The sequence below is a fragment of the Ferruginibacter sp. genome, assembly GCF_028288465.1.
Taxonomy (GTDB): Bacteria; Bacteroidota; Bacteroidia; order Chitinophagales; family Chitinophagaceae; genus Ferruginibacter.
The window spans coordinates 57,672-115,342 of record NZ_JAQBNR010000002.1; the positions used below are offsets into that span (position 1 = coordinate 57,672).

Below are 57,671 nucleotides of genomic sequence, written 5' to 3' on the forward strand. Positions count from 1 at the left end.
TAAGAATCGTAATCAGGAGTCAAAGCAGCATCAAGTCCGTCCGGATGCTCTTGCCAGCGTTGTCCGTCCAATAGATCAGACTTTACGAAAGTATGCCGGTCTTCCAGAGCCAGATTAACCCTGTTGCTTAATTTGAAAGCTACTCCCGCAAGTACAGTACCAGAAGCTCTTAAAGTATTCTTTCCCAATTTAGGGCGACGGTTACCTTCTGATTCACCAGGTGTTTCATAGGTATTATCCATACCATCCTTCAACCGTTTCAAAATATTCCTCCTGTTAGAGTAGCTGATATCACCGCCATTGGCTATGCTATTATACAAGCTTGCATAATTGTTTCCAGATGCATCAAGTGCATTTACCATTACGTTATACCAGGTTGCGCCAACCCCAGCACCTGCATAAATGGTAACCCCGGTTTTTTGTTTATGAAAACGAACGTTATTAAGGGTAAAGATGCCCTGAATGCCCAAGTCCTGAACATGTGTTTTATAATTGTAAAAAACCGCATCTACATTTGGTTTGTAACCTTTGCCCGCCGGAAGATTACCATTTGGGGCACTAACCAATGCATCATTATTAGCATAGTTATATGAAGGCTGCCAGTTCATTCCTTTAGGCGATCCGTTTAAATACTGTGCCCGTAAGGAGAAGATATATCCTAACGCTTTTCTGACATGTGCTTCAAATCCGAGTCTTGGTACTCTGCCAGCAACATCTCCCATTACTACAATGTTGCCTAGCGATACACCTACTTCAACCATATTGCGGGGCTTAGCCGGAAAGTTATATGTGTTGTTCATAAATTCATTCTGCTGCGGCAATTTTTTCGCCGGAATCACTGAAGAATCAAAAACACTATAACCAGAACCCGTTTGGGCAAAAGATGTAGTTGATATCAGGGCCAGAAACCCCAGAATTAATTTGTACTTTTTGTTTGCCATAACTTATTGATTATTAAAATTCTAAAATTTAAGAGTTTTCACATACAAAATTAGATAATGGGAGTTAATAACCAAATTTTTTTAGGATTATTTACCTTAACTACTTAATTCTGTCCTGTTTAATTTGCAAATTAAGATTATAATATGTACTATTCCGCTGCTTCTTATAAAAACTTATTGTTTTTTAATAAAATTTAAAAGGCACAGAAAAAATAAATTACTTTGAACCCGTTTTTTCCTGCACTATATTGCCGTCTTTTTAGAAATGGAATTTATAAAAAATATAATAGGTGAAGAATTAAATACTTTTGAAAAGAAGTTCGCCGAATCGGTAAAAAGTCAAACTCCGCTTCTTGACAGGATTATGAAATATATCATCAAGCGCAAGGGTAAACAACTTCGTCCGATGTTTGTATTTTTAAGTGCAAAACTGCACGGCCCCATTAATGAAAGTACCTACAGGGCTGCGGCATTAGTTGAATTACTACATACAGCAACGCTGGTTCACGACGATGTAGTCGATGAATCTCTTGAAAGACGAGGTTTTTTTTCTGTAAATGCAATCTGGAAAAACAAAATCGCTGTATTGGTAGGTGATTATCTTTTATCAAAAGGCCTGCTTTTATCAACGGATAACAAAGATTTTGAACACCTGCAAATTTTATCCCAGGCTGTAAAACAAATGAGTGAGGGCGAATTACTTCAGATCGAAAAATCCCGGAATCTTAATTTAAAAGAGGACATCTATTTTGAAATCATCCGGAATAAAACTGCCTCCCTGCTGTCATCTGCCTGCGCCGTTGGCGCATGGAGTACCTGTAAAAACGAAGCCATTAGTAACAAAATGAAATTGTTCGGGGAAAAAGTGGGTATCGCATTTCAAATAAAAGATGATCTTTTTGACTATGGCAAAGAAGATGTGGGAAAGCCTACGGGCAATGACATAAAAGAAAAAAAACTAACGCTGCCACTCATTTATACCTTAAATAAAATAAGCGCTCCAAAAAGAAGGGAACTTATTTACATCATTAAAAACGAAAATAAAAACACGCAAAAGGTCAGACAGGTTATTGACACAGTAGTAGCCTCAGGCGGCATTGATTATGCCGCGGAAAAAATGACTGCTTACAGGGATGAAGCGCTCGCCATATTACATGAATTTGAGGATAATGAAGTCAGGAAAGCATTGGAGGAACTGGTACGCTACACAACAGACAGAAAATATTAGATCACATTCTGACATTCCACACGGCAATAATTTTCAATTAGGATGGAAAAAAGATGGAACATACTGGAAGTTGATAAAGGTGTTACCGCTGATTTACAGGCAGCTTTAAAAATAAACAGCAGTTTATGCAGCATCCTTGTAAACAGGGGCATTGACAATTTTGAAAAAGCCAAAGCGTGGTTTCGTCCATCGCTTGCAGCCCTGCATGATCCCTTCCTGATGAAGGACATGAACAAGGCTGTGGAAAGAATTGTTACGGCCATTGAGCGCAATGAGAAAATAATGGTCTTTGGTGATTATGATGTGGATGGCACAACCTCTGTGGCCCTGGTGTACCAGTTTATCTGTAAAATCTACAACGGGGAAATGGTTGAATTCTATATCCCCGATCGTTACAAAGAAGGCTATGGCATCAGTAAGGCCGGGATTGATTATGCCGCTGCAAATAATTTCTCTCTTATCATATCGCTGGATTGCGGAATAAAATCTGTGGCATTGATAGCTTATGCAAAAACGTTGGGCATAGATTTTATTGTATGCGACCATCATTTACCGGATGATATTTTACCCGAGGCCGTTGCCATTTTAAATGCTAAACAAAAAGATTGCGATTACCCCTACAAAGAATTGTGTGGTTGCGGCGTTGGGTTTAAATTAGCGACCGCTCTAGCACAACGGTATGGCATTGACGAAGAACATTATTATTGCTATCTTGACCTGGTAGCCACCGCTATTGCGGCCGATATTGTACCAATGACTGGCGAAAACAGGATACTTGCCTATTTTGGCTTGCAGCAAATTAACTCCTCTCCCTGCGCTGGCATTAAAGCGCTGATCCATTTGGGCGGCATTCAAAAAAAACTATCCATTACCAATGTTGTTTTTGTAATTGCGCCCAGAGTAAACGCCGCGGGGCGTATGGATGATGCAAAAAAGGCCGTTTTATTGTTTATTGAAAAAGATGTTGACCGGGCGATGGAGTTAGCCAAATTACTGCATATTGATAATACCGACCGAAAGGAAGCCGACAGCAGTATAACAGCCGAGGCACTTGCAATGATTGATAACAAAGCGGAGATGATCAACCGCAAATCAACCGTTGTTTACCAGGAACACTGGCATAAAGGAGTGGTGGGGATTGTGGCAAGCAGACTGACAGAAAAGTATTACCGTCCAACCATTGTACTTACACGTAACGGTGATATTGTTGCAGGAAGTGCCAGAAGTGTAGTTGGTTATAATTTGTATGAAGCGGTGCACGCCTGCAGGGAACATCTATTAGGGTATGGCGGCCATTTCGCCGCGGCAGGTCTTTCACTGTTGCCTGAAAATGTAATGGCCTTCACTGAAAAATTCGAGGCTGTTGTAGCCGGTACTATTGCACCACATTTACTGATACCTGAAATTATAATTGACAGTGTTATTTCTTTTAACGAAATCAATCAAACGCTATACAATATCATTTGCCAGATGGAACCGTTTGGACCGGAAAATATGCGGCCAACATTTGTAGCAAAAAATGTATCCGATACTGGTTACTCGAAAATTGTTAAAGAACTACACGTGCGTTTTGTTGTAAAACAAAATGGTATAACCTTTACTGGCATTGGCTTTAATCTTGCCGATAAATTTTCCATACTTGCAACGAAAAAGCCCTTTGACCTTGTTTTTACAATTGACGAAAATGAATGGAACGGCGAAACAAATTTGCAGCTTAAGATAATAGATCTGCAGGTATCCCGTTCCTGATACCATATACCCAAAATAAAAAAAATTGAAATTATTCACTTACCTGTACTATTTTTTTTACGTCGGTTTTAACTGGAACTTTGGCATTGCGCTCAATATTATAAAGCAGGAAATAAAGGGTGAAAAAAAATATGGCATTTCCACAACAGGAGCCGACGAATTAAAAGATCTTTCTAAAAAAGGAATTGATACTTCGCATGCAACCATGTACATGCCTATCAGTTACACCTTGCTGGAGCAACTATTTAAACAACTGCCGGCTACACCAAACATGCATTTTGCAGACATCGGTTGCGGCAAAGGCAGGGCGATGTGCGTTGCTGCTTACAACGGATATACAAATATCACCGGTGTTGATTTTTCTGAAAAATTTTGTGAAGATGCACGCCGCAATCTTGAGAAAATGAAAGAAAAATTTCCTGAAATGAATTTTGCAGTTCATACCGCAGATGCAATGAATTATGACATTCCTGCTACCGTTGATTGCCTGTTCTTATTCAATCCTTTTGATGTAGTGGTAATGAGCGCAGTGGTATTTAATATAATGGAAAGCGTCCGCATGCATCCGCGGGAAATTTTTGTGATATACGCTAATCCGCTTTACGAAGAATTGTTTTTAGACGAAGGCTTCAAGGAAATTTTTCATACAAAAGAAATGAAATACCTGGAAGCTGCTATACTAAAACTTCCGGCACTATTACAACGCCGGAAGTCTTAATCAACTATAATAAAATTTGAATCTTTAGTTACTTCCCATCATCTCCACACTTCGGTTGATGAAGTTAGTAAGCGTGTTTCCTTTCAATAGCCCCTGGGAAAGCAATGCAAGATCGGCCAGGTTATGGACCAGCTTTTCCTGTTTGCCTTTATCACTTTCAGCAAGTACATTTTTATACAATGGATGATTACCATTTACAGTCAGGGTTACTTCGTCTGGCATGCTTGCATAAAACGCACCCATACCGCCCTGCATTGCTGCCATATCCTTCATACGGCGCATAAATTCTGGCCTGGTAGCTGTTACGGGTGGCGCATCAATACTTAATCCTTTCAATTCAACCGTTACATTTAACTCGGGAATTTTTACGCCGAATAGTTCTTTCAATGTCGCTTCCTCGTCTTTACTCAGTACACTTTCTCCGCCTTCCTGTTTGTCTATCAGGTTGTCTGTTATGTCGCTGTCCACTCTTACAAACTGAACATTTTCCCACTTCATCTCCATCTGGTTTACAAAACCGTTGTCGATGATAGTTTCCATCTTCACCACCTTATATCCCTTAGCCACCGCCTGTTGGATAAATGCATCCTGTTGCACCGGATCTGTAGTGTATAAAATAACCTGCTTACCTTCTTTATTTTTTTGCAGGGTTTCTGTGGCTATTTTGTATTCGTCAAAAGTGAAAAACTTGCCTTCTGTATCCTGTAGTATCAAAAACCTGTTAGCCTTTTCCAAAAACTTGTCGTCGGTCATCATACCATACTTCACAAACAAGCCCAGGCTCTCCCACTTCTCTTCAAATGCCGGCCGGTCGTTTTTAAAAATCTCTTCTAATTTATCAGCCACCTTCTTTGTTATATGTGCATTTATCTTGCGCACATTGGGGTCGCCCTGCAGGTAACTGCGACTAACGTTTAAAGGAATATCAGGTGAATCAATTACACCTTGTAGCAACATCAAAAATTCCGGAACAATATCTTTCACCTCATCTGTTACAAAAACCTGGTTGCTGTATAACTGTATTTTATCTTTTTGTATTTCATAAGATTGTTTAATCTTAGGAAAATATAAAATACCGGTAAGGTTAAATGGATAATCAACATTTAAATGAATCCAGAATAAAGGCGCTTCATTAAACGGATATAATTCTTTATAGAAATTCTGGTAATCTTCTGTAGTTAACTCGGAAGGCTTCTTTGTCCAGGCTGGGGTTGGATTATTGATTTGTTTGTCTTCAAAGAAAATAGGGACCGGTAAAAAACGGCAAAATTTCTCGAGCACTGTTTTAATCCTGTGTGGCTCCAAAAACTCCTGGCTCTCTTCATTCAGGTACATTACGATGTCCGTTCCCCTGTTTTCCTTTTGCGTGTCTTCCAGGGTAAATTCAGGGCTGCCATCACACTCCCATCTTACAGCAGCCGCGTCGTCCTTAAAAGATTTACTAATTACTTCTACCTTTTCACTTACCATGAAAGAGGAATAAAAACCCAGCCCAAAATGACCTATGATATTGTTCTCATTCTGTCCTTTATACTTATCCAAAAATTCTTCCGCACCGCTAAAAGCAACCTGGTTCAGGTATTTATCAACTTCTTCTCCAGTCATTCCAATTCCTCTATCAGAAATGGTGACTGTCTTTTTTTCGGCATCTATTTTTATCTCAATTTTTAGTTCCCCCAAGTCTCCCTTCGCTTCACCGATTGAAGAAAGGGTTTTTATTTTTTGGGTGGCGTCTACCGCATTGCTTACCAGCTCTCTTATGAAAATATCATGTTCGCTATATAAGAATTTTTTAATAATCGGAAATATATTTTCCGTTTGTACCCGTATGTTTCCTTTTTGCATGATGAAAGATTTTCGAAGTACCTGTCAAAGAAAATACCAAATATCAAAAAGTGACAAGATGACAACGAATGCAGACTGAAATACAATTATTGCTCAGTCCTCTTTTTTTACGTTGGCAGCGCCGCTTGTTTTTTGAGAAACACTGCCAGCACCCTTATAATAAATATTGGCAGCACCGGATGCATCGGCAGTTAACTGTATGCTTGCATACACATGGATGGAAGCTGCGCCGGAAGCGGTTGCAGTGGTAGTCTCACTCATCAAATCCTCCGTCTTAATTGTTCCGCTGCCAGAGGCCTCAGAATGATATTCTTTTGTTCTTCCGCTTACTTTAATAGTGGATGCGCCTGTTGCCTCAGCTGATACTTCAGGAGCATCTATTTCTCCATTAATATTCGCAGCACCGGATGCTTCGAGCTGTAGTTTATCGGTGGTCCTCAACACATTTTTTATTGCTACGTCTGCAGCTCCGGAACTATGAATATTTGTAATTTCAGGAGCAATTATATAAACTTTATAATGACCATTATTAAAATTAATTCCGTCCCTCGTGCGGATATGTAATGTATGTCCGGAAACTGTCGTTTCTATATCCTTTATCAGGTTGTCATCCGCCTCCACTTTCACTTCTGTAGGCGAGCCGTTTTTCAGTTCCACTTCATAAGCACCGCCGGCTTCAATGCTAGTAAAATCGCCTGTATTTCTGGTTTCCGTAACTATATTACCACTGCCATGTATTTGCGTGCAGGCGCTCAATATCAGGATAGTTAATGCCAGTAATCCGAATTGTTTCATTTTCTATTTTTTTACAAAGATTTAAAATAAAATGCTGGTTTGCAAACCACCTGTAGGGCAATAGTTACCCCTTATAATTGATTATATCAGAAATATAAATTAAAAAATTGTAATTGATTCATAAAAAATTGTTATCCCAGTGTATCAATGGGTTGATAGTTTTATATTTGCCCACTTATAATTAACTTCTATATGAATTTTAAACGTGTTAATAACATTTCAGGATGGATAATCTGTATTATTGCCTGCACTGTTTATATTATGACCATGGAAGCGACGGGCAGTTTTTGGGACTGTGGTGAGTTCGCTTCCAGCGCCTATAAATTACAAATTCCCCATCCACCCGGAGCGCCGCTTTTTGTTTTAATCGGCCGGTTGTTTATGGCTCCCTTCGATCCAAAACATGCCGCCACAGGTATTAACCTGATGAGTGCCCTTGCCAGCGGCTTCACCATTTTATTTTTATACTGGACGATTACCCACTATGCCAAAAAACTGGTACAAAAAGGGGAAGAAGAATTGAACAGCGCCCAATTATTAAGTATTGTAGCCGCCGGCACAGTGGGTGCGCTGGCTTACTGTTTTTCTGATTCTTTCTGGTATAGCGCTGTTGAAGGTGAAGTTTACGCATTGTCCTCCTTTTTTACTGCCATTGTTTTTTGGGCGATGGTAAAATGGGAATCTGCTGTAACTGAAGAAAATAAAAGAGGCATCACCGGGCACTTTACCGGTGCAGACAGGTGGTTGATTTTAATTTTTTACCTCATGGGCCTTTCAATAGGTGTGCATTTATTAAACCTGCTTACCATCCCGGCCATGGTAATGATCTATTACTTTAAAAGATATAAAACAACCAACTGGGGTATTTTCTTTGCCTTTATAATTGGTTGTGCCATTACAGGCATCATTCAAAAGGCGGTTATACAATGGACCATTAAAGGTGCCGGCAATTTCGATATTTTATTTGTCAACGACTTCGGCCTTCCTTTTTTCAGTGGGTTTGCCTTTTTCTTTGTATTGCTTGGGGTAGCTATTTATTTCGCCCTGCGCACGGCCAACAAAAAAAACTGGAACTTTTTAAAACTGGGTTTGTGGAGTTTTACCTTTATGTTGCTGGGGTACAGTAGTTACTTTACCACGTTAATACGCAGCAATGCAGATACCGCTATTGACATGTACAATGTTGATAACCCCGTTAACCTGGTTGGTTACCTGGCACGTGAACAGTATGGAGATTTCCCCCTGGTGATAGGCCAGGATTTTACTGCGCAGCCAACCGACCAGCAATACGTAGATACTTATATTAAGGGAAAAGATAAATATGTAAAGAATGGCCGTAAGATAGAAACCACCTGGGCTGATGAAGACTTGCATGTTTTTCCGAGAATGTGGGACCAAAGCAACGACCAGGGCCATGCGGATTACTACGCCAGCTTTGCAGGCATTGGTAAAGATCCGAAGACCGGAGAATGGAGCGGCAAACCCACCATGGCAGACAATATCAGCTTTTTTATGCAATACCAGGTTGGCTGGATGTATATGCGTTATTTTATGTGGAATTTCGCCGGCAAGCAGGATGACGTGCAAGGTGTGGTGATGGGTAATGTGAGAGACGGCAACTGGAAAACAGGCATTTCTTTCTGGGACAATGCCCGCTTAGGGAACCAGTCTGTTATGCCGGATAGTATGAAACACAACAAGGCGAACAATAGTCTTTTTGCTTTGCCATTGATATTGGGCTTGCTGGGTTTATTTTATCATTATCAAAAAAATAAAAGGGACGGGCTTGTAGTTGGCCTGCTTTTTTTCTTTACCGGTTTTGCTATTGTAATTTACTTAAATATGCCAGGCAACCAGCCAAGAGAAAGAGATTATGCCTTCGTAGGATCCTTTTATGCGTTTGCCATTTGGATAGGTATTGGCGTTTTATATGTGAAAGAATTACTGCAAAAAGCGATGAGTGCCAATGTAGCTAACTATGTTGCTGCGGGCATCTGTACATTAGCTGTGCCGGTATTGATGGCCAGCCAGGAATGGGATGATCATGACAGAGGTAAAAAAGTATTGGCAAGAGATCTGGCGATTGATTACCTGGAAAGTTGTGCACCCAATGCTATTTTAGTTTCGTTTGGAGATAATGATACGTACCCCTTGTGGTATGCACAGGAAGTGGAAGGCATTCGCCGTGATGTACGGGTTATCAATAGCAGTTTACTGGGCACCGATTCCTATATCAATCAGCTGAGGTATAAAATAAATCAGAGCGATCCAATTGACCCCATCTGGACTGCAGATCAGATTGAAGGTGCAAAACGAGATTATATTTATTATGCTCCAAAAACAGGCGTTGATCCCAATCAGTATATGGATTTGTATACCATGATGAAAGATTATGCAGGCAGTGATGATCCGTCAAAAGTTGAACAGTCAAGAGATGGCAGTATATTAAATGTTTTCCCAACCCGTAAGGTATTCGTACCGGTTGATATCAATGTGGTAAAAGCCAATGGTACCGTTAATGCAAATGACAGTGTTGTAAGCGAAGTAAAGTTTGATATACCTGCAAGATCTGGCTTACAAAAAGGAGAAACCGCTATCTTGAATATTATTGCTGCAAACAAATGGAAACGTCCTATTTATTTTACAAATGAGTATAATGAGCTTGGTTTCGGCCAATATCTACGCCAGGATGGACTTACGTACAGGCTTGTTCCAGTGCTGAACAAAGAGGTTAACGAAAACTGGGTGTACGATAAGATGATGGGCAAATTTGTATTTGGCAATGCCAATGTTAAAGGCGTGTATTTTGATGAAGAAAACCGCCGGCACCTGAACAGCATTCGTTTGGCCTATGCCAAGGCTGCAGGCAACTTAGCCGAAAACGGTAAAAAGGAAGAAGCTAAAAAAATGCTGGAAAAATGTGATGCAGGAATGCTGGAAGAAAACATGAGCTATGGCATGGTATCCCGCTATCAGCAACACGATTACGTATCATACCAGTTTCTGGATGCCTGTTACAAAGCCGGTGATACCGCCCTTGCGGAAAAAGTTACCCGCAGTTTAAGGAAAGACCTGGAACAGCAAATGACTTATTACAATAGTTTGAATGAAACCAGGTTGTCCCAGTTTGACCAGGAAAGAGGCGATATGCCTATTGCTGCCAACCTGCTGAAAGGCCTGCAGCAAATGGAGCAGTTTTATAAAAATCCAAAACAATTAGAAGTGCCTGCCACTATTAACAATAATACCGCTCCTGTAAAAAAAACAGATAGCATAAAAAAATAGTTTTTTTCTTTTCCAAAATCCTTTCATCAGCAGTGGTGAAAGGATTTTTTATTTAACAAACGAACCAACCACATGAAATGATTGTTTCGTAAATTGTGAAGTAGCGGCTAATCATACTATTGAATCAGCCTCAGCCAAACATATTTAATGTACATGTGAATTTTACCTTACGGCCGGTTTAATTTCCCTGGCTTTGACATCATTTTTTGCCGTACGATCTGTGGAATTAATTAAATTATTATGATCATGAGAGGATACAACTTTTCAAAATACGACCCCAACGAAAATAGTAAAACCAAATTTGAACAATTGCTCGATATTTTTATGCAGTTACTCACTTACACGAATGGTGATGTTGGTGAAGCCATGCAATGGATGAATGAGCTGGATAATGAATATAAGCTTACAGACAATGATTACGGTATGGGTGATTTTTATGAAGACCTGAAAGATAAAGGTTATATTGATGAAAAGAAAGGCAAAGGCGAAATAAAAATAACACCAAAAACAGAACAGGGTATTCGTAAAAAAAGCCTGGAAGAAATTTTTGGTAAGTTGAAGAAAACAAAGCAGGGCAATCACAATACTTTTAAACCTGGTGGCGGCGACGAAATCAATCCAGAATCCAGGCCCTTTCAATTTGGCGATACGCTTGAGCAAATTGATTTTACGGCATCCATCCGCAACGCACAAATAAACCATGGGGCAGAAAGTTTCAGGTTGCATGAAGATGACCTGGAAATAAGGGAAACAGATTTTAAGAGCCAGACTTCTACCGTACTGATGATTGATATTTCTCACTCAATGATTTTATATGGCGAGGATAGAATTACGCCCGCAAAAAAAGTGGCGATGGCATTGAGTGAACTGATTCAAACAAAATATCCCAAAGATACCCTGGACATAGTTGTGTTTGGTAACGATGCCTGGACCATTGAAGTAAAAGATCTGCCCTATTTACAGGTAGGTCCCTATCATACCAATACAGTCGCAGGACTTGAACTGGCGATGGATTTGCTGCGTAAAAGAAGAAATCCTAATAAGCAGATTTTTATGATTACAGATGGTAAACCTACCTGTCTGAAAGTTGGCGCCAAGTATTATAAAAACAGTTTCGGGGTTGACAGGAAAATTTTAAACCGTTGCATGAGTCTTGCAACACAATGCAAAAAATTAAAAATTCCCATTACGACATTTATGATAGCATCTGACCCTTACCTGCAAAAGTTTGTACAGGAATTTACAGAAACTAATAATGGTAAAGCATTCTTCGCCTCATTGGATAAACTAGGCGCTTTTATCTTTAAAGATTTTGAGAGCGGCAAAAGAAAAACGGTTTATTAAATCTTTTGCCGGTAAGACGCAAAGTCTTCTTTTCTTAGTCAGGTATTCCTGATAATTACTTAACTAATTAAAAATAATAACGCTATCAAGGACCAATGACTAAACACCCTGACGGCAAAATAAAATATGAACAATAAAATAAAAACACTCGGCGAACTTAAAAAAAGCGGTTACGTTTCCAGAAGCATTAAAGATGAAATCCGGGAGAACCTGATTAAAAAAATTAAGGCGAAAGAAAACGCCTTTCCCGGCATTTTAGGATACGAAGATTCTGTAATACCGGATACCGAAAGAGCGTTGCTAAGCCGCCACAACATTTTATTTCTAGGTTTACGCGGACAGGCAAAAACACGAATGGCCAGGCAAATGACAGAACTACTGGATGAATACATACCTGTGGTTGCGGGCAGTGAAATCAACGATGATCCTTTACAACCCATCTCCCGTTACGCAGTTGATTTAATCGAAACCTATGGCGATGATACGCCCGTTAACTGGTTGCACCGCAGCCAGCGCTATGGTGAAAAACTGGCTACACCGGATGTTAGTGTTGCCGACCTTATTGGTGATATTGATCCAATTAAAGCGGCTAATTTAAAATTAAGTTTTGCAGATGAAAGGGTATTACATTACGGTATAATACCCCGAAGCAACAGAAGCATCTTTGTTATAAATGAATTACCGGACCTGCAGGCAAGAATACAGGTTTCATTGTTTAATATTTTGGAAGAAGGTGATTTACAGATACGTGGTTTTAAGCTGCGTTTACCGCTTGACGTTATGTTTGTGTTTACTGCTAACCCAGAAGATTATACCAACAGGGGAAGCATTGTAACCCCATTGAAAGACAGAATAGAAAGCCAGATACTTACGCATTATCCCAAATCAATAGAAACATCTCTTGCTATTACAGAACAGGAAGCCAATATTAATGAGGATCAATCAACGAGAGTCAGTGTAAGTGACCTTGTAAAACGGCTGATAGAGCAGGTTGCATTTGAAGCAAGAGGCAGTGAGTTCGTAGACAAAAAAAGCGGCGTAAGTGCAAGGCTTACCATTGCTGCCTATGAAAATGCAGTAAGCGCTGCGGAACGTCGTGCCATCATTAACAATGAAAAACAAACACAGGTTTGGATCAGCGATATGATCGGTATCATCCCCTCTATTACGGGTAAAATTGAACTGGTATACGAAGGCGAGCAGGAAGGCCCGTACCAGGTAGCATTTAATTTATTGGAAAAAGCTATCCGTACACAATTCACTTTGTACTTCCCCAATCCCGATACCTTAAAAAAGAAAAGAGGCAAAGATCTTTCCGTAGAAGAAAATCCTTACCGCTCCATCACCCGCTGGTTTGATGGCGGTAACCATTTGGATGTATTTTTTGATACAAAAGATGAAGACAAAATTCAGTTGCTGTACAAAGTGGATGGCTTACATGCGCTGGTGAAAAAGCATCATAAGGCAGCCAATGAAAAAGAACTCGCCTTACTAATGGAGTTTGTATTACACGGCCTGGCAGCTTTTTCGCTGATCAGCAAAAAAGTGGTAGAAGGAAAAATTGAGTTTAAAGATTTAATGGGCAGCATGCTTAATATGGGCAGCAAATCTTTTAGTGATGAAGATTTTAACGACAACGATTTTAATTAAAATAAAAGCCACTCGTTGAGTGGCTTTTATTTTATAACTGAATCACTCATTAAAAAGAGTAGCCTAAACCCAGATAATAAGATGTTACATATTCACCTGCGATAAAAAGTGGACTCACCCCGGTTCGGGCAAAAAAACCACCAATAGCGGGCTGATACCGATAACCGAGATTTATGTGTCCAAAAACCGTACTTGCTGAGCTACTTCCGTTGTCTACAAAATCATAGGATGAGCCTGTTGCAAAAGTGGCACCTGCCGCCAGTTCTAAAAAATGATTTTGTTTTCCGAATAAATAGTTTACAGAAACGGGAATAGAAAAAAGAGTCGCCCCTGTTACTCCAAAAAAACCAAGTCCGGCTGTAAAACCTGCCCCATTGAGCCGTTTACCAAAACGACGGTCGTAATTCACCGAGAATATGGGGCCAGAGCCGCCAATTCCGAAATAGAGAGCCTGGGGCGGTCTGTCGGTGACCATTTTTCTGTAACCACTTCCACCATTGTTTTTCAAGTGAATGGTATCCACCTGTGCAAAAGCGCCGGAACTAAAAACCGGGGCCAGAAATAAAATAAGGAGTAACTTTTTCATATAGCAGTTTTATTAGTAATTTAAATATAACACAAATTTATTTTGCATCATTCAATAACATTCACTTCTCTTTCCAATTCAACTTCGAATTTTTTGTGAACACTTGCAATAATCTCATCGCTGAGGCGCAGTATTTCATTGCCTTTTGCCTCGCCATAGTTTACCAACACCAATGCCTGCTTTTCGTGGCAACCTGCATCACCTCTGCGGTAGCCCTTCCAGCCACATTGTTCTATCAGCCATCCCGCAGCCAGCTTTACATTGCCATTCTTTAGCGCATAGCCCACCACGTTAGGAAATGCCTTCTTTAGCAGATCAAAATGCTGTTGATTAATTTCAGGATTTTTAAAAAAACTACCGGCATTACCAATCACGGCCGGGTCTGGAAGTTTACTTCGCCGTATATTAATTACAGCCTGTGAAACCGCTTGTATACTCAGCGTTTGAATACCCATCGCATGCAGTTCCTGTTCAATAGCTCCATAACTGGTATTAAAATGCGGTGTTTTATTCAACCGATAGGTAACGCTTGTAATAACAAATTGATTTTTTAGTTTTCTTTTAAACACACTTTCGCGGTAGCCAAATTCGCAATCACTTAAACCGAATTGAACTGCCTTTTTTTCAGTAAGATGAAATGCTTCCAACTCATGAAAAACATCTTTCAACTCCACCCCGTAAGCACCGATGTTTTGCATGGGCGAAGCACCCACATTGCCTGGTATCAGTGAAAGATTTTCTATTCCAGCGAGATTGTTATGGATGCAGTACATTACCAGCTGATGCCAATTCTCTCCCGCCCCTGCCTTTACATAAACAGCATCGCTGTCTTCCGAAATTTTTTCAATCCCCTTTATTTCATTTTTTAAAACAAGCCCTTCTATATTTTTTGTCAACAAAATATTGCTTCCACCGCCGAGTATAAAGGGTGTATCAACAGCATAGCTTGTTACCGGTTTCTTAAACTCAAGTAATTCTTCCAGTCGCTCAATAGAATTAAACGTTGAAAAGTATTGTGCCATTGCATCTATACCAAAAGTATTATACTGCTTAAGTGAAAAATTCTCTGCTATCATAATAAATGATCCTTTAACTATTCTCGAAATGATTCATGCTAACAATTGCCGGCGACAATTTAATTGGCATCCACATCTGCAATCATCACCACGCTCTTAAACTGCTTTTCAGCCAGCAGCAAATTAAATTCATTGCGGATGATTTGTTTGTACAGCTGAATTTGCTTTGTATCCAACGGCAGTTTTATTAATAACTCCATCAGGTACTGGTTGCGTATTCTCGCTACTACAGGCGCTGCAGGACCAACCACAAAATTGCTCATATTTTTTTGCAGCGCAGCCGCTAATTTATTAGCTGCCTCATCCACCACCTCTTTCGCTTTATGCTTCAGGGTAATTTCAATAATCCTGCTAAAAGGCGGATAAAAAAACTGTTGCCTGTTATTGATTTCAAAAGAATACAATTTTTTATAGTCATGTTCTTTTACAAATTGCAATACCGGGTGATTGATCTGTGTAGCTTGTATCAACACATTGCCCTGCGATTCCTTACGCCCGGCACGGCCGCTGACCTGCTCCATCAACTGAAAGGCCCGTTCATTCACCCTGAAGTCGGCAAAGCTCAACAAACCATCGGCATCCAGGATGCCCACCAGGCTCACCTTTTCAAAATCCAGGCCTTTAACAACCATCTGCGTGCCTACCAGTACATCAATTCTTTGCTGTTCAAATAATTTAATCAGGTTATCATGCGCCGATTTACCTCTTACCGAATCCACATCCATCCTGGCAACTTTCAAAGAAGGGAATTCATCTTCAATCATCTCTTCTATCTTCTCCGTTCCAAAATTTTTCTCTATCCAGTTGACAGAACCGCATGCGGGGCAGGCAGTTATTTTAGGGTAGGTAGTGCCGCAATAATGGCAATGCAATTTGTTTGAGTACTTATGCAGTGTTAGTGTTACATCGCAGTCTTTGCATTGCGGCAAATAACCGCAGGTTCCACAAATTAAATAAGGAGAATAGCCCCGCCGGTTTTGAAATAATATTACTTGTCTTCCAGCTGCGACTGTTTTTTCAATTGCTTCTTTCAACTGGGGCGACAGCATTACTTTACCTTTTTGCGCAACCTGCCTGGTATTGATAATTTCTATAGTAGGCAAATGAATACCACCAAAACGTTCACTCAGTTCAACCAAACCATATTTGCCTTTTTGTGCGTTGTAATAAGTTTCAATAGAAGGCGTGGCGCTACCCAATACTATTTTAGCATTGAATAAAGCACCGTAATAAACTGCCGCATCTCTTGCATTGTACCTGGGCGCCGGATCCTGCTGTTTAAATGATGGATCATGCTCTTCATCCACTACAATCAGTCCAAGGTCTTTAAAGGGCAGAAACAGGGCGCTGCGTGCACCCAGCACAATACGCACTTCGCCAGTCTTAATTTTGTTCCACAACTCTACCCTTTCATTGTTATTAAATTTAGAGTGGTAGATGGCGATGTTACCACCAAAATGAAATTGCAGGCGGCGTATCATCTGCGCCGTTAAAGCTATTTCCGGCAAAAGATATAATACCTGTTTTCCCTGTTTATAATATGCTTCAATCAGCTTAATGTAAATCTGTGTTTTACCACTGCTGGTTACACCGTGCAGCAGGCACACATTTTTTGTTGTAAAACATCGCTGTACTTCCAGTAAACAGATTTCTTGCGCAGCGCTTAAATCAAAGGCTACTTCCATTGCTTTGGGCAATGCTTTTATCCTGTCAACCGTCCGCTTTTCAATCAGCAGAATTTTTTTTTCGGCAAGTCCATTCAGCTGGGCCGCAGTGGCGCCGGACTTCTTAAGCAGTTCAACCTGTGTTACCTCACCGGTGGTTTTTATTAAATGCAGGTAACTCAGCAACAGCTCCATTTGTTTGGGCGCTTTCGTCCAGTTGTTCAGCAGTTCACTCATCGCCGCATCGGTATCGTATTGCGGATTAAGCACAACAAAATTTTCTTTCTTGCTTTGATACCGTTCACTCAGCGCTTCCCAAACAACGCATACTTTTTTATCAATCAGTTTTTTTATTACCGGGTACACATGTGTTACATCCAGCACCTGCTGCACTTCCGTAAGGTTCAATTGCTTTTTTATGAGCAGCGCTTCCGCCACCAAATATTCTTCGTTATTTAAACTGCTGAAATCATCGCCATAATCTTCATTAAACAATAAGATTGTTTCACTGCTCAATTTAAAATGTGCAGGTAATGCAGCTGCCATTACTTCGCCTTCGCTGCACATATAATATTGACTCATCCAGTTCCATAACTGCAGTTGCTGGGGATACAGCACCGGCTCATCGTCCAGTACATTTAAGATTTCTTTGGTTGTATATGCCGGCGCCTCTGGCGTAATTAGTTTTATGATGCCTGCGTAACGTTTGTTTTTTCCCAACACAACTTCTACCCTGCAACCCGGTTTTATTTTGTCGGCGAAAATTGCCGGTACTGCATAGGTATATGTCGTTGGCAGCGCCAGCGGCAATATCACTTCTGCATACAAACTTATTTTTTGTACAACAGTTATGCTATCAAAAATTATTTCGTTGCTGTTATCCAATACACTTGTTTAAATTATTCCCAATGATGTCATTTTGAACACCATCATGTATCATCAATTGACCTGTGGTCCCGCTTTCCGTTCCAAGTCCTGCTTAACCGCTGCCGCGGTTGCTCCGGGCTTTCCACTGCAATCGGGTGTAGGTATTCAGCCACATCGCAGGCGGCAACATTTACAATCCAAAACAGGTTACCAATCGCTAAGCCTTTTGCAAAAAAGCAGTTGCTGCATGCCGGAAGCCAATGCTGCCTCAAAAACAATTGTACCAGCGTCCGACGCCAATGAAGCACCACATTGCTTCCCGGCCCGGACAATATTTATTGCTTACCTGCTTCTGCTGATTTTGTACCGGCAGGTCTTGTTATCCAGGCTGCTTTGTAAAAAATCAATTTCTCTTCCATTAACCGGTATACTTTTTCTTTCAGACTGTTTACATCTTTCTGTGTTAACCCCTCCACAGGTACTTCTTCTAAATAAACAGCTCTTGATTTTCCTGGCGTGAGCGAACATACCGATGCATAACTCATGCGATCATAGGTATCCAAAAACAAGATGGGCTTGATGGGTGTTTGTGTTTCTATAGCCACCCTGAATGCGCCATCGTAAAATGATTTTAACGGATGATGCGTCATATTAAATGTTCCCTCAGGAGCAATAACAACTGATATGCCTTTTTTAATTACACTCTTTAACTGCATCACACTTTTCGCTCTTTTCTGTGCATCCGAACGGTCGACCATTACCACTGCGTTCCTGTAAAAAAAACCAAACACAGGTACCTTTGCCATTTCTGCTTTTCCCAAAATCCTGAAATGCTGTCCGCGGATGGCCATCATTAAAACGGGTATATCCATGTAGGATACGTGGTTAAATACAAATACATATTGCTTGCTGCGGTCGTGCGGCACTTCGTAATAATTGGTATGGCGAATGCCCCACAATACAAAAACAATATCTGCCCATAACTGGCACAGCATATATATTATATTACCACCTTTTACTTTACCGAAAAAAGAAGCCAGTACTACAAAGGGAAAAAGCAATAGCATAATGGCGATAAAAACCAACAAACCGTACACCGAAAAAACCGCCTTGAAACAAATTTTTACATATTGCATATCAGAAAGCGAATATAATGCCTTTCTATTTTAAGTAGAAAACAGGCTGTTTTTGAAGCATACATGCTGTAAAACAGCGAAAAAGCTGCCAGACAGGTGTATATTAGCCGTTTTGTTAAAAATCCCTGTCATAATTTCGCCGGATTAATTGTATTTCCCTTACCTTTGCCGTCCTAAATTTTGGTATTATGTTAGCAGTAGTAAAAATAGCTGGTCAGCAATTTAAAGTTAAAGCAGGTGACAGCCTGTATGTGCCGCACATTGAAGGTAAAAGCGGTGATAAAGTAGAATTTTCAGAAGTACTTCTGACAGATAATGCTGGATCACTTGCAATTGGCACCGGCGTAAAAGCCGTAGTTAAAGCAGAAATTTTAAGCGACCTTATACAAGGCGATAAAGTGATTGCTTTTAAAATGAAAAGAAGAAAAGGCTTCCGTAAAAAACACGGACATCGTACGCACTACACGCACATCAAAGTGACGGAAATTGCTTAATAAAAAAGTGATAAGTTGTAAGTAACAAGTTGTAAGTTTTTTTACAAAAACTACTTACCTAAACTTCAGCATTATAACATAGAACTTAAAACAAAAAATTAAAAAAAATGGCACATAAAAAAGGTGAAGGTTCGGTTAAGAACGGCCGCGATTCGCAAAGCAAAAGATTAGGTGTAAAAATTTACGGCGGGCAACCAGCCATTGCAGGAAACATCATCGTTCGTCAACGTGGCACGGTGTACCATCCTGGTAAAAATGTTGGTGTTGGAAAAGACTTTACCATCTTTGCATTAACTGATGGTGTGGTAGAATTTAAAAAAGGAAAGGGCGATAAAAGTTATATTTCAGTGAATGCTGTTGAGGCAGTTGCGTAAAAAAATTAAAGTTTTTTTTGGCAGGTAAAAAAATGTTTTTACTTTTAAGTATTATTTACTAACCAATTAAATTTTAAAAACATGGCCACTGCAAAAAAAGCTGCTCCTAAAAAAGCTGCTCCTGCAAAGAAAGCTGCTAAGAAGTAGAACTACTTTTTTAAAAGCGAAATTAATAAGAAAGTCCTGGCAAGTTGCCGGGACTTTTTGTTTGTATACCCTTCATACATTGTTCTGTTTTTTCTCCTTTCATTTTAATGCGTTTACTTTATTCAATAATCAATTTTACCACTACTTTTGCTGAATGGACAATTACCAGATAGCAGACTCCTTCTCACTCTTAGCTAAATTGAGTGACATTCACGGCGAGAATAGTTTTAAAGCAAAGTCGTATGCAACGGCTGCTTTTACCATTGAAAAACTACCCGTGCAACTAAGCGAAACACCTCATGAAAAAATATTTTCCATCAAAGGAATTGGGGAATCAACAGGCAAAAAAATCATAGAAATATTAACCACCGGGCAGCTGAAATCACTGGATGAAATCATTGAAAAAACACCGCCCGGTGTAATGGAATTATTAAACATAAAAGGCATTGGTCCAAAAAAAATTGCTACCATCTGGAAAGAGATGGAGATAGAAAACGTGGGTGAATTATTGTATGCCTGTAAAGAAAACCGCTTAAAATTATTCAAAGGTTTTGGCGAAAAAACACAACACAATGTTATTGAGACAATCGAATTTTATCTAAAAAGCAAAGGCAGTTTTCTTTTTTCTCAAATAAATTTGATAGCAAATGAGGTAAAAACATTTTTTGAAAAAATATTTTTAACAAATAAAATTGCCTTCACCGGAGCTTATACAAGACAGCTGGAAATTATACATGAACTGCAATTGGTAATTGATGATACAACTGATAACATCAAAAATAAATTAGCATCGGTTAACGACTTTGAGCTGATTGAGGAGAACCAATACGACCTGTTATACCAGGCAGCAGTTGGTATAAAAATAAGGGTGTATAGCTGTGACAAAATCCCTTTTATGCAACAGGTATTTTTAAACAGTTGCAGTGATGAATTTGCCACCGCATTTTCACAACAATTTGAGTCAATAAATTATGCGGAATGTGAAAATGAGGAAGCTGTTTTTACAAGTGCGGGCATCCATTATATACCACCATTTCAAAGAGAGTTCACACACGTTATTGATAAGGCAAAACAAGCTCCGCTACCACCTTTATTACAGGTTAAAGACATCAAAGGAATTATTCACAGTCACAGTAACTGGAGCGACGGCGGTTACACGATTGAAGAGATGGCAAAAGCGGCTATCGCCAAAGATTTTGAGTACCTGGTGATCAGTGACCACAGTAGAAGCGCCTTTTATGCCAACGGGCTACAGGAAGAACGGATAAAAGAGCAGCATTTGTATATAGACCAGATGAATCAGCAGCTGGCGCCGTTTAAAATATTTAAAAGTATTGAAAGCGATATCCTGAATGATGGCAGTCTTGATTACAGCAATGCCATTTTATCCACGTTCGACCTGGTGATTGCTTCTGTACATTCCAATTTAAAAATGAGTGAGGATAAAGCCATGCTGCGTTTGATCACTGCAATTGAAAATCCGTATACCACTATCCTGGGACATATGACCGGAAGGTTGTTATTAAGCCGTAAGGGTTATCCTGTTGACCATAAAAAAATTATTGATGCCTGTGCAGCCAATAACGTAGTAATAGAGCTGAATGCGCATCCCAGCCGCTTAGATATCGATTGGCGGTATATTGAGTATGCGCTTGAAAAGAATGTACTGATTTCTATTGATCCTGATGCACACTCGCTGGATGGTTTTGATGATATTCAATGCGGCGTGCTGGCTGCACAAAAAGCCATGGTGAGTAAAGAAAATAATTTAAGCAGTTTCAGTTTGCAGGAGCTGGAAGCATTTTTATTGAAAAAGAAACTGGCAGACAAAAATTAGCACGCTACCAACAGGATGGTAACAGTAAGCAATTGAACGGGCCTACAAGTTCCTGTTAATCCATTCTATTGCTTACGAGCTTCAGTTTTAAGCTACTCCATCTCCATTTACAACCGGCAGCTTTACATAAAACATAGTGCCCTCGCCTTCTTTGGTTTCAAACCAGATGTCTCCTTTGCTTTGTTCAACAATGCCTTTGCACATAGCCAGGCCCAGGCCGGTACCCGAAGTTTTGGTAGTGAAATTAGGGGTAAATATTTTCGACCGCACCTCTTCCGGAATACCATTGCCATTGTCGCGGATGGTAATCAGTATATGATGATCCTGCAGGGATTCATTAATTTGTATGTGCACATTTCTATCTTCGGGTACTGCCTGCATGGCGTTTTGAATGAGGTTGGTAAACAGCCTGTTGATATGCGTTTTATCTGCATTCACCAGTACGGTCTCTTTTACCGGCTGCCATTCAAGTGCAGTATTTTCTTCCAGAGAATGCAACTGTATGGTCATCTTGAGTGATTCATTCAAATCAAAAATTTCGTTTTTAGGATTACCGATATTGGCGAACTGAGAAAACTGCCCGGCTATCTGGCTCAGGTGATCAATTTGTTCCACCAGTGTTGTTGCCACACTGCGACTCAGCGCATTTACATTGCCGGTGTTATTATCAATCGCTTTTTGCAGGTATTGTAAACTCAGTTTCATTGGTGTAAGCGGATTCTTAATTTCGTGCGCCACCTGCCTGGCCATTTCTCTCCAGGCTCCTTCCCTTTCGCTTTTAGCAAGGGCCGCCGCACTGCTGTTAAGTTTGGCCACCATCTTATTGTATTCTTTTACCAGCTCACCAATTTCATCATTTCGTTTCCACCGGATGGCTGCATTCTCTTTACCTAGGTTTACCTCCTTCATCTTATTACTGATAAAAGAAAATGAACGGGTAATGCGATTGGTGATGAAAAAAGCGACTATCCCGGCAATCAAAAATATAAAGGCATTGAGGTTAATGATGGCCACCAAAAAGTTGGATATTTCCTGGCGCAGTTTGGATTGCGACGTAAAATATGGGATGTTTAAATAAACATATTCTTTACCCGTTTCATCAATTACAGGAACGTAGTTACTGAGATAAGATAAACTGCCAATGGCCTCTTCTTTAAAAAACTGTATTTCCTTTAAGCGGTTTAAATGATAGTAAGCCACCGGATCCATCTTGCTGCCGACAATGCCTTTATTATAAGGCAGTGGCAATGAAGACACTTTCAGGTTGCCTTTGAGATCGTAGATGTTTACATCTACCGCATGCACTTCGGAGATGCGTGCGATGGTTTTTTCAAGGCTCGCCTTAAAAACATCATCGGATATTTTTATAACATCATCAAACATGATCAGGTCACTGATCGAATTGCGTACTTCATTTTGCATCACGTGAATAGTGCGGCTAAGTTTTTCGCGGTTGTTATTATGATAGCGGTTTATAAAAAACAAAATGGTTGATACGCCTACCACTATAAACGAAAGCAGGCTGATAAATATAATGGTGGCATGAACCTGGTTACGGATACTCATTTGCCAATGCGTACGCATTTTACTCCACCTTAAACGGGAACGAACAAGGGCATTAAAGAACCAGAAAATACCTGTAACAAAAAGAAAAGCGCAAAAAAGGTAGCTGAATAAAGTGATGGATTCTATAAAAAAATTATCTTCTTTAGCAATGATCACCACTTTATCGGCGCCGGCCTTATACCACAGTTCATAATAACCCTGCCGCCTGTAAGTGGCAAAATCTGTCCTGGGTACCTGGTCGGGCGTTAGCTGCCAGGGAAAGGCATAATCATTGTGATTGTTTATGAGTTGTAGTTTGTTATAGATAGCATACGAATACACCGCTGAATTTTCTATAGAGTTATTGTATCCCCTTAAAAACAATTCCGGATACAGGGCATCTGTTTTATATTTTTTTGGCGTGGCCAGAATAAATACATAGCCCAGTATTTTCTTTGCGGTATCGGTAACGTCTATTTTACTAATGTAGGTAAACCTATCAAACGATACATCATAATAAAACAAATTAGGAATCGCTGTCGATTTTCCCTGGGTTTTTAAAATGGTGTTTAACGTATTATAGTTCGTAGAGTCCTGGTTGTACAGCGGCCTTTCTTTATCATCAAAGGTAAAAATATGGGTATCATATTTATTAAGGTAACCACTAAAATTACCACTTAGTAAACTATCCTTTATCGTCTTGTTTTTATCTTCAAGTTTAAATAAATCGAATAGGGGTGCTAGTGCTTCATTTCTAAAATCGGTAAGCACGGTATTCATCAAATGCTCACTCGCCGGGTCTGCCTTTGAAGCAAGTGTTTCAGCATAATACTTTCTTTGCTCCAATTCTTTTTTATCATTTTGAATAATAATAATTGCCGAGATAGACAACGAGAAGAAGAACAGCCAGAATATAAAACGGGAAGAAATGATTTGTGAAGCCAGCAGAAACAATTGGTCATTGTTCAGCAACAGCAGGTAAACCAGTAACCAAATCAGCAGATACAATTCAAAAATAATATTGGGATGATTGGTACGAAAACTTAAAACCGCCAGGCCAATAACCGTAACATACACCAGCATCACTAAAATATTTTTTGGCAACAGTGGCTGGATTAAATAAATAATTACCTGCGATAAAAAGAAATAACCGATGCAAACACACCCCAGCACTACAAAACCAACAATGCTGTATACAACGCTGGATATGTTTAAGGTAAAAAAGTTGATGACATCAAACGAAATCTGCGAATCGGCCACCATTGAAAAAATAATGTGACCGCATACCAGCGTACTGCCCAGTAATACAACCACGCCCAAAATAACAGCTACCCATTTTATAACTGGTTGTGTTGTTTTTATAATGATATTTTTTTCCTGAATATAAAATCTAACAAAAAGAATAACCCAAATAAATAACAAGGCATTGATAAGCAGATCGCCCAATGAACGGGATATTGCACTGCTGCCATAAATGGCCGGATCAAACAATTCGAACTGGCGCAGGTTTAAAGGTATTGGCAAAAAGTAACTGGCGCCCCTTACAATTAATATAAACGCTATTAAAAAGATGCTCCCCTGGTAAAAATTCCTTTTAACCAGGTAAGTGGCCATCAGGTGGGCCATCAGCAAAATAACCAATGCAGCCAGCAGCCTGAAAATGGAGGCCAGCAAGGTATTTTGTGGTATGGTGATCTCCGCATTTTGTACAAGGGAAAAAAGAAAGACCCCCTCCTTACTCTTTATTGAATTGCTGTTTGGCTCGTTTGAAATGCTGTATTTATTACCCAGCTGGTTTTCGATGACAAATGAATTGACAAGATATTCGTTCGTGATGGCGTAATTCCATTTTACGGGAATCAGGGCCAGGGTGGTAATATCGCCTGCTACTTTTTTTCGCCACACATAATAGCCGTTGGGAAATTGAATAAACCCGCTTTGCCCCTGCATATTAATTACCTGGGCAGTGGGATCTATAACCTGTGTATTCCAGAACAACAAATTGTAGCTGTCGCTGGTATCTTTTTCCAGGATAAACACAAAGTATTTTTTACCAGCCAGCCGTTGGAGCAAACTTTCGCTGTATGTTTTATCTCCCAGTTTGCGAACGTCGGCAGTATCTTTTGCAAAAGCGTCAAAATCATTTTCCTGCCGCGAAATGTAAGCTCCAATCTTTTTTTTGAATGCTTCAGGCGAAGCACTGCCCGACCAGTAATTATCTATGATAAAAGATATGGTCAGCAGCCAGGCTGCTGTTATCAGCAAATAGGCATTTTTGAATAAACGCGTTTTAAAGGAGTTTTCTTTTTGCAAGTACAATTTAATTTACTGCCATTGCAGCAGATAAAAAATGATGATTATTGTTTCTTTATTTTGTTCCAAAGGGCATCCATTTCTTCCAGTGTCATGTCCTGCAAGGTTCTTCCTTCGTTACCTGCAGCCTCCTCCATTTTGGTAAAGCGATATATAAATTTTTTGTTGGTTCGCTCCAGGGCATTTTCTGCATCTAATTGCAAAAACCTTGCAAAGTTTATCAATGAAAAAAATACATCGCCCAATTCATCTTCCATATCTTCACGGTTGCCGGATGCAATGGCTTCAAACAATTCTTTTTTTTCTTCTTCTACCTTTTCCCAAACCTGTTCTTTGTTTTCCCATTCAAAGCCAACCTGTTTTGCTTTTTCCTGCAAACGCATGGCTTTGGTTGTGGCAGGTAAGGCTTTTGGTACACCGCTAAGTACTGATTTTTTTCCTTCTTTTAATTTCAATTTTTCCCAGTTACGTTTTACATCTTCTTCATCATTTACCAATACATCACCATAAATATGCGGGTGCCTGAAAATGAGTTTTTCACACACACCGTTAATTACTTCATCCAGCGTAAACTGGTTTTGTTCGGCACCAATCTTTGCGTAAAAAACAATGTGCAATAGTATATCTCCCAGCTCTTCCTTTATGCCTTTCCAGTCATTGTCTGTTATGGCATCAGTGAGTTCATAGGTTTCTTCTATAGTAAGCTGGCGAAGGGTTTGGATGGTTTGCTTTTTATCCCAGGGACATTTCTCCCTTAAGTCATTCATGATATTTACCAACCGGTCAAATGCAGCGTTGTGTGGCATATTGTAATTAAAAATAAACTGAAAAAAATTATTAAAGCGGATTAACAACAATCTCTGTGTGAGACAATAAACGCCGCTGCCGTTGATTCAATGATAACTTGTTGTCGTGAATAAATTTTGTTAAAAATACTCAAAAAATGAATGGTGATGGCGATGGACTAAATAAGGGGCCGGTAAAAAAAATTTAATAGCTTACTTTTACGGCTTTAAATTGAATACATGATCAAAAGAACAGGATTTATTTTTGTATTGCTTACGGGCATTGCTTTCCAGGCAATAAGCCAATATTATTACAAAGACCTGGTAAGCAACCAGCAGGCGCAGGGTGAAAAGGCAGTGTTACAGCAACAAAAAATCAGAACAATCATAGTGCATAGCTTTGAGGCGGATAAAACACCCAGTGAAGGATTTTTTTGTGAAAAGCAAATAAGCAAAAATTTTCGCAAGATGGAAACCTACACCCGCAGTTACACCACCGGAAAATCGTTGCTTACCACGAATTACAATGAACTGGGGCAACTGATACAATCCACTGACAGTTCTGAGATTACTGTCGCTACATCTGTGTATACTTACAACCCGGATGGCACTATTTTTACGATTGTTTCCAACTCTCACTCGGCCGATGAAGATTTTAATACTGCCCTGCAGGAAGTTCATCAATATAGATACAATGACAAGAAGCAGCCAGTACAAATGCTGCGAATAAAGAATAATAAAGATTCCGTGCTGGTTGATTTTATACTGGATGCAAATGGCAATGTAACCGATGAGATTGAACCGGGAAAAAACGGGCGTCATTATTATTATTATTACGACACTAAAAACAGGCTGACTGATATTGTAAAATTCAATGTGGTATTAGGCAAGCTGTTACCTGATTTTACTTTTGAATATGATAATGCTAACCGTGTAACCCAAATGGTGTCAGTGGATGAGGGCGTTAACCGCAATTACTACACCTGGAAGTACGTATACAATGACGGACTGAAAATAATTGAAAAATGTTTTTCAAAAGAAGGCGATTTGCTGGGATATTTTGAATACGAGTATAAGTGATGTCAGATTTTTTGATGCCCGGTCTGATTTTTTTCGATTTTGCAGACACTTTTTTTATTGAAGAAGCTGCTAATTTGAATGCCCTAGCACGATGCCACGGCGTGACTTATCACACAATCCAAAACAACATAATAAAAGTTCAGCAATGATAAATTGTACAAGAGTGCGACGCCAATGAAGTTGCTCATAGCTGTAACTGCCTGGCCAAAAAAGTTTCTACAAAACAAAATCCCCTCGCGGGGATTTTGTGGTTATTGTGATTGAGTCGCTTGATTGTTTAGCGGGTGACCGCTTTTATTTTATTCTTTTTGACTCGCTGTCCAGCCCGGTCTTTCTGTCTCTTGAGCTTTTGATCTGGTTGCTTCCGAAACGATAGGTAAAATTTACACGGACTGTCTGGCTTTCCCAGGAACCACTTGCGTTGATCCGAAGACCTCCAAAATCACTGTTAGCTTTCCATGGTGATGTATGAAATATATCTGTTGCAGACACTTTAACGGTGGCCTTTTTCTTCCAGAACAATTTTTGCAATCCTACATCCACACCACCCTGCGGTTTTGTTTTCCAGGTGGCTGCCCATACGCTTGGGCCGCTGAACCATCCACTCATTTCGGCTGTATAATCTTTACCTAAAATAAAACTTTGTTGCAGGTAGGCTCCATAGCCCGGGATGTTTACTTTTAGAGCTTTTGTGCCAATGGCGCCATCAAACATCTGGTAGTTATACCAGATATTGGCGTACCCACTCCACCATTTATTGATGGGTAAAGATGAGCCGATATTAATGTTAATAATATTTTGTGTTGCCAGGTTTTGCTGCTGCACATAAGTTGCATTATTGGTAGTATCAGTTACCTGCGTAGCATAATCTTTTACATGACTGTAGCCCACTGTTGTGTTGATGATGCCCATGAATGTGTGTGTCAGCTCTACATTATCTGTGTATTGAGGGCGTAAAAAAGCATTGCCTTTTTCATAAGTCAGTTCATCCAGTTTATTTTCAAACGGGTTTAAATCCTGGTAAGTTGGCCGGTCAATTCTGCGACTGTAGGTAAGGTTGAGTGTGTGATTTTTATGCAGGTTCCACGTAACGGCAGCACTTGGAAAAAAGTCTATGTAACTTTTTTTAACGGTATTGTCAGCCTGAATAACTCCGTCTTCTCTTGTCAGGTCGCCTTCGCTGTTGGTCTGTTCCATCCTTAACCCGGTTTGTATACTCCACTTTGCGTTCAGCTGGCGTTGGTAATTTCCATAGGCAGCATTTACATTTTCGGTGTATTTAAATTGATTGCTTCTGTCCAGTATTTTTACCGGCGTGCCTTCGCTGTTGTCGACAAAAAAATCGAATGCATTTTTTGTAGTTACAAAAGACGTTTTTGCACCATAGCCGAGTTTGCCTTTACCCAGTTTTTGCTCAACATCCACTTTGGCGGTGTAGATGTTGATGTCTGTAGGCGTGCTATTTCTGTTGATGACACTGTAGATTAAATTATCATTATCGCCGTAATAATAATTGGGCTGATAACTGTGACTGCGTCCCCTGAACAATCCGTAGTCCGCATCAAAATTGATTTCTGTTCCGCTGGTATCAGCATAACGGTAATTCACGTTGAAGTTAGCATTGGTGCGGTTTCCGGGAACGATATTGACCGCCTTCAGATTTTTTACAAACTTGCCGGTAGGATTATAAAAAATAGGTGTGTTGGTATTGCTGGACCATTCGTTGTTGCCAATATTAGTGGTAGCTAAAACGCCGATGGTATTTTTATTATCAATAAAATAATCTGCACCTGCTTTTACATTGAAGTTTTTATTGTTGTTGGTATTGATGCTCTGCTGGTTATAGGCTGTATCCTTCTGGATGCGGAATAATCTAAGCGTATTGCGGTATTCGCCAATGTTGGCGCCTACATTGCTAAACAGGTTTATTTTTTTATCGCGGTAATTCAATGCTACAGAGCCATTGCCTTTAGGAGTAACGCCCTGTGTAAAACCCAGGTTGGTACTGCCATTGGTGCCAAATTTTTTATTCTTTTTTAGGCGGATATTTACAATACCCGCATTGCCGCTGGCATCATATTTTGCACTTGGGTTGCTGATCATTTCTATGGCTTCTACATCATCGCTGTTGATACTTTTTAAATAGGCCGCCAAATCTTTTGTATCCAGCTGCATCATTTTTCCGTCTACATATACCTTCACGCCTGATTTTCCTTTCATGCTGATATTGTCATTGTTATCTACCTGCATGCCCGGACTTTTTTGCAGTAACTCCAATGCATTGCTACCAGTGGCATTGATGCTGGCCTCTACATTAAACACCGTTTTATCTGCCTTGATTTCTATCATCGGTTTTTTAGCAATTACGGTAACGCCTTGTAATTTATTTGTAGCCGCAACCAGCTGTACATTTTTCACTGTGTAGGTATCGCCTTCTTTTACATAAAAAGAATCACTGTATTTAGTTTCGTACCCTACCATGGCATAACTGATAATGTAGCCTGCTGCTTTTTTTGTTGTAAATTCAAATGCACCATCATTGCCGGAAACGGCAGCCTTTACCAGGGAACTGTCCTTCGGTTGCAAGAGAGAAACAGTGACTGACTGTAGTGGTTTATTGTTGTTATCTGCAACCTTGCCCGAAATTTTGCCCGGCGTTTGAGCCATTGCGGGAGATGTAATAAACAACGCCGCGGCTAAAAAACTTGTAGTTAGTTTTTTCATTATAATTATTTTTTGATTGATCTGACTGAGTTGATTGAACGCAAAGCAATCTAAAAAGTTACAGCAATGAAAGACTATTTGGATGAATTGAGGTTTTAGGAAGATGAGTGGTGATAAGGCTTACAGCACATTGTGATGAAAGGAAACATAGCAGGATGGGTGAAGTTTTTGTTAATGAAATCTAAAAATATGTACACCCGGTAAAAATATTTTTAGAAAAAAATAGGATGAGATGGGATAAAAAATGGGTTGTGAAATATTCAGATTGTATAAAAGATTTTAAATTATTCGATTTTTCCCTGGCTTCGTAAGGTGGCGATTAATTTCGGGTTATTACGCTGGTCTTCTACTGTTGCCCCTTGTAACAGACCGGGATAACCGAGTTGCATTTTTATTTTATTATCAGCGGAAAAGTTATCACTCATTATGATTGAGTTGTCGCAGCTGGCACTTGAATACGACGACTTAAAAATCCCGTAATATACAACCTGCCTATCTACTGTTACTGCAAACGAAGTAAAATCCCTGAATGCTTTTACCGTTTGCATTGTGAAAAAATTTAGAGTAAATGTGTGATCGGAAATTGAATATCGCTGGATATCATTATTGCCAATGGCGGCGGTATCCTGCATGATGGCAGTAGATGGGTTAACCCTGCATTGGCCGTTTATTATTTCAAAACTTTTTAGCAGATAAATTTCCACCGTTTTTCCGGGCGCTGCGTTTTCTTTTTTGCAGGAAAAAATAAGGAATGCTGCTACGGTTACAAGTAAAGTACGCATTGACTTTTTTCACTGTGACAACAAAAATATCTTAACAGTTGCACGCTTGTCTAAGTTGCTTATCCCACAGAAAGCGCTGTATAATCAGCTCCAAAACCAATCACATTATTGTATTGTTCAAAATCTTCTTTGGGATGCGTTGTCGTCAGCACGAAAGTCTGCATACCAGCATTCAGAGCGCTTTCCACGCCTTTGGGTGCATCTTCAAATACGATGCAATCTTCAGGATCCACATCCAATGCCGCGGCACATTGTAAAAAAGTTTCCGGGTGGGGTTTGCTGATGGTAACATCATGCGCACTCACTACGACCGGAAAATATTCCCGTAGCTGCAGATTATCCAGCACAAAATCAATGTTAAAAGGAATGGCTGCGGAACCAATCGCCATTTTGATACCGGCAGCTTTTGCCATTGCTAAAAATTCTTTCAGGCCATCCATTAAAGCCAATTTAGGAAGATAGGCTTCCTGGTATCTTTTTTCTTTTTCAATGGATAGTTCGTTCATGCGCTCCATAGTAAAATAACCCTCCCCAAAAAAGCGAGTCAGCACTTCTTCATTTTTACCGTACATCTGCACCTTCACTTCTTCTTTTGTAAAGTTGGCCCCGAGGTCATTGTTTAAAATGTTACGCCAGGCTTCTGCATGGTAAGGCATATCATCAATGATGGTTCCATTCAAATCAAATAAAAACGCTTTTGCTTTAATGTTCATCTTCCACTATTTTTTTGGGAACTGATTCCGATGAATCATTCCACTTTACGAATAAAATTTTGTGCAATATTTTTTGCAACTGAAATATTGTACCTGAGGGCACAAAAATTTTTGCAGGATGCAAAAATAAGTGTAGCGCAGCGATTCCAGCTGTTTTGGCCGGCAATAATTACCAGGTAAATTTTAAAAGGGTTACGCCTTGTCCGGCTAATGACAACTGATAATGAATGTTTCCTTTTTCAATGACAACCTGCTTTCCTGTTTCAACAGTTTGTAATTGGCCGGCTTTTTCCAACTGGCTGAATTGAGCTGCACTCACTTCCTGTGGTGATCCAAGTTCTTTCCAAACCGTGTACGAATTGCTATGCGTTTCATCAATCAAATAACTGCTTGCACTCGCTTTAGTGGCGGGTATATTTTCAAGCGCCAGATTTATCAATGCGGTAGATTTTTTACTATCATCATCATGATAATTCCAAAGCATAATGTACAACTCCCTTGTACCTAAAGTGGCCAGTGCATTAACGTATGGTTGGTCGCCATGAACGCTGCTGTCAACAATTTGCTGTAATGAAAGCGTGTTCGGATTATTTACTTCCAGCATCTTGCCCTTCATCATGCCAAACATCCTGAAAACGTTCAGCACTGGTTTATCAATGCCATTGGTGGCCAGGTCGCGAAAGCCCGCGAACCATGGCTGGTCTTCAAACTCAAATGACCAGCTTACTGCCCCCTGCAGGTTTACGTCATACTTTTTTGCCAGCGCATATAATTGCGCAAATGAAGCGGCCGTATAACTCGAATACATGGTGCCATTGCGGTAGGCATTCTGCGGGTTAAACTTTACAGAGCATGCGGCACAACCTTCCGGATCAAACTCACCAATAATGATGGGCAATTTTTTTAACGAAGGAAAGCTATGAACGATTTCGAAACCTCTTGAAACATCCTGCAACTGTACGGCCATATTCATCCTTACCTGGTTATTTACAACAGTTGGGTTTCCCTTGGCATGAAAAGAAATATAATCCAATGGCGCACCCATTTCGCCGGTGGCATTATTTTTACCATCCACACAATGCTGCAAAAATGCCTTCAAAAACTCAGCTGCTTTATCCCAGCGTGGGCCGGTGGAAGTAGGGCCTCCAATCACCGCATCCGGACAGGCTCTTTTTACTGCATCCGCAGCATAATCATACAATGCAAAATATTTTTCCATGGTACCTTTCCAGTAACCAATATTGGGTTCATTCCACACTTCCCAGCACCAGCTTTTTACTTCTTTTTCACCATACTTTTCTTTACAGTGCTTTACCCACTGGTACACCAGTTCGCCCCACTTTTTATAATCGGTTGGCGGGTAGGCCCAGCCGGTAAAGACTGAATCGTACGGCACGCCCGGCTGCCAGTGGTGCTGGTATGGCTGCGGTTTGGTAGACAAGGCTTCGGGCATAAAACCAATCTCTGCAATGGGCTTCATACCACGTTGTACCATCACATCAAAAATAGCGTCTACGCCCGTCCAGTCATAAACAGGTTTACCTTCTTTATCTTCTGTGTAAGCGTTGGTACTGCTCCATTTTAACGCTACCTTTCCATCACCTGTGTTTAGTAAATTATGCACCCGAACATAGACCGGATTTTTGCTAAGCACCGCTAGTTCAGACAGCAATTTTTTACCATCTTTCATGGTGGTATAATTGGCTTCATCATATCCAAAATAACTCCAGACAGGATTAAACGGGCCCGTTACTTTTTTTGCATCGATTGTAATGTTGCTCGTAAGCTGCTGCGCAAAGACCGGCTGTAAAACTGCAGCACAGGCTATAGCAAAAATGCAACTACCGGCTATTAAACCGGTAGTTGCATTTTTTAAATTTTTTAAAATCATTTTTATAATTGTAGGATTATTTTACTGAAAGTTTGTACACCGTTTCGCTATGAAACTGCTGACCAGGTAATAACAAAGTGGTCGGGAATTTGGGTTCGTTTGGTGAATCAGGGAAGTGTTGTGTTTCTAAACACATGGCTGCATGCTGATTGATTTTTTTACCGGCCGAAGTGAAGATTGTTCCGTCTAAAAAGTTGCCAGTATAAAACTGAACACCAGGCTGTGTCGTGAATACTTCCAGGGTTCTTCCTGAAATGCTGTCTTTTAATTCAACAATTTTTGACAGGGAAGAATCTTTTTTATTCAAGACAAAGTTGTGGTCATATCCTCCGCTCACAGCGCCAATTTCCTGCCCGATCTTTTTCGCTTTTGTAAAATCAAATGGTGTTCCTTTTACAGATTTAATTTCTCCTGTTGGTATCAGTGTGGTATCTACCGGTGTATAATTGTCCGCATCAATCATCAAAGTATGATCAAGGATACTATTGTTTACATCGCCTGTTAAATTGAAATAACTATGGTTGGTGACATTCAGTACTGTGGCTTTATCTGTGCTGGCGCTGTATTCAATTTTCAGTTCGTTATCGTCAGTTAAAGTATATCGTACGGTTACTTTTAAATTGCCGGGATAGCCTTCTTCACCATCTTTACTCAGGTAACTCAGTTCTACACTTGCAGTTGAATCACTTGCTGGCGTTGCATCCCATACTTGTTTATCAAAACCCTTTAAACCTCCGTGCAATGCATTGGGGCCATTGTTGGTAGCAAGGGTGTACTCAGTTTTGTCAATTTTAAATTTACCCTTTGCAATGCGGTTGCCATAACGCCCTACCACAGCGCCAAAATAAGGAGGCTTGGCAAGATAGCCGCTCAAACTATCAAAGCCCAGTACAATACTGGAAGGCTTATTATTTTTATCAGGTGATACCCACGACGTAATCGTTGCACCATAATTAGAAATTTTAACCTGTACGCCTTTTGCGTTGGTAAGGGTAAATAAAAATACTTCCTTGCCATCGGTAGTGCCCCATGCAGCTTTTGTTACGCCTGCTTTTGTTTCCATTTTTTCGGTAGTGCTTGTTTGATTGTTGGTACTGTTGTTACAAGATGTAATAAATATTGCAAAAATGATTGCAACGCTAAAGAGTGGTAATTTTTTCATATGTTTTTTTTGCTTCTGCTCCCTCCCGGGCGAAGTGTTGTTGATAATAAAAATTAAATTTATGACAATAATTCTGAGGCTGACAATTAATATTACAGCTATATTATCAGCGCTTTCTTTGAACAGCAGGCCAGTCATTAAACCAGCCTATTTTTTCTATCCTCAATTTACTTCTCCCATTGTCTGCCGCATCATATCCATGAAAGATTAAGTAGTCTGTACCACTAAAATTAGCTACAGCATTGTGTCCTACGCCGTGCCAGTTTTTGTCTCCTTCCAACACAAGACTGGCACCCCCCAGGTTCATCGGAACGCCATCCCTGTCTGCATAAGGTCCTGTCACCTTTTCACTTCGGCCCACCATCATTTTATAAGTGCTCTTTTCGCCACGGCAACAATAATCAAAGGATACAAAGAGATAAAAATATTTTCCATGACGGTAGATGAAAGGCGCTTCAATGGCGGCGTCGCCTGCAACCGAATCGGGTAAAATATAATCTCTTTTACGGGCTGCCACGGTGTACCATTCCTCCGGCTGCGCAACTGCGGTTAATGCGGTATCTAATTTTACCAGTTTCATTCCATTCCAGAAAGAACCAAATACAAGCCAGGGAACATTATTTTCATCCAGGATGAGATTGGGATCAATCGCATTCCACATATCCCTGCCTGGCACGGACTGTATCACTTTACCATGATCAATCCATTTAAAATTTTTGGAAGAAGGATCCAGTGTTTTGTTGGTTGCCACGCCAATGCAGGAAGTATTTTTTCCAAAGGCAGATACAGCGTAATATAAATAAAACTGCCCGTTGTGATAACTGATATCCGGTGCCCAGATATGTCCCCTGAAAGATGGAATAGCATCCACCGCCCATTGCGGCGCCTTATCAAAAACCGGCTTTAATTGTTTCCAGTGTTTCATATCCGGCGAAGAAAAAGCGGTGATACCCTGGCCTGTGCAAAAGATGTAATACATACTGTCCTGCCGGATGATCACGGGATCATGTACAGAAATGAGTGTATCATTTATTGCAGGCTTTATTTGACCGTCAACGGTAAAAGTTGCCAGCATCAATAAAGCGAAAAGAAAATTTTTCATACAATTTATTTCATACCAATGCGGTACACGCTGAAGGAATAGGCTGGTAATGAAGCCGCCAGTTTATTGCCTTTTACCTGTACTGTTGAGGCAACCGGACTAACCGCTTCAGGCGTTGCAAAACTATTTACATCCAGCACCGAATTCCCTTTTAAAAGAGTCACCGTTGCAGCAGGTGTTAATTTTTTTGCACCATTAATAGTGATGACTTTATTGACGGCATTGGCCGAAGCATTTACTACTTTAATAATCACCTCATTGGTATTTTTATCAGTCACTGCAGATACGTACAGACTATCCTGCCCCGTTACTGCCTGGCCATCCATTAACGCCGGTACTACATTGGTTCCCTTGTTGGTGCTATATAATTTTTGCACGTAATAATTTGGCGTACCATAAGATTGCAGGTTATTCACCCAAATCAAATCAGGCGTCCATTGCCAGCCATCAGCATGTGCAAATAACGGCGCATAAGATGCCATACTTACTACTCCTGCATTGCGTTCAAGGCCCGTCATAAATGCGGCTTCGCTGATAGCCGTGAGCCAGTTATTTTTATTGTCTATACTTACTGTCTTATCACTCTGTGCGGCATATTCACCACCAAATACTTTTGAGCCGTTTCTTGGATAATTATCATACCGTTTCGCATTGGCCAAAAACCACTCCGGTTTTTGATAATAGTGTTCATCAATAATATCCGCCTTCATGGCATGCAGTTCTTTATTTAGATAATCAAACATGTCACCGTTGGGTGCAATGCCTGAACTGTTCACCAGTTTAAAATCCGGATATTTTGATTTAATGGCTTTGGTAAAAATTTTCAACCGCTCAATGTATTGTGGTCCCCAATTTTCGTTGCCTACTCCCATCATCTTTAAATTGAATGGCGCAGGATGTCCCATACCAGCACGCACTTTTCCCCATTTGGTGGTTACATCGCCATTGGCAAATTCAATCAAATCCAATGCATCCTGAACGTAGGGATCAATGTCTCCCACCGGAACAACTTCTGCCGAATTAAACTGGCAAGCCATACCGCAATTCAATATCGGCAACGGTGCGGCACCGATGTCTTCTGCCAACTGAAAATACTCAAAAAAGCCAAGGCCGAATGTTTGAAAATAATCAGGGGCCGGGCGGTGGGCAAATTCAAAATTCCAGCGGTTAATAATAAGTTGCCTGTCTTCAATGGGACCCAGTGTTTTTTTCCATTGATAGCGTTGGGAAAGATCAAAACCTTCCACAATGCAGCCTCCCGGAAAACGGATAAAGCCAGGCTTAAGATCAGCCAGTTTTTGAATCATATCTGCCCGCATGCCTCCGGGGCGGTTCTTCCATGTATCGGATGGAAACAGTGAAATCATGTCCAGGTCAATCACACCATTGCCTTCAAACCAGATATTCATTTTTGCTTTCAGCACTGTTTCATTCGCTGTAAAACTGGCTGCTGTTTTATGCCATTCGCTGCCTGCTTCGTTTGGTGCAACAGTAGTGCCGCCTAAAAATTTTCCGGTACTATCTACCAATTCTATATGCATTTTTACACCCGAAGCTGACTGGTGATACATCACGGAAAAATCATACCGAAGATCTTTTTTAATCCCCATACCACGAAAGCCTTCATTGGTTAAACCAAGATTCCCTTTCGCTACGTGATCAACTGTAACATTTATGTAGCGGGGGTTTGCAGTATTTTCTTCTTTCCGGTTCACCACCAATACGGGGCTCGTTAAAGCAGCTACAGGGTCGTTTTCTCGTAGTGGTTGTTTTACACTCCATCCCATCATGGGTTTAAAAAATTCAAAGGAGCGGTTCTTTACCAGTTCCGCATAGATACCTCCATCGGCGCCAAGGTTAATGTCTTCAAAAAACACTCCCCACATGGTGGGTTGTACATCGGCTATGGGTTTATTTACCTGTACGGCAATAACACTGTTATTTTGCGCCTGCGTCAATGAAGGCAGCAACGAACCTGTTGTGAGCGAAACGGCAACAAGCAACTTTTTAATACGCATGCTTTTATTTTTTTATTATAGGGATTCAATACTGTTAATCGTTTATTTTTCTAAGTGTACAAGAACTAAGATCTAACCACATTGCAAAGGCAGGTATAAACAGTGTTACAGTAATTGCCCTTCTTGTGTATTTTTATTTAAGAGTTACCACAATAACTGATGTTGGCGGTACTGTGATAGATAAAATATTTTTGTTCAGTGCCAAATCTTTAAATACAACCGGCTTTATTTTATCAGGCTCGGTAAATGAATTATAGTCCTGCAATTTTTTTGAAGTAAGCACTTTTGCAGCTACTGTTTTTACTTTTTCATCGCCGATATTTACGTCAATTTTTTGGGCATGAGCCGGATCAATATTCACCAAGGAAATATGAATGGCACCGGTACTGTCTTTAGATGCAGAGGCAGAAACAGCCGGTAATTTTTGTCCGTTAAAAGTATAGTCGTTGCCTGTAACCGTTAATGGCAGCAATGTTGCGTTCTGGTGCACATTGTACATTTCCATTACATGGTAAGTAGGTGTAAGGATCATTTTTTCTTTGTTGGTCAAAATAACAGCCTGCAGCACATTTACGCATTGCGCCAAATTTGCAATACGCACCCTGTCGGCATGGTTGTTAAAAATGTTTAGTGTAACGCCTGCAATCATCGCATCCCGGATGGTATTTTGCTGGTATAAAAAACCGGGATTGGTACCTTTCTCTACATCATACCATCCGCCCCATTCATCTACCACCAATGCAATCTTTTTAGCAGGATCATATTTATCCATAACGGCGGCGTGTTTGGTTACCAGTTCATCCATCAGCAATGCCTGCTTCATAATACCAAAATATTGTTCTTCAGAAAATTCGATGGCAGGCCCTTTTTTATTCCAGTCAAGCACCGAGTAATGATGCATGGCCACGCCCCCCAGCATGTTCAATGGAATATTTTTCATCAGGGTTTCTGTCCAGTTATAGTCAGCATCGCTTGCACCAGATGCAATGCGCAATAAGCCGCCGCTATTTTCCCAGTCGGAAATAAAGGTGGCGTACTTTCGGTATTCATCTGCATAATATTCAGGTTTCATATTTCCACCACAGCCCCAGGCTTCGTTTCCGATACCCCATAATTTTACTTTCCAGGGTTCTGTTCTGCCATTTTGTGTACGCAGGTCACTCATCGGACTTTTACCTTTAAAGTTGGTATATTGTACCCAGTCGGCTAACTCCTGTACAGTGCCACTACCAACATTACCGGAGAGGTAAGGTTCTGCACCCAGCAGTTCGCACATGTTCAAAAAATCGTGCGTGCCAAAGCTGTTATCTTCTGTTACACCACCCCACCATTTGTTTACCATGGCAGGCCGTTTATCTTTCGGACCAATACCGTCTTTCCAGTGATAGGTATCTGCAAAACAACCGCCCGGCCAGCGCAGGTTAGGAATTTTTAATTTTTTCAACGCATCAATAATGTCATTACGTACGCCATTTGTGTTGGGTATTTTAGAAGTATCTCCTACGTAAAAACCATCGTAAATACAGTGACCGAGGTGCTCTGCAAAGTGGCCATAAATATTTTTACTGATGGTAACTTTGGCCGTTGCAGAATTAATGGCAATTGTGTTTTGCTGGGCAAGTCCAAGTTTAGATGCTGCAACCAATACCAGTAACAGCAACGCACATTTTTTTTTCATACTTTTTATTTTTTACATTTTGTCATAACAATCAAACCGAAGTTATATAAATGTGCCTTGTATTTACAGGTTAAATTTTAAAAACAATTTTTATCTTAACTTTTTTGCCCACACAGATACACCTGAAGGGGTGAGTCCGGCATAGGTCAGCGTTACTACCCTTGTTGCAGCTTCCCAATCCCAGGCATCTTTTACTATGTATTTGTTGCCATTGATGTTTAATAAACCCGTGGTGGCATCAAACGACCACCCTCCTGTAACACCACCGCTTACTTTTTTATCAGCGCCCAACGTTACCGTTACAGAATGTTGTATCACCTGGTATTGATATTGCAACGTAATCTGTTCCCAATTACCTACTAATGATTGTTCGGTAATAGAAGTTGCAGGCACCGCAGCATATCTTTCCGGCGACACAACCGGCCAGCCATCCCCGGTCCATTGTATGCTTCTTACCTGCCCCATCATTAATGCATTGGATGCGTTGATTCCGGGTACATCCTTCGGCAATCGTCCCTGGGAAGCATAAAACCACTCTTTTGTATCAGGATTTTGAAATATCGCACAATGAGAAATGCCTACCCAGCCTGTATGATTGTTGAAGGCATAGGGATGTGTTACAATGGGCCAACATTCTGCGCCTGCAGTTACATTGCCACCATCCATACCTATATAAGGCCCGGTTATATTTTTTGACCTTGCAACACGGGTATTATACGCAACAGACAATTCATCATACGCCATAAACAAATAATAATAGCCTGTTGCTTCATTGTAAATAATTTCAGGTGCTTCCAATGCCTGCCAGCGATTATTACTGATGTTACCACGGCCCGCAATGCGAACACCATAATCATCAATTGTTTCTAACTTATCCGGCTTGCCGGTAGTTGCATTTAATTTGAGCGCTGCAATACCTGTATGCCAAGAACCATAAACCAGCCAGTGTTCACCCTCTGGTGTAATGATAAAGCTGGGATCGATGGCATTGAATTTAAAATACGCATTCCAGTCTGATCCGCCATTCCTGGTATAACTTTCCAGTCCATCAGGTTCAGAACATACAACCATGCCTTTATCTGTCCATACATTGGTAGCCAAATCATCCGATTCTGCCAAACCAATAAATGCTCTTTCACTCCAGGATGTATTATAGTCTGTGCCAACAATCGGATCCAATACTACTACACAATAATACAAGCGGTATTTGTTACCTACTTTTCTGATACAGGGCGCCCAGTATCCATAAGTTGGATTATCAATTGCAGGCAACGCCGGTACCATCCTGGCACGTTTATTATTCAAAGAATCTTTTACCCACGCCGGTACGGTTGTAAAGGCAGTACCCATAAAATCCCAATTCACTAAATCTTTGGAACGGCGGTAAGGATAATGCCCATGACCATCCAGCACATTTCCATAGGAAGCATCCGTTTGGTACATGTAATAATAATCGCCGCATTTTGTAACCGTAGGGTCATGCACATTGGCAAGGTTCCATTGCGAACGACTTTCCCAGCCCGATATTGGAATGTAATTATCCGCATAAGTTGGCCCGGGAAACGTGTCTGTTACCGGCGGCACCACAACCGGCGGCGTTACGGGCGGCACAGGTGCAGGCGTACTTGTTTTACTACAACCTGAAACAACTACCAGCAAAGCAACTGCGATTATAAAAGATAAATATTTCATGTTGTTGAGTTTTTTAGAAAAATTATTTTTAACCGTTTATTGTTTAAGGAAATTTAATCCGAATGTTTTTAGTTGGCTATCGTTCGGTGCTGCTATTAAAATTTTGCCCCTGCTTTTGGTGTTGATGAGTTTCATATCTTTTACATCACCATCCAATATTAAACCGCTGTTGAACATATTAACGGGCGTAAAATTTCCTTTACCATTTCCAAGCAACGCAAGGCCATAGGAAGCATCGTAGCGACCGGTACTAAGCGCCATCTGGTATTCATTACCTGCTGTAATTAAATCCAAATTGCCATCGCCGTTTATATCATCTGTAACGATGCTGTTTACCGGTGCAAACTGCGCTTCAACGGGCAGCATATGCGCTTTGAACTTTCCGTTACCGGTATTCTCTATCCACATTGATGCTGATGTTTCGCAGGTTAACCTGGTCCAGCCGTCGTTGCCATAATCCGTTGTAAATTGCTCCATGGTTACGTTTGCATAATCTGCATGCAACAGATATTTTTTCTTTACAGATGGAATTTGTTCAGCCAGCTGGTTCCTGTCCAATGCCGGAAATAACTCGTATTGTCTTTTGTTGTTTTTGATATAATATGCAGGTATCAATTCATCAAAACCATTCTTGTCTACATCTTTTGCATACAACATCATGGGCCGTTCTGCAGCAATATGAAACCTGTTATTAATCCCCATGTTGCCAACGATGTAATCCATATCACCATCCTTATCTATGTCTGCCTGTTGAAGGGATCGCCATAAACCGTGCATGTTGGTAAGGCCTGTTGCTGCTGTTACTTCCACCAGTTTATTATTGATGTTCTTAAAAAAACGTACGGCCGTCCATTCGCCACAAACAATAAGATCTGTTTTTTTATCATTGTCAAAATCAGTAAAAAGGGCACCTGTTATCATCCCGGGAAATTGCAGTGCTCCGCATACTTCGGTCGTTACATCTGTAAATTTTCCATGGTTATTTTGCAAAATATAACTGCGGGGAGATTGCGGGTATTTTTGTGGCAACAGCCTTCCGCCAATGAAGATATCCATATCACCATCGCCATCATAATCGGCAACCGCAACTGCCTTTGTAATGGCTGTTATTACAGGAAGGGCCGATGTATCCAACACAAAATTACCTTTGCCATCATTGATGTATAAACGAGGCTGGTTATATTTTGGAACGCTAAATTCAAAACTGCCGCCTGTGATTAATAAATCTAAATCTTTGTCGCCATCTGCATCAAATAAAACGGCCCCCAAATCTTCTTCCGGTTTATTGCCTTCAACCAGGTTGGTTGATGTAAAGCCACCACCCGGTTTTTGAATAAATATTTTACCGGATTGATTGGCTGCCCCGCCAACAAAAAAATCTTCCAGCCCGTCTCCGTTTACGTCACCTGTTGCAATGCAGGGACCGAGTTGAGAATATTTTTGCGGCAAAGGCTGGTGATATCCAAAATCAAAATTCTGCGCTTCGGTATGTTTAAAATCAATTCCCAACTGATTACTGATATCAGTAAATAGTTTAACCGGCTCAGTTAGTTCTTTTTGTAAAACAGGCTCCTTCGCATCTGCATAATTTATAACCAATACCTGGTCCACTTTTATATTCTTTATCAATTGCTCTTTATCATCCGGCCATTGAATTTTTAGCGAATCGATTATACTTGCATTTCCAATGCCAAAATGAAGTCTTGCGTCCACGCTGGAAGAGAATCCCCTTACAGGTGATTGTTCGGCAAACTGAGTTGATGTTTTATTAAATACAGTGACTTTGGCCCCGAAGCCAGAACGATTATTTGGTGAACCATTTAACTGAATTGTTATAAAATTACTTGTGCTGTCTTTAACGGATTTCCTTATTTCATTCTTCCATATAAATGCAGGTTCATTCATGTTATTCACTACCAGGTCAAGGTCACCATCATTATCCAGGTCAGCATATGCTGCTCCATTTGAAATAGAGGGTATAGCAAATCCCGCCATCTTTGTTATGTCCGTAAACGTTAGGTCACCATTATTATGAAACAGATAGTTGTCCATTTTTACACTTCCATACTGGTCAATATTTTTACGCAGTGTTTGTATGGATGCCTTGTCCAATGCTTTCTCTGCAGCACCACCGCCGAACGTATAATTGTTAGTGTGTGTTTGTCCGTTTCTGAAAGCAGTATAATCATTGTTGGTTACATCTTTTCCCAAGCCATTCGTGATATGAATGTCCTTCCACCCATCATTGTCAAAGTCAGCCATCAACACACTCCAGCTCCAGTCTGTTTCCGCAATACCGGCCAGCTGGCCTATTTCGCTGTAACGTGGTTGCTTTTTATTATCAATTAACATGCTGCCATTATTTAACTGCAACATATTTCTTACGTAAGAAGGCTGGTAGCCGAACCGTTGCTGCATATCAAATTTATCCTGGCTGGTAGCGCTGGCCATCATCTTTTTCCTTTCATTGCTTTCTGGCAGCATATCCAGCACGGCAATGTCGGGCAACCCGTCATTGTTAATGTCTGCAGCATCTACGCCCATGCTGTTGTAGCTCTGGTGTTTTAACGAAGTTGAAATTACATTAGAGAAAGTACCATCATGGTTATTGAGCCATAAAATATCATTGGCAATGTAATCGTTGGCCACATAAATATCCGGCCAGTTATCGTTGTTTACATCTGTTATTACAACTCCGAGTCCATATCCATCTTCCTTAATGCCTGCTTGTTTTGAAATCTCATGAAATACGGGATGAAATTGACCCGGAGGAATACCGTCATTTCGGTATAACCTGTCTTGCGCGGGCGAATTGCCGCTGGTATCTTTTAGTTGCAGGTTGTTGGCTGTATGGCTGTACAGGCGGTGATTGAGTAAATACATGTCCAGGTCACCATCTTTATCAAAATCAAAAAAAGCAGCCTGTGTACTGTAACCTGTATCGGCTAAACCATAAGCCGCAGCCTGTTCTGTAAAATGTACTGTACCCTTTGTATTGCCGGCATTGCCATCATTAATGAACAATAAATTTTGCCTTTGCCTTACATCTCTTGAATGAGAAGCACAAACATAGATATCAGCAAACCCATCGTTGTTAATGTCAACAATACTTACACCGGTACACCATTTGCCTGTTTGTACACCGGCATTTTCTGTTATATCTTCAAACTTAAAATTGCCTTTATTAAGATACAATTTACTGCTCACCATGCTACCGCAAAAGTAAATATCCGGCAAGCCATCGTTATTAAAATCTGCTATGCCTACACCCGATCCATTGAACATGTATTCGTTGGTAAAAATGTTGATGGAATCGCTTTCGGTTATTTTATTATCAAAGCTAATATTGGTTTCACTGCTGTTCAATAAGGTAAAATGAAAGTTATCCGGGGCAGTACTATTTTTACAACCATCAATAAATAATGGCAGCAGCAACAACAACCGGTATATTTTCTTATTGATGAACATGGTTGATAGTAAATCAGTTCAAGTTAAGCGTTGTGAGCAATCGTGATGATAAAGCCTGCAATAAAAAAGATATCTGTTTTTCAACTTTTTATGTGAAAAATTCCTGCCCACATAATTTTATTTATATGAACAGGAATGATCGCTTACCAAATTAGTTGGCGGAGTTAGGTAACAGGTTTTTATTTACATCCAGTTCCTGTTGAGGAATAGGCAAATATTCATGCCCTGGTTTGTAAGTATTAAAATCAGCGTCGTGTGTTTTTAATTCTGCAAGTTTTGCCGGATCGCTGAACCAACCCCAGCGAATGAGGTCATTGATGCGTTGTCCTTCAATTGCAAATTCAAGCGCTCTTTCATGTGACAACTGATCCCGCATTTCTGCCTGGCTCATACCTGGTTTGGTGGTAGCAAGATCAGGTAATTTGGCTCTTGATCTTACCTGTTGAATATAGGGATAAGCTTCAGCAGTTTTGCCTGTTTCGTTTAACACTTCAGCATACATCAATAAAATATCTGCATACCTTAACACCCTGTAATTGATACCAGATTCCGCTGCCCCTTCAAATGCTTTGCCATTGCCTACTCCATCATTGGTATATTTTCTTGGGTAGATGGCAGTAATTGGATTCCACCAATCTCTTCCATAAGCTTTGGTTGAATTATCATCCGGCTCATAAGATGCAATGGTTACCAGTAATCTTGGATCGCTTTTGCCATCTACTGTTTTTTCCTTTTTGTATTCATCATATATCCACCGGGTAGGCAGGTAATCAGAAAAGCCTGCACCTTCCATTCCATAAGTAACTGAAATAGCCTGTACCTGTTTCCATGATCCCGCAGGGTCGCAACACCAGTTGATATCTGTACCGGTTCCTTCAGTAAACTGCACTTCAAACAACGACTCTTTGTTATTTTCATTTATGTCTTTAAAATTATCACGGTAGTCTGGCATCAAACCATATACATCTTTTAATGAACCGGTGAAGAATTTTTCAAATTGTGCTCCAGCCTTTGCATAATCTTTTTTGTACAAATAGGCTTTACCTAACAACCCAGCAGCAGCGCCTTTGGTAGCCCTTCCTGTTTCGCCATTGTCCAGGCCGGTTACATTGCTGTAAGAAATGGGCAAATCTGTTTCAGCGGTTTGCAAATCAGCATAAATCTGGGCCCACAAAACATCTTCGGTAGCCGTGGCCGCAAAGTACTCGCCTGGGTTTGCTACCGGCTCTGTAATTACAGGTACAGCTTTAAAAGTAGTTGCCAGGTTATAATACGCTAACCCGCGAAGAAAATAGGCTTGTCCCAAGATCCTGTTTTTTTCATCCATTGTTAAAACAGCTTCACTGTATTTGCCAACATTTGCAATTACCTGGTTGGCCCTGTTTACTACCAAATAAAAGTCTCTCCATATCCAAAAAACCGGCGCTGATGTAGTTGGTATAATAAACTCACCGGTTAATACAAGATCCAGCCATGGGCTGTCGCCCTTAAAGTCATCACCGCGACTGTCAGTTAAGCCGGGAAAAGAACGCATGTAAGAACCATCCACAGTTAATGCATTGTAAATAGCAGTGCATCCGGCATACGCTTGCTCCCTGGTTTTCCAGTAAGAAGAGGTGGTTAATAAATTTGGGTTTACCAGGTCCAGTTTTTTATCGCAGCCGATATTAATAAAGCAGCAGCCGATAAAGAGGTATATTATTTTTTTCATAAATTTTTGTTTAATGATTTTGCAGTTTAAAATACCAGTTGTACACCTAACATAAAAGTTCTTGGTTTTGGATAAGATCCAAAATCAAATCCCGGGTTAAATACACCTGATGTAAAATCAGGATTGTAGCCGGTATACTTTTGAAAAGTATATAAGTTTTGAACTGTTGCGTAAAACCTTGATTTGGTCAACCCTTTAATGATATTTTCAGGTAAAGTGTAGCCAACAGATACAGTATTAATTCTCAGGTAAGAACCATCCTGCAACCAACCCGGACGATTGGAATCTTTGAAGTTGTTTACATCATCATCATTTAATCTTGGTATTGTTGTATTGGTGTTTGTTGGTGTCCAGCGGTTCAGCATATCAACGCTGTAATTCAAAGCGCCGGCTGAGTGATGCAGGTCGCGGTACATTCTGCTGTTGATTAAAAATTTGGCACTGCCTGAAGCGAATACAGCCAAATCAAATTTCTTATATGCCGCAGAGAAACTAAAACCATAATTCAATTTTGGAATACTGCTTCCCAACCGAACGCGGTCGTAAGCTTCGTCTACTACTCCATCAGGCTTTCCGTTTGGTCCGCTGATATCTTTATACTTCACATCTCCGGGAGCCAATTTTGCACCGCCTGACTGTGTTGCATGTGCATCAATTTCGGCCTGGGTTTGAAAAAGACCTTCAGAAATAAAACCATATTGCTCACCTACTTCACCGCCAACAATAGTTCTTGATCCCACACCATAAATAGGTGCGTTGGTACCACCCAGTGCAAGTACTTTATTTTTAACTGTAGATAAGTTGCCGGAAATATCGTATGTGAAAGCGCCCTTGTTTTTATGATAAGTAGCAACAAACTCAAATCCTTTATTTTCGAGAGAGGCTGCATTTACAACAGGTGTAAGGTTTTCAAAACCTACGCTGGCAGGAATGGTAATACCCACTAAAATATCAGTGCTTACTGCTTTGTAATATTCAGCAGAAAAATCAAGGTGACCACTTAAGAATGATGCGTCAAAACCAAGGTTGGTAACGGATTTCGCTTCCCATTTAATATCAGGTGATGCTACCTGTGTTTGAATACCTCCTGTGTTTCTTACTCCATTAAATGTGTATACCACACCGGAATTAATGGTTCCCTGGAACTGATAGTCTGCAATTTGCTGGTTACCTAATTTACCATAACTGCCTCTTAATTTAAGTGATGAAACAACTGTCCTTGGCACATTCCAGAAACCTTCGTTGCTGATCTTCCAGCCTACTGAAGCTGCAGGAAAATAACCAAACTTGTTGGCTGGTGCAAACCTTGAGGATCCGTCTCTTCTGATGGAAACCGACAATAAATAGCGGTCAGAGTAAGCATAGTTTATTCGGCCGAAATAAGAACTTAAAGCGCTGTAGAACTCGGTTCCTTTAGCTGAAGTGGTTTGCCCGTTACTTAGTACAGGATAATAGGGAACAGTAAATCCTTCTGCATGGCTATATCTTAAAATAGCACTGCTGTACCTGTACGACTGACCTGCCAATGCTTCGATGGAATGCTTGCCAAAGGTCTTGTCGTAGTTCAGCGTATTTTCAATGGAAGCATTGGTATATACTCTTGAATTGTCATCCAGTCTTGCTGTATTGCTGCTGAAAAATTTTCCTAAATAAAACACAGGTTGCCAAACTATATCCCTGGTAACTGTTTTATCATAGCTTAAACTAGTCTTAAATTTTAAATGCTGGTCGCTGTGTTTTAATAACTGTAGTTCTCCAAAAACATTCGCAAAAGTTCTGTCAACATCAATTGAATTTTTAAAGATATTATTAATACCGATGGCATTTAAAGAATTGGCACCGTTGAACTCTGAATTAGAGCCCCCATAGCCATTGATATTAGCAGTGTCATACACCGGCATAGTTGGAATGGCTACCACCAGAGAACCAATCATGGGAGGTATACCACCAAGCAAAATATTGTCGTTAAAGGTCAGTGTATTTTCATGTGAATGCGTATAGCTCAATGATTCACCCACTTTAAATATTCCTTTTTCTGCCGTAGTATTTACCCTGGCTGTATACCTTGTATAATCAGGGCCGTTGCCTACATAGGTTCCTTTATTTTGAAAATAATCCAGCGATACATTATAGGTATTATTGGTGCCACCGCCAGATAAACCAATGTTGTGATTTTGTCTCATGCCTGTTTTAAGGCCCTGCTTTTGCCAGTCTGTATTGATATTGCTTACATAACCAGGGTTAGAAGGATCATTTGCAGCAAACAAAGGTTTACCTGCATTAACCCTCGACTCGTTGTTGAGGGTTTGATATTGGACCCTGTCGGTAACTTTTTCAATCTGCCACACTTTATCCCATCCATAATAGCCATTGTAATTGGCCGTCATGGCGGTATTTTTCTTTCCTTGTTTTGTGGTGATGATGATTACACCATTTGCAGCGGCGGCACCATAAATGGCGGCGGCGGATGCATCTTTCAACACTGTCATGGTTTCGATATCATTGGGACTAAAATCACGTACAGATGCGCCGGGCACGCCATCTACCACATAATATGGTTGTGCATCGCCGAAAGTACTAAAGCCCCTGATACGAACACTGGGAACCGAACCTGGCTGACCATCACTGTTCACTGCTACGCCTGTTGCACGTCCCTGCAGCAATTGAGAAATGTCGCTGGTGCTGAATTTCTTTGTCTCTGCAATGTTGATATTACTTACTGCTCCGGTTAAATCCTTTTTTCTTTGTGTTCCGTAACCAACCACTACCACTTCATCCATAGTGGAGCTTGTCTGCGTAAGCGTAATCAGTAAGGTTGTCTCATTTTGAATGGCAATTTCTTTTGCATCGTAACCAACAGCGGTTACTACCAGCACTTGCCCCGGTGCAGCTTTAATTTCAAACTTACCATCCGCATCGCTGGCTACAGTTGTCTTTGTTTGCTTGATTGAAACAGTAGCAAATTGAACCGGCTTGCCTGCACTGGTAACGGTTCCCGAAAGTTGATTTACCTGGGCTTTAACCTGGCCTGATAGCAGCAGCAGCGCCATTACCAGCATGCATGATGTGTGCAGCAGCACCTTATGCAATTGTTTTTTCATATAGCTTTGTTTTGATGATGATGATTTTTTGCTGCGCAAACTTTTGCTGACAGCGTTATATATTAGAACAATGAATAAACAGGAATGGGGCGATTAATTGCCAGGTAAGTCTGGTTCCATATGCGTTGTTAATTTGGCAAACATGTTTTTTATTTTTAGTTATAATTGTCATATTTACAATTATAATAGACGTCAAAAAAAATAATTTATTTATTCCTCCTGCTTTAAACAGCGTTTAAATTACAGTAGACGAAAAAAATAAAATTGGTTTTAAAAAGGCTGTATTTTTTTGTAACTGGCAAATGAAGAATGGGTGATTGTAATCGTCGTTATTTTTTCCTCAAGCATTTCATCAGACAGTTGGCGAATCGTTACTACATTGTAAAAGTCCAATTATTATTGCCATTCAATACTGCATATCTTCTCAAACTTTCGCTTTAAAATCTCATTGTTTAACTTCTTAAATTTTTAAAAATGTTCCTTATTTAATAATCTAAATACATCCTGCCCTGATTGCTATGGCCAGCTGCTGACAGGTTGCAACAGGGGGATGGCGTTCACTTGCCGCTATTCATTTATCTTTATAGCCTTATCAAAACACTGGCTGTTGAAGCATCCATTTTATATACTTGTTTGCCTGCTTTGCTTTAATGCAAACCTGTTCAGCCAGTCATATTATTTTCGCCATTACCAGGTGGAGAACGGACTAAGCAACAATGCCACCATTTGCAGCCTGCAGGATAACAAGGGGTTTTTATGGTTTGGTACCAAGGATGGACTTGACCGCTTTGATGGCTATTCATTTAAAATTTTCAGGAATTCCCCCGACGACAGCGGCAGCATCGGCAATAATTTTATTCATTGCTTATATGAAGATCCGCAGCACATTTTGTGGGTAGGTACCGAAAATGGTTTGTATAAATACGATGCCGTAACCGAAAGTTTTATGCTGCTAAAAGGCACTGTCGAAGGACCTATCCGGGATATCATGATGGATAACAACGGTAATCTCTGGTATATATGGGGCTTTACTTTATGCAGGTACAATGCGCAAAAAAATGAAACAGTCCAGTTTCCCATTGTTCAATATTTTGAAGCTACGTCGCTTTGTATAGCGTCTGATCAAACCATCTGGATTTCTACTACCAGCGGTTTTATAAACAAATACAATGCAGCAAATAATAGCTTCAGCAGTTATGATGTATTCAGTCATTCTCCTGCTGCGGTAAATAAATGGGTTGAACGGGTGTATGCAGTAAGCGGCGGAAAAATATTGGTGGGCACTTCCAACCAGGGCGCCAAACTATTCGATACACAAACCAATACTTATAAAGACATTCTTACCTATAACACCAATAAAATAGAAATATTCGTTCGCAATTTTGTACAAACATCTCCGGATGAATGCTGGATTGGTACAGAGTCTGGCATCTATATTTACAACCTTGTAAGCGGCCATGTTATTAATCTTCAAAAAAAATACAACGACCCTTACTCCATTTCTGATAATGCGGTGTATTGCTTTGTAAAAGATAAAGAAGGCAGCATTTGGGCGGGTACTTATTTCGGCGGCGTTAATTATTACCGCCAGCAGCATACCAGTTTTAAAAAATTCTTTCCACAGCCAAATGAAAATTCTATCAGCGGCAACGTGGTAAGAGAGATACACCAGGATCATTTTGGCAACCTGTGGATTGGCACCGAAGACGCGGGCCTAAATAAATATGATACTGCAACCAGATTGTTTACACATTATCAACCTACGGGAGCCAAACAAAGCCTTGCAAGTACTAACATTCACGGCTTGCTGATAAGTGGTGACGAAGCCTGGATCGGCACTTTTGAAAACGGGCTGGATGTGATGGATATTAAAACGGGCAGGGTTAAACAACATTATTACGGTGGCCCTGCACACGATTTAAAAAGCAATTTTATTTACTGCATTACACAAATGCCTACGGGCGAAATTATGGTAGGCACCACACAGGGCGCTTATCAATTTAATAAAGCGACCAACAATTTCAGCCCGCTGCCGGGCTTGCCTTTGAATAACTGGTACACCAATATTTTAAAAGATGATAAAAGTATTATATGGGCCAGCACCTATGGCAACGGAGTAAATTATTACAACACCAAAACAGGCACCAGTGGCAATTTTAGGTATGATGTAAAAAATAACAACAGCCTTAGCAATGACAGGGTGAACAGTATTTTTGAAGACAGCAAAAAAAATATCTGGTTTGCCACCGAAGGTGGTTTGTGCATGCTCAACAAGGCCAGCAATAATTTCAAAAGGTTCACTACCAAAGAGGGCTTGCCCAGTAATTTTATATTGAATTTGCTGGAAGATAAAAACAATAATTTATGGATCAGTACTTCCCGGGGATTGGTTTGTTTTACACCTTCAACCGGGCAAATGATTGTATACACCAGGGTGAACGGCATTTTAAGTGACCAGTTTAATTTTAACTCTGCCTTTAAAGACCAGGATGGACAAATGTATTTTGGTAGTGTAAAAGGACTGATCAGTTTTCAGCCGCACGATTTTACAAAAGATAGTTTTGTACCGCCGGTTTATATTACCGGTTTCCAGATTTTTAATAAAGAATTGTTGATTGCAAAAAATGGTTCGCCTTTAAAAAAATCCATTATAAGTACCAATAAAATTGTGCTGAATAATAACCAATCTACTTTTAGTATTGACTTTGCTGCACTCAGTTACGCATCGCCTGAAATGTCAGAATACCAGTACCAGATGGAAGGGCTCGATAACAACTGGATCTACCTTAAAACAAACCGCAAAGTTTATTTTACTGAGCTCTCGCCCGGCACTTACACTTTTAAAGTAAAGGCGGCCAACAGCAGTGGCGTATGGAGTAAACAGGAAACAACTTTAACTATCGAAATATTGCCCCCCTGGTGGGCTACCGGTTGGGCCTTTGCAGCTTACATTGCTGCAACCGTTTTATTGATCTGGTATTTTGTGCGCAATTATCACCGCCGTACCGAAGAAAAAAACAGGCGCAAAATTGAGTCGTTTGAAAGTGCCAAGGAAAAAGAAATCTTCCAGGCTAAGATTGAATTTTTTACCAATGTAGCACATGAAATAAGAACGCCCTTAACTCTCATAAAAGGGCCGTTGGAAAAAGTGATCCGCAATACTAAGGATGTGCCGGTTATAAAAGACAGTCTTAGAATTATGGAGCGCAATACCGACCGGCTAATTGATCTTACCAACCAGCTGCTTGATTTCAGGCAAACGGAAATAAAAGGATTTAGCCTGCATTGCGTAACGACGGATATCACAGAAATACTGGAAGATACCTTTACCAGCTTTAAGCCGCTGGCCGAACAAAAAAATTGTTCATTTACCATTGACCTGCCGGCAAAAAAACTTTTTGCCAGCGTTGACCTGGATGCTTTCAACAAGATATTAACCAATCTTTTCAGCAATGCCATCAAGTATTCAGCTACCAAAGTTGTTATACAATTGCTGCACTTTAAAGAAACGGATACCACTTTCACCATCGAGGTTAAAAATGATGGCTATCTTGTTCCATATGAAATGAAAGATAAGATATTTGAACCTTTTTTCCGGCTGAAAGAAACGGAAAAACAAAAAGGCACCGGCATTGGTTTGGCGTTATCCCGTTCGCTGGTGCAGTTGCACAAAGGCACACTGGATATTAAAGCGCCTGAAAATGACATGAATGTTTTTTATCTTGTTATGCCGATCAACCAGGATTAACTGCAAGCGCAAAATTGAATGCGCCCGCCTGGATACAATAAACAATGAATGATATGAAACCAACGCTATTGTTAGTGGATGATAATGAAGAGATACTTGAGTTTTTAGAGACTGAGTTAAATGAAAAGTATACGATTGTGAAAGCGATGGATGGTGAAGCTGCTTTGGAATTGCTGAGGCAGGAAGTAATACAACTGGTGATATCAGATATTATGATGCCGGTGATGGATGGTTTTGAATTGTGTAAAATTATTAAAACGAATTTTGAATATAGCCACATTCCGGTGATTTTGCTAACAGCAAAAAATACACTACAGTCAAAAATACAGGGATTGGAAATTGGTGCGGATGCCTACATTGAAAAACCTTTTTCGCCGGAATACCTGCAGGTACAAATTGCCAACCTGCTGACGAACCGGGCTAAGATTAAAGAGTATTTTGTAAGCTCACCGCTGGTGCATATAAAAAGCATGGCACATACCAAAACGGATGAGTTGTTCTTGGAAAAAGTAAACGAAGCCGTATACGCCAACCTGGAAGATGCAGCGCTGGATGTTGAAAAACTGGCAAAGCTGATGAACATGAGCAAACCCACATTGTACCGTAAAATAAAATCTATTTCCGATCTTACTCCCAATGAATTAATCAATATCACCCGGCTAAAAAAAGCCGCCGAATTACTGGTAGAAGGAAAGTATAAAATTTATGAAGTGGCTGATATGACCGGCTACGGATCTCAAACCAATTTTGGCAGAAATTTTCTGAAACAGTTTGGTATGACGCCGACAGATTACCTGGCTATGAAGCAGGCAAAACCGCTTTCCAACGACCCGCCTGAATAATCTGCTTATTACCGGAACATAATAACTCTCAATCAACCAAAACATTTCAAAAATGAGAAACCATTCTTTAACTGCCTTGTTATTTCTGGCTGTATTATCTGCCGGATTAACCAATCATTCATTTGCACAAACTGCTGGTCACAGGGCGACCGCTATTGAATCCACGTTTCCGGTTTTGGACCAGATAGTTAAAGCGTATGCAGAGAAGAATCATTTGCCGGGCTTTACTTTTGGGTTAGTGGTGGATGGCAGACTGGTGCATACTTACAGCCTGGGTTATACAGACATTGATAAAAAAACGCCGGTAACCACGCAGTCCGCTTTCAGGATTGCTTCCATGACAAAAAGTTTTACCGCGATGGCCATTTTAAAACTGCGGGATGAAGGTAAATTACAACTGGATGATTTGGTAGAAAAGTATATTCCAGAGATGAAAGGCCAGCATTATCTTACTTCCGATGCGGCACCAGCTACCATCCGCAATTTGCTTACACATGCAGCAGGTTTCCCGGAAGATAATCCCTGGGGCGACCGGCAGCTGGCGGTTTCAGATAATGAAATGCTGGCCATGATAAAAAAAGGCATTTCTTTTTCCAACGTACCCGGTATTGCGTATGAATACAGCAATATGGGTTTTGCCATGCTGGGCTATATCATCAAAAAGGTATCCGGGCAAACGTATGAAAAATACATTACCAGCAATATTTTGTTGCCGCTGGGAATGACGCATACTTACTGGAATTACAAAGAGGTGCCCCCAAGTCAGCTGGCACATGGCTACCGCTGGCTGAATGGCAACTGGTAGAACAACCTCTGCTCGGTGATGGAGCCTACGGTGCTATGGGCGGAATGATTACTACCATGGATGACTTTAGCAAATACCTGCAGTTGCACCTTGCAGCCTGGCCTCCCCGCAGTGACAAAGAAACCGGGCCAGTTAAAAGAAGCTCCCTTCGTGAAATGCACCATGCATGGACCTGGGCACATTTGACCCCAATTATACATACCCTTCCGGCCGTGGATGCCCTGTTTTACTGGCATACGGCTATGGCCTAAATTACACCAGAGATTGTGAGCAAAGAGTAATAGTTGGCCACAGTGGCGGCCTGCCGGGCTTTGGCAGCAACTGGCGGATATTGCCGGATTACGGAATTGGTGTAATCGCCTTCAGTAACCTTACCTATGCCCCTGCGAGTACTTTTAATATGCAGGCGATTGATACCATTATTAAACTCGCGAAATTGCAACCCATCCCGGTTCCGGTTTCGCCAGTTTTAAATGAAAGAAAAAACCAGTTGATAAAATTGTTACCCCAATGGAATGATGCTGCGGCAACCGGCATTTTTGCCGTCAATTTTTTTATGGATTATTTTCCAGATGAACTTAAAAAAGAAGCAACGGCTATATTTGACGCGGCTGGTAACATAATACAGGTAGATGATTTTGTTGCAATCAATAACTTACGGGGATCATTTATAATGGAAGGAGAAAAAGCAAACATCCAGATAAGCTTTACGCTGACGCCGGAAAATCCTGCACTGATACAGGAGTATCATATTAAGCTGGTGGAGAAAATCACAAAGTAACATTGAGCGAAACTACTGAAGCCTTTAGGAGAACAATACTTAACGTGTTGTAATATTAAAATCCTGAATGGATGAAATGGTAATAGATGATAAAGATAATAATCAACGTAACCCGGAACGGGTGGCATTATCCTATGTATACAATGTTTACAATGCCACTTCTTCGGAGTTCTATTTTTATACATTTCAAAACTATAATAATAACAACCCTTCGGGTTTATAATTTAAAGCAAATTGCTATACTCTTAATAGCACAACACATTATACTTAATCATTTTTTGGCACGGCAGTGCCTGGTACAAAATTTAAAAATGAATTAAAGGAAGCACTGTACTTTTTTGTGTCAACCTTAAAATAAAAAGCGCCCTTTTTTGAATTCAGTTTGTCTTTGTCTTTTAATTTAACCAGCAGTTTTGTAGATAACAATTTGCGGTTAAAATTGCCTTTGTCAAATTCCGTATTGTAGACGGCTTGGTACAAATGCTGCAGTTGTGGCATGGTAAATTTATCCGGTAATAATTCAAACAGCAATGGATGCAGCGCCGCTTTGTAACGCAGTTTTTCTTTGGCCAGTTCCACCATTTTGTTATGGTCAAAAATCAGGTCAGGTAATTCGTTGATGGGGAACCAGGCCGGGTGATAATCTTCATTGATCTGCTGCCTGTATTTTTGAATGTCAATTAAGGCGAAATAAGCAACTGATATGGTACGTTCCATTGTGTCGCGGTCTGGTTCGGCAAACGTATTCAACTGTTCCATGTACACGCCATCAAGGCCGGTCAGTTCTTTCAACACCCTTACAGCGGCGCCTTCAGCACTTTCATTCTCACCAACAAATCCACCTACCAGGCTCCACTGTCCTTTGTAGGGTTCAAAACTTCTTTGGATTACAAGCAGTTTCAAATCCTGCCCGTCGTATCCGAAAATGATACAATCCACGGCAAATAAAAATCGCTTTTGTTGAGCATATCTTCGCATAGCAATCAAATCTTGTTTCAAACTGGCAACTAATTTAATTCCATTTTATTAAAAATGAAACAGTAAAAAAAAGGGTGTCGCTCTTCAGTAAAAAATTGGATGAAAATACAAATACTATTCAAATGGCGCCGCACTATGTACAAGGGTACAAGAGTGCGACGCCAATGAAGCTTATTTGAAATACTAAAGCCAGGACAAAAAATGCTTTAGTAACTTTTTATTTTACCAGAACTTAACGTACAAAGCTGCGATGATCAGCAACGTGATTACAATCAGCGCTGTGGTTTGCGGCTTTAACTTAAACATTTCTGTATCCAGTTCGAATGCTTTCGGATTTACTTTTGGTCCGGCAAAGCTGATGGCAATCATGGTGATCATGGTGAACAAAAATGACAAGCCCATGCAAATATGGAACGGAATTTCGAAGCCACCTTTACCGTTTGGATATGCGGTGTAAAAGAAGGTATCGTTACCAAATATAGCTGGTGCAAATTCATTGAATAATACAGATAATAAAAAGCCCATCAATACACCGGTGATGGCCGCAGTACCGGTGGTGCGTTTCCAGAACATACCTAAAAAGAACATGGCGAAAACACCCGGGCTGATGAAGCCGGTATATTTTTGAATGTAGGTAAAACCACCCACGCCACCAATGCCTAATAAATCATTCCAGGTAAATAATACGGCCAATATCATCGCTGCGAATACAGCGATTCTTCCGGTGTAGACCTGCTTGCGTTCATCCGCATCTTTCTGGAAATATTTTTTATGAATATCCAATGTATAAATGGTGGAAATACTATTTACTTTACCAGCCAGCGATGCAACGATAGCTGCTGTTAAGGCAGCTACTGATAATCCTTTTAAACCGGTTGGTAAAAAGGTTAACACGGCTGAGTAAGCACCATCTTTTCCGCCTGCCAGCTGTGGTAAGTGGTTTCCTTTGTACAAAACAAATGCGGCGATACCAGGCAACATTACGATCAACGGCATAAACAATTTAAGGATACCGG

Annotated in this window: 38 protein-coding genes (2 of these 38 cut by a window edge); 15 read left to right on the forward strand and 23 right to left on the reverse strand. The window is 40.4% G+C overall.

What is annotated here, in order from left to right:
- Positions 1 to 941: the 5' portion of an OmpA family protein gene (locus tag JWR61_RS01580; RefSeq protein ID WP_290336975.1), read on the reverse strand. The gene continues 667 nt to the left of window position 1, outside the view; only the first 941 of its 1,608 coding nucleotides appear in the window; its start codon is at positions 939 to 941; its stop codon lies off the left edge, out of view.
- A 265-nt stretch (positions 942 to 1,206) separates the two neighbouring features.
- On the opposite strand from JWR61_RS01580, the gene JWR61_RS01585 reads away from it, so the two are divergent.
- The 3 genes from JWR61_RS01585 to JWR61_RS01595 are packed head-to-tail and all read left to right on the forward strand — an operon-like array spanning position 1,207 to position 4,636.
- A complete protein-coding gene (locus JWR61_RS01585) occupies positions 1,207 to 2,169 on the forward strand; it encodes a polyprenyl synthetase family protein (RefSeq protein WP_301926112.1) in 963 nt (320 codons plus the stop codon).
- A 42-nt stretch (positions 2,170 to 2,211) separates the two neighbouring features.
- Positions 2,212 to 3,918: a single-stranded-DNA-specific exonuclease RecJ gene (gene recJ, locus JWR61_RS01590; protein ID WP_301926113.1), complete on the forward strand. Its 1,707-nt coding sequence runs from the start codon at positions 2,212 to 2,214 to the stop codon at positions 3,916 to 3,918.
- 25 nt (positions 3,919 to 3,943) lie between these two features.
- On the forward strand, positions 3,944 to 4,636 hold the full coding sequence (locus JWR61_RS01595) for a class I SAM-dependent methyltransferase (protein WP_301926114.1): 693 nt from the start codon (positions 3,944 to 3,946) through the stop codon (positions 4,634 to 4,636).
- 24 nt (positions 4,637 to 4,660) lie between these two features.
- Here JWR61_RS01595 and htpG read toward each other — a convergent pair whose 3' ends face one another.
- Both htpG and JWR61_RS01605 read right to left on the reverse strand, forming a co-directional pair.
- Positions 4,661 to 6,481: a molecular chaperone HtpG gene (htpG, locus tag JWR61_RS01600; RefSeq protein WP_367881785.1), complete on the reverse strand. Its 1,821-nt coding sequence runs from the start codon at positions 6,479 to 6,481 to the stop codon at positions 4,661 to 4,663.
- Positions 6,482 to 6,574: 93 nt separating this feature from the next.
- Positions 6,575 to 7,276, reverse strand: coding sequence for a head GIN domain-containing protein (locus JWR61_RS01605; protein ID WP_301926115.1), 702 nt, complete (start codon positions 7,274 to 7,276; stop codon positions 6,575 to 6,577).
- Positions 7,277 to 7,468: 192 nt separating this feature from the next.
- Between JWR61_RS01605 and JWR61_RS01610 the strand changes: the two genes are divergently transcribed.
- The 3 genes from JWR61_RS01610 to JWR61_RS01620 all read left to right on the forward strand — a co-directional run bounded on the left by JWR61_RS01610 (position 7,469) and on the right by JWR61_RS01620 (position 13,555).
- Positions 7,469 to 10,561, forward strand: a complete 3,093-nt coding sequence (locus tag JWR61_RS01610) for a DUF2723 domain-containing protein (protein WP_301926116.1) — start codon at positions 7,469 to 7,471, stop codon at positions 10,559 to 10,561.
- Between the two features lie 246 nt (positions 10,562 to 10,807).
- Positions 10,808 to 11,905, forward strand: coding sequence for a VWA domain-containing protein (locus tag JWR61_RS01615; protein WP_301926117.1), 1,098 nt, complete (start codon positions 10,808 to 10,810; stop codon positions 11,903 to 11,905).
- 126 nt (positions 11,906 to 12,031) lie between these two features.
- On the forward strand, positions 12,032 to 13,555 hold the full coding sequence (locus JWR61_RS01620) for an AAA family ATPase (protein ID WP_301926118.1): 1,524 nt from the start codon (positions 12,032 to 12,034) through the stop codon (positions 13,553 to 13,555).
- 49 nt (positions 13,556 to 13,604) lie between these two features.
- Here the strand turns inward: JWR61_RS01620 and JWR61_RS01625 are convergent, their stop codons facing one another.
- From JWR61_RS01625 to JWR61_RS01640, 4 genes are all read right to left on the reverse strand, one after another.
- On the reverse strand, positions 13,605 to 14,141 hold the full coding sequence (locus tag JWR61_RS01625; RefSeq protein WP_301926119.1) for a hypothetical protein: 537 nt from the start codon (positions 14,139 to 14,141) through the stop codon (positions 13,605 to 13,607).
- A gap of 47 nt (positions 14,142 to 14,188) precedes the next feature.
- Positions 14,189 to 15,217, reverse strand: a complete 1,029-nt coding sequence (gene murB, locus JWR61_RS01630) for a UDP-N-acetylmuramate dehydrogenase (RefSeq protein WP_301926120.1) — start codon at positions 15,215 to 15,217, stop codon at positions 14,189 to 14,191.
- Positions 15,218 to 15,276: 59 nt separating this feature from the next.
- Positions 15,277 to 17,766 carry a primosomal protein N' gene (gene priA, locus JWR61_RS01635; protein WP_301926121.1) on the reverse strand — a complete coding sequence of 830 codons (2,490 nt, stop codon included), beginning with the start codon at positions 17,764 to 17,766 and terminating at the stop codon, positions 15,277 to 15,279.
- A 317-nt stretch (positions 17,767 to 18,083) separates the two neighbouring features.
- Positions 18,084 to 18,884, reverse strand: a complete 801-nt coding sequence (locus JWR61_RS01640; protein ID WP_301926122.1) for a 1-acyl-sn-glycerol-3-phosphate acyltransferase — start codon at positions 18,882 to 18,884, stop codon at positions 18,084 to 18,086.
- 188 nt (positions 18,885 to 19,072) lie between these two features.
- Here JWR61_RS01640 and rplU point away from each other — a divergent pair, with 188 nt between their 5' ends.
- From rplU to JWR61_RS01655, 3 genes are all read left to right on the forward strand, one after another.
- Positions 19,073 to 19,378 carry a 50S ribosomal protein L21 gene (gene rplU, locus JWR61_RS01645; RefSeq protein ID WP_290336992.1) on the forward strand — a complete coding sequence of 102 codons (306 nt, stop codon included), beginning with the start codon at positions 19,073 to 19,075 and terminating at the stop codon, positions 19,376 to 19,378.
- Positions 19,379 to 19,485: 107 nt separating this feature from the next.
- Positions 19,486 to 19,752 carry a 50S ribosomal protein L27 gene (gene rpmA, locus JWR61_RS01650; protein WP_290336993.1) on the forward strand — a complete coding sequence of 89 codons (267 nt, stop codon included), beginning with the start codon at positions 19,486 to 19,488 and terminating at the stop codon, positions 19,750 to 19,752.
- Between the two features lie 301 nt (positions 19,753 to 20,053).
- Positions 20,054 to 21,736, forward strand: coding sequence for a DNA polymerase/3'-5' exonuclease PolX (locus tag JWR61_RS01655; RefSeq protein WP_301926123.1), 1,683 nt, complete (start codon positions 20,054 to 20,056; stop codon positions 21,734 to 21,736).
- Positions 21,737 to 21,823: 87 nt separating this feature from the next.
- On the opposite strand, the gene JWR61_RS01660 is transcribed toward JWR61_RS01655, so the two are convergent.
- Positions 21,824 to 25,594 carry a HAMP domain-containing sensor histidine kinase gene (locus JWR61_RS01660; RefSeq protein WP_301926124.1) on the reverse strand — a complete coding sequence of 1,257 codons (3,771 nt, stop codon included), beginning with the start codon at positions 25,592 to 25,594 and terminating at the stop codon, positions 21,824 to 21,826.
- Positions 25,595 to 25,638: 44 nt separating this feature from the next.
- Positions 25,639 to 26,400: a nucleoside triphosphate pyrophosphohydrolase gene (gene mazG / locus JWR61_RS01665; protein ID WP_290336997.1), complete on the reverse strand. Its 762-nt coding sequence runs from the start codon at positions 26,398 to 26,400 to the stop codon at positions 25,639 to 25,641.
- Between the two features lie 219 nt (positions 26,401 to 26,619).
- On the opposite strand from mazG, the gene JWR61_RS01670 reads away from it, so the two are divergent.
- The gene (locus JWR61_RS01670; protein ID WP_301926125.1) at positions 26,620 to 27,459 is read left to right on the forward strand and encodes a hypothetical protein; all 840 of its coding nucleotides are present in this window, start codon (positions 26,620 to 26,622) and stop codon (positions 27,457 to 27,459) included.
- Positions 27,460 to 27,753: 294 nt separating this feature from the next.
- On the opposite strand, the gene JWR61_RS01675 is transcribed toward JWR61_RS01670, so the two are convergent.
- The 12 genes from JWR61_RS01675 to JWR61_RS01730 all read right to left on the reverse strand — a co-directional run bounded on the left by JWR61_RS01675 (position 27,754) and on the right by JWR61_RS01730 (position 49,501).
- Positions 27,754 to 30,183, reverse strand: coding sequence for a TonB-dependent receptor (locus JWR61_RS01675; RefSeq protein ID WP_301926126.1), 2,430 nt, complete (start codon positions 30,181 to 30,183; stop codon positions 27,754 to 27,756).
- 284 nt (positions 30,184 to 30,467) lie between these two features.
- A complete protein-coding gene (locus JWR61_RS01680) occupies positions 30,468 to 30,965 on the reverse strand; it encodes a hypothetical protein (protein ID WP_301926127.1) in 498 nt (165 codons plus the stop codon).
- A 59-nt stretch (positions 30,966 to 31,024) separates the two neighbouring features.
- The gene (locus JWR61_RS01685) at positions 31,025 to 31,678 is read right to left on the reverse strand and encodes an HAD family phosphatase (protein ID WP_301926128.1); all 654 of its coding nucleotides are present in this window, start codon (positions 31,676 to 31,678) and stop codon (positions 31,025 to 31,027) included.
- 169 nt (positions 31,679 to 31,847) lie between these two features.
- The gene (locus JWR61_RS01690; RefSeq protein WP_301926129.1) at positions 31,848 to 33,569 is read right to left on the reverse strand and encodes a beta-xylosidase; all 1,722 of its coding nucleotides are present in this window, start codon (positions 33,567 to 33,569) and stop codon (positions 31,848 to 31,850) included.
- Between the two features lie 16 nt (positions 33,570 to 33,585).
- Positions 33,586 to 34,731 carry an aldose epimerase family protein gene (locus tag JWR61_RS01695; protein ID WP_301926130.1) on the reverse strand — a complete coding sequence of 382 codons (1,146 nt, stop codon included), beginning with the start codon at positions 34,729 to 34,731 and terminating at the stop codon, positions 33,586 to 33,588.
- A 106-nt stretch (positions 34,732 to 34,837) separates the two neighbouring features.
- Positions 34,838 to 35,833 carry an arabinan endo-1,5-alpha-L-arabinosidase gene (locus tag JWR61_RS01700; protein WP_301926131.1) on the reverse strand — a complete coding sequence of 332 codons (996 nt, stop codon included), beginning with the start codon at positions 35,831 to 35,833 and terminating at the stop codon, positions 34,838 to 34,840.
- A gap of 5 nt (positions 35,834 to 35,838) precedes the next feature.
- Complete coding sequence (locus JWR61_RS01705) at positions 35,839 to 37,851, reverse strand: alpha-L-arabinofuranosidase C-terminal domain-containing protein (RefSeq protein ID WP_301926132.1); 2,013 nt, start codon at positions 37,849 to 37,851, stop codon at positions 35,839 to 35,841.
- A 133-nt stretch (positions 37,852 to 37,984) separates the two neighbouring features.
- The gene (locus tag JWR61_RS01710) at positions 37,985 to 39,529 is read right to left on the reverse strand and encodes an alpha-N-arabinofuranosidase (RefSeq protein WP_301926133.1); all 1,545 of its coding nucleotides are present in this window, start codon (positions 39,527 to 39,529) and stop codon (positions 37,985 to 37,987) included.
- Positions 39,530 to 39,619: 90 nt separating this feature from the next.
- Entirely contained in the window at positions 39,620 to 41,221 is a 1,602-nt protein-coding gene (locus tag JWR61_RS01715; RefSeq protein WP_301926134.1) for an arabinan endo-1,5-alpha-L-arabinosidase, read from the reverse strand.
- 36 nt (positions 41,222 to 41,257) lie between these two features.
- Complete coding sequence (locus JWR61_RS01720; RefSeq protein ID WP_301926135.1) at positions 41,258 to 44,689, reverse strand: VCBS repeat-containing protein; 3,432 nt, start codon at positions 44,687 to 44,689, stop codon at positions 41,258 to 41,260.
- A 151-nt stretch (positions 44,690 to 44,840) separates the two neighbouring features.
- Positions 44,841 to 46,400 (reverse strand): RagB/SusD family nutrient uptake outer membrane protein, encoded by a 1,560-nt coding sequence (locus JWR61_RS01725; protein WP_301926136.1) that lies wholly within the window; start codon positions 46,398 to 46,400, stop codon positions 44,841 to 44,843.
- A 26-nt stretch (positions 46,401 to 46,426) separates the two neighbouring features.
- Positions 46,427 to 49,501, reverse strand: coding sequence for a SusC/RagA family TonB-linked outer membrane protein (locus tag JWR61_RS01730; protein ID WP_301926137.1), 3,075 nt, complete (start codon positions 49,499 to 49,501; stop codon positions 46,427 to 46,429).
- 607 nt (positions 49,502 to 50,108) lie between these two features.
- Between JWR61_RS01730 and JWR61_RS01735 the strand changes: the two genes are divergently transcribed.
- The 5 genes from JWR61_RS01735 (at position 50,109) to JWR61_RS01755 (ending at position 55,900) form a co-directional block, all read left to right on the forward strand.
- Positions 50,109 to 53,249 carry a two-component regulator propeller domain-containing protein gene (locus tag JWR61_RS01735; protein ID WP_301926138.1) on the forward strand — a complete coding sequence of 1,047 codons (3,141 nt, stop codon included), beginning with the start codon at positions 50,109 to 50,111 and terminating at the stop codon, positions 53,247 to 53,249.
- Between the two features lie 53 nt (positions 53,250 to 53,302).
- On the forward strand, positions 53,303 to 54,091 hold the full coding sequence (locus tag JWR61_RS01740) for a response regulator (RefSeq protein ID WP_301926139.1): 789 nt from the start codon (positions 53,303 to 53,305) through the stop codon (positions 54,089 to 54,091).
- Between the two features lie 52 nt (positions 54,092 to 54,143).
- Positions 54,144 to 54,896, forward strand: a complete 753-nt coding sequence (locus tag JWR61_RS01745) for a serine hydrolase (RefSeq protein ID WP_301926140.1) — start codon at positions 54,144 to 54,146, stop codon at positions 54,894 to 54,896.
- Positions 54,897 to 55,062: 166 nt separating this feature from the next.
- Entirely contained in the window at positions 55,063 to 55,677 is a 615-nt protein-coding gene (locus JWR61_RS01750) for a serine hydrolase (protein WP_301926141.1), read from the forward strand.
- 67 nt (positions 55,678 to 55,744) lie between these two features.
- A complete protein-coding gene (locus JWR61_RS01755; RefSeq protein WP_301926142.1) occupies positions 55,745 to 55,900 on the forward strand; it encodes a hypothetical protein in 156 nt (51 codons plus the stop codon).
- A 44-nt stretch (positions 55,901 to 55,944) separates the two neighbouring features.
- On the opposite strand, the gene JWR61_RS01760 is transcribed toward JWR61_RS01755, so the two are convergent.
- Positions 55,945 to 56,676 carry an NUDIX domain-containing protein gene (locus tag JWR61_RS01760; protein WP_290337014.1) on the reverse strand — a complete coding sequence of 244 codons (732 nt, stop codon included), beginning with the start codon at positions 56,674 to 56,676 and terminating at the stop codon, positions 55,945 to 55,947.
- A 201-nt stretch (positions 56,677 to 56,877) separates the two neighbouring features.
- Positions 56,878 to 57,671, reverse strand: the 3' end of a protein-coding gene (locus tag JWR61_RS01765; RefSeq protein ID WP_301926143.1) for a sodium/sugar symporter. 892 nt of this gene lie beyond the right edge of the window; only the last 794 of its 1,686 coding nucleotides appear in the window; its start codon lies beyond the right edge, outside the window; it ends in the stop codon at positions 56,878 to 56,880.

What these genes read in the sequence shown, in the direction of transcription:
- JWR61_RS01675 (WP_301926126.1), bottom strand. Translation starts at nt 30,183, where the DNA reads ATGAAAAAACTAACTACAAGTTTTTTAGCCGCGGCGTTGTTTATTACA.
- rpmA (WP_290336993.1), top strand. Translation starts at nt 19,486, where the DNA reads ATGGCACATAAAAAAGGTGAAGGTTCGGTTAAGAACGGCCGCGATTCG.
- recJ (WP_301926113.1), top strand. Translation starts at nt 2,212, where the DNA reads ATGGAAAAAAGATGGAACATACTGGAAGTTGATAAAGGTGTTACCGCT.
- JWR61_RS01655 (WP_301926123.1), top strand. Translation starts at nt 20,054, where the DNA reads ATGGACAATTACCAGATAGCAGACTCCTTCTCACTCTTAGCTAAATTG.
- JWR61_RS01615 (WP_301926117.1), top strand. Translation starts at nt 10,808, where the DNA reads ATGAGAGGATACAACTTTTCAAAATACGACCCCAACGAAAATAGTAAA.
- JWR61_RS01755 (WP_301926142.1), top strand. Translation starts at nt 55,745, where the DNA reads ATGGATGAAATGGTAATAGATGATAAAGATAATAATCAACGTAACCCG.
- JWR61_RS01680 (WP_301926127.1), bottom strand. Translation starts at nt 30,965, where the DNA reads ATGCGTACTTTACTTGTAACCGTAGCAGCATTCCTTATTTTTTCCTGC.
- JWR61_RS01720 (WP_301926135.1), bottom strand. Translation starts at nt 44,689, where the DNA reads ATGTTCATCAATAAGAAAATATACCGGTTGTTGTTGCTGCTGCCATTA.
- JWR61_RS01670 (WP_301926125.1), top strand. Translation starts at nt 26,620, where the DNA reads ATGATCAAAAGAACAGGATTTATTTTTGTATTGCTTACGGGCATTGCT.
- JWR61_RS01605 (WP_301926115.1), bottom strand. Translation starts at nt 7,276, where the DNA reads ATGAAACAATTCGGATTACTGGCATTAACTATCCTGATATTGAGCGCC.
- JWR61_RS01725 (WP_301926136.1), bottom strand. Translation starts at nt 46,400, where the DNA reads ATGAAAAAAATAATATACCTCTTTATCGGCTGCTGCTTTATTAATATC.
- rplU (WP_290336992.1), top strand. Translation starts at nt 19,073, where the DNA reads ATGTTAGCAGTAGTAAAAATAGCTGGTCAGCAATTTAAAGTTAAAGCA.
- htpG (WP_367881785.1), bottom strand. Translation starts at nt 6,481, where the DNA reads ATGCAAAAAGGAAACATACGGGTACAAACGGAAAATATATTTCCGATT.
- mazG (WP_290336997.1), bottom strand. Translation starts at nt 26,400, where the DNA reads ATGCCACACAACGCTGCATTTGACCGGTTGGTAAATATCATGAATGAC.
- JWR61_RS01705 (WP_301926132.1), bottom strand. Translation starts at nt 37,851, where the DNA reads ATGCGTATTAAAAAGTTGCTTGTTGCCGTTTCGCTCACAACAGGTTCG.
- JWR61_RS01690 (WP_301926129.1), bottom strand. Translation starts at nt 33,569, where the DNA reads ATGATTTTAAAAAATTTAAAAAATGCAACTACCGGTTTAATAGCCGGT.
- JWR61_RS01610 (WP_301926116.1), top strand. Translation starts at nt 7,469, where the DNA reads ATGAATTTTAAACGTGTTAATAACATTTCAGGATGGATAATCTGTATT.
- JWR61_RS01640 (WP_301926122.1), bottom strand. Translation starts at nt 18,884, where the DNA reads ATGCAATATGTAAAAATTTGTTTCAAGGCGGTTTTTTCGGTGTACGGT.
- JWR61_RS01700 (WP_301926131.1), bottom strand. Translation starts at nt 35,833, where the DNA reads ATGAAAAATTTTCTTTTCGCTTTATTGATGCTGGCAACTTTTACCGTT.
- JWR61_RS01715 (WP_301926134.1), bottom strand. Translation starts at nt 41,221, where the DNA reads ATGAAATATTTATCTTTTATAATCGCAGTTGCTTTGCTGGTAGTTGTT.
- JWR61_RS01625 (WP_301926119.1), bottom strand. Translation starts at nt 14,141, where the DNA reads ATGAAAAAGTTACTCCTTATTTTATTTCTGGCCCCGGTTTTTAGTTCC.
- JWR61_RS01685 (WP_301926128.1), bottom strand. Translation starts at nt 31,678, where the DNA reads ATGAACATTAAAGCAAAAGCGTTTTTATTTGATTTGAATGGAACCATC.
- JWR61_RS01730 (WP_301926137.1), bottom strand. Translation starts at nt 49,501, where the DNA reads ATGAAAAAACAATTGCATAAGGTGCTGCTGCACACATCATGCATGCTG.
- JWR61_RS01745 (WP_301926140.1), top strand. Translation starts at nt 54,144, where the DNA reads ATGAGAAACCATTCTTTAACTGCCTTGTTATTTCTGGCTGTATTATCT.
- JWR61_RS01695 (WP_301926130.1), bottom strand. Translation starts at nt 34,731, where the DNA reads ATGAAAAAATTACCACTCTTTAGCGTTGCAATCATTTTTGCAATATTT.
- JWR61_RS01750 (WP_301926141.1), top strand. Translation starts at nt 55,063, where the DNA reads ATGGACCTGGGCACATTTGACCCCAATTATACATACCCTTCCGGCCGT.
- JWR61_RS01710 (WP_301926133.1), bottom strand. Translation starts at nt 39,529, where the DNA reads ATGAAAAAAAAATGTGCGTTGCTGTTACTGGTATTGGTTGCAGCATCT.
- murB (WP_301926120.1), bottom strand. Translation starts at nt 15,217, where the DNA reads ATGATAGCAGAGAATTTTTCACTTAAGCAGTATAATACTTTTGGTATA.
- JWR61_RS01585 (WP_301926112.1), top strand. Translation starts at nt 1,207, where the DNA reads ATGGAATTTATAAAAAATATAATAGGTGAAGAATTAAATACTTTTGAA.
- JWR61_RS01740 (WP_301926139.1), top strand. Translation starts at nt 53,303, where the DNA reads ATGAAACCAACGCTATTGTTAGTGGATGATAATGAAGAGATACTTGAG.
- JWR61_RS01620 (WP_301926118.1), top strand. Translation starts at nt 12,032, where the DNA reads ATGAACAATAAAATAAAAACACTCGGCGAACTTAAAAAAAGCGGTTAC.